42 protein-coding genes, 4 tRNA genes and 2 pseudogenes are annotated in these 48,193 nt (G+C 32.4%); 31 read left to right on the top strand and 17 right to left on the bottom strand.

Going from position 1 to position 48,193, the window contains the following annotated elements; translation table 11 throughout:
• Positions 1 to 214 precede the first annotated feature (214 nt).
• From B4G36_RS01140 to B4G36_RS01120, 5 genes are all read left to right on the top strand, one after another.
• Positions 215 to 1,171, top strand: coding sequence for a hypothetical protein (locus B4G36_RS01140; protein WP_291061346.1), 957 nt, complete (start codon positions 215 to 217; stop codon positions 1,169 to 1,171).
• Positions 1,168 to 3,729 carry a hypothetical protein gene (locus tag B4G36_RS01135; protein ID WP_291061344.1) on the top strand — a complete coding sequence of 854 codons (2,562 nt, stop codon included), beginning with the start codon at positions 1,168 to 1,170 and terminating at the stop codon, positions 3,727 to 3,729. The genes B4G36_RS01140 and B4G36_RS01135 overlap by 4 nt, the downstream gene beginning before the upstream one ends.
• 66 nt (positions 3,730 to 3,795) lie before the next feature.
• The gene (locus B4G36_RS01130; RefSeq protein ID WP_291047729.1) at positions 3,796 to 4,515 is read left to right on the top strand and encodes a DUF1003 domain-containing protein; all 720 of its coding nucleotides are present in this window, start codon (positions 3,796 to 3,798) and stop codon (positions 4,513 to 4,515) included.
• 113 nt (positions 4,516 to 4,628) lie between these two features.
• The gene (gene pruA, locus B4G36_RS01125) at positions 4,629 to 6,257 is read left to right on the top strand and encodes an L-glutamate gamma-semialdehyde dehydrogenase (protein ID WP_219033765.1); all 1,629 of its coding nucleotides are present in this window, start codon (positions 4,629 to 4,631) and stop codon (positions 6,255 to 6,257) included.
• Positions 6,258 to 6,315: 58 nt separating this feature from the next.
• Entirely contained in the window at positions 6,316 to 7,245 is a 930-nt protein-coding gene (locus B4G36_RS01120; RefSeq protein ID WP_125349438.1) for a cation diffusion facilitator family transporter, read from the top strand.
• Between the two features lie 98 nt (positions 7,246 to 7,343).
• On the opposite strand, the gene B4G36_RS01115 is transcribed toward B4G36_RS01120, so the two are convergent.
• Complete coding sequence (locus B4G36_RS01115; protein ID WP_291061342.1) at positions 7,344 to 7,988, bottom strand: OmpW/AlkL family protein; 645 nt, start codon at positions 7,986 to 7,988, stop codon at positions 7,344 to 7,346.
• A 239-nt stretch (positions 7,989 to 8,227) separates the two neighbouring features.
• Between B4G36_RS01115 and B4G36_RS01110 the strand changes: the two genes are divergently transcribed.
• The 19 genes from B4G36_RS01110 to B4G36_RS01020 all read left to right on the top strand — a co-directional run bounded on the left by B4G36_RS01110 (position 8,228) and on the right by B4G36_RS01020 (position 25,975).
• A complete protein-coding gene (locus B4G36_RS01110; protein ID WP_038331167.1) occupies positions 8,228 to 9,370 on the top strand; it encodes an acyl-CoA dehydrogenase family protein in 1,143 nt (380 codons plus the stop codon).
• Between the two features lie 68 nt (positions 9,371 to 9,438).
• On the top strand, positions 9,439 to 9,633 hold the full coding sequence (gene rpsU, locus B4G36_RS01105) for a 30S ribosomal protein S21 (protein ID WP_038331168.1): 195 nt from the start codon (positions 9,439 to 9,441) through the stop codon (positions 9,631 to 9,633).
• An 82-nt stretch (positions 9,634 to 9,715) separates the two neighbouring features.
• Positions 9,716 to 10,615 carry a tyrosine-type recombinase/integrase gene (locus B4G36_RS01100; protein ID WP_125349436.1) on the top strand — a complete coding sequence of 300 codons (900 nt, stop codon included), beginning with the start codon at positions 9,716 to 9,718 and terminating at the stop codon, positions 10,613 to 10,615.
• A 2-nt stretch (positions 10,616 to 10,617) separates the two neighbouring features.
• Positions 10,618 to 10,917 (top strand): ribosome hibernation-promoting factor, HPF/YfiA family, encoded by a 300-nt coding sequence (gene hpf / locus B4G36_RS01095; RefSeq protein ID WP_038331066.1) that lies wholly within the window; start codon positions 10,618 to 10,620, stop codon positions 10,915 to 10,917.
• Between the two features lie 130 nt (positions 10,918 to 11,047).
• A tRNA-Thr gene (locus tag B4G36_RS01090) sits at positions 11,048 to 11,121 on the top strand.
• Between the two features lie 32 nt (positions 11,122 to 11,153).
• Positions 11,154 to 11,234: transfer RNA gene (locus tag B4G36_RS01085), tRNA-Tyr, on the top strand.
• A 73-nt stretch (positions 11,235 to 11,307) separates the two neighbouring features.
• Positions 11,308 to 11,380 (top strand) — tRNA-Gly (locus B4G36_RS01080).
• A gap of 185 nt (positions 11,381 to 11,565) precedes the next feature.
• Positions 11,566 to 12,753: an elongation factor Tu gene (tuf, locus tag B4G36_RS01075; RefSeq protein WP_038331067.1), complete on the top strand. Its 1,188-nt coding sequence runs from the start codon at positions 11,566 to 11,568 to the stop codon at positions 12,751 to 12,753.
• Between the two features lie 60 nt (positions 12,754 to 12,813).
• Positions 12,814 to 12,884: transfer RNA gene (locus B4G36_RS01070), tRNA-Trp, on the top strand.
• 15 nt (positions 12,885 to 12,899) lie between these two features.
• The gene (gene secE / locus B4G36_RS01065) at positions 12,900 to 13,088 is read left to right on the top strand and encodes a preprotein translocase subunit SecE (RefSeq protein ID WP_038331172.1); all 189 of its coding nucleotides are present in this window, start codon (positions 12,900 to 12,902) and stop codon (positions 13,086 to 13,088) included.
• A 32-nt stretch (positions 13,089 to 13,120) separates the two neighbouring features.
• Positions 13,121 to 13,669 carry a transcription termination/antitermination protein NusG gene (gene nusG / locus B4G36_RS01060; RefSeq protein ID WP_219033762.1) on the top strand — a complete coding sequence of 183 codons (549 nt, stop codon included), beginning with the start codon at positions 13,121 to 13,123 and terminating at the stop codon, positions 13,667 to 13,669.
• 73 nt (positions 13,670 to 13,742) lie between these two features.
• Positions 13,743 to 14,183: a 50S ribosomal protein L11 gene (rplK, locus tag B4G36_RS01055; protein ID WP_038331069.1), complete on the top strand. Its 441-nt coding sequence runs from the start codon at positions 13,743 to 13,745 to the stop codon at positions 14,181 to 14,183.
• A gap of 17 nt (positions 14,184 to 14,200) precedes the next feature.
• Positions 14,201 to 14,896 carry a 50S ribosomal protein L1 gene (gene rplA, locus B4G36_RS01050; RefSeq protein WP_038331070.1) on the top strand — a complete coding sequence of 232 codons (696 nt, stop codon included), beginning with the start codon at positions 14,201 to 14,203 and terminating at the stop codon, positions 14,894 to 14,896.
• Positions 14,897 to 14,914: 18 nt separating this feature from the next.
• Positions 14,915 to 15,427: a 50S ribosomal protein L10 gene (rplJ, locus tag B4G36_RS01045; protein ID WP_052217500.1), complete on the top strand. Its 513-nt coding sequence runs from the start codon at positions 14,915 to 14,917 to the stop codon at positions 15,425 to 15,427.
• Positions 15,428 to 15,473: 46 nt separating this feature from the next.
• On the top strand, positions 15,474 to 15,842 hold the full coding sequence (rplL, locus tag B4G36_RS01040; protein WP_019974307.1) for a 50S ribosomal protein L7/L12: 369 nt from the start codon (positions 15,474 to 15,476) through the stop codon (positions 15,840 to 15,842).
• A 102-nt stretch (positions 15,843 to 15,944) separates the two neighbouring features.
• Positions 15,945 to 19,787 carry a DNA-directed RNA polymerase subunit beta gene (gene rpoB / locus B4G36_RS01035; RefSeq protein WP_125349434.1) on the top strand — a complete coding sequence of 1,281 codons (3,843 nt, stop codon included), beginning with the start codon at positions 15,945 to 15,947 and terminating at the stop codon, positions 19,785 to 19,787.
• 62 nt (positions 19,788 to 19,849) lie between these two features.
• Complete coding sequence (rpoC, locus tag B4G36_RS01030; protein WP_291047741.1) at positions 19,850 to 24,127, top strand: DNA-directed RNA polymerase subunit beta'; 4,278 nt, start codon at positions 19,850 to 19,852, stop codon at positions 24,125 to 24,127.
• Positions 24,127 to 24,420 (top strand): DUF3467 domain-containing protein, encoded by a 294-nt coding sequence (locus B4G36_RS01025; RefSeq protein WP_038331074.1) that lies wholly within the window; start codon positions 24,127 to 24,129, stop codon positions 24,418 to 24,420. The genes rpoC and B4G36_RS01025 overlap by 1 nt, the downstream gene beginning before the upstream one ends.
• Positions 24,421 to 24,655: 235 nt before the next feature.
• Positions 24,656 to 25,975, top strand: coding sequence for a dihydrolipoamide acetyltransferase family protein (locus B4G36_RS01020; protein ID WP_291059149.1), 1,320 nt, complete (start codon positions 24,656 to 24,658; stop codon positions 25,973 to 25,975).
• A 38-nt stretch (positions 25,976 to 26,013) separates the two neighbouring features.
• Here B4G36_RS01020 and B4G36_RS01015 read toward each other — a convergent pair.
• A pseudogene (locus tag B4G36_RS01015) lies at positions 26,014 to 26,589 on the bottom strand (DUF3575 domain-containing protein).
• A 99-nt stretch (positions 26,590 to 26,688) separates the two neighbouring features.
• Here B4G36_RS01015 and B4G36_RS01010 point away from each other — a divergent pair.
• Positions 26,689 to 27,204 (top strand): hypothetical protein, encoded by a 516-nt coding sequence (locus B4G36_RS01010; protein WP_291061340.1) that lies wholly within the window; start codon positions 26,689 to 26,691, stop codon positions 27,202 to 27,204.
• Here the strand turns inward: B4G36_RS01010 and B4G36_RS01005 are convergent.
• Complete coding sequence (locus B4G36_RS01005; protein WP_286495068.1) at positions 27,176 to 27,658, bottom strand: hypothetical protein; 483 nt, start codon at positions 27,656 to 27,658, stop codon at positions 27,176 to 27,178. The two genes, B4G36_RS01010 and B4G36_RS01005, sit on opposite strands and share 29 nt — an antisense overlap.
• 631 nt (positions 27,659 to 28,289) lie before the next feature.
• Complete coding sequence (locus B4G36_RS01000; protein ID WP_291061338.1) at positions 28,290 to 29,801, bottom strand: Do family serine endopeptidase; 1,512 nt, start codon at positions 29,799 to 29,801, stop codon at positions 28,290 to 28,292.
• 163 nt (positions 29,802 to 29,964) lie between these two features.
• Here B4G36_RS01000 and dapF point away from each other — a divergent pair, with 163 nt between their 5' ends.
• Genes dapF through B4G36_RS00985 form a run of 3 tightly spaced genes read left to right on the top strand, consistent with a single transcriptional unit; the run spans position 29,965 to position 33,203 of the window.
• Positions 29,965 to 30,741 carry a diaminopimelate epimerase gene (dapF, locus tag B4G36_RS00995; RefSeq protein WP_291061336.1) on the top strand — a complete coding sequence of 259 codons (777 nt, stop codon included), beginning with the start codon at positions 29,965 to 29,967 and terminating at the stop codon, positions 30,739 to 30,741.
• A gap of 9 nt (positions 30,742 to 30,750) precedes the next feature.
• Positions 30,751 to 31,773: an endolytic transglycosylase MltG gene (gene mltG / locus B4G36_RS00990; protein ID WP_291061334.1), complete on the top strand. Its 1,023-nt coding sequence runs from the start codon at positions 30,751 to 30,753 to the stop codon at positions 31,771 to 31,773.
• A gap of 29 nt (positions 31,774 to 31,802) precedes the next feature.
• The gene (locus tag B4G36_RS00985; RefSeq protein ID WP_291061332.1) at positions 31,803 to 33,203 is read left to right on the top strand and encodes an FAD-binding oxidoreductase; all 1,401 of its coding nucleotides are present in this window, start codon (positions 31,803 to 31,805) and stop codon (positions 33,201 to 33,203) included.
• A gap of 46 nt (positions 33,204 to 33,249) precedes the next feature.
• On the opposite strand, the gene B4G36_RS00980 is transcribed toward B4G36_RS00985, so the two are convergent.
• The 10 genes from B4G36_RS00980 to panB all read right to left on the bottom strand — a co-directional run bounded on the left by B4G36_RS00980 (position 33,250) and on the right by panB (position 43,359).
• A complete protein-coding gene (locus B4G36_RS00980; protein ID WP_291061330.1) occupies positions 33,250 to 35,997 on the bottom strand; it encodes a TonB-dependent receptor in 2,748 nt (915 codons plus the stop codon).
• Positions 35,998 to 36,090: 93 nt separating this feature from the next.
• The gene (locus tag B4G36_RS00975) at positions 36,091 to 36,867 is read right to left on the bottom strand and encodes a GLPGLI family protein (RefSeq protein ID WP_291061328.1); all 777 of its coding nucleotides are present in this window, start codon (positions 36,865 to 36,867) and stop codon (positions 36,091 to 36,093) included.
• Between the two features lie 141 nt (positions 36,868 to 37,008).
• Positions 37,009 to 37,611 (bottom strand): bifunctional nicotinamidase/pyrazinamidase, encoded by a 603-nt coding sequence (gene pncA, locus B4G36_RS00970; protein WP_280035291.1) that lies wholly within the window; start codon positions 37,609 to 37,611, stop codon positions 37,009 to 37,011.
• Between the two features lie 99 nt (positions 37,612 to 37,710).
• On the bottom strand, positions 37,711 to 38,493 hold the full coding sequence (locus B4G36_RS00965) for a GLPGLI family protein (RefSeq protein WP_291061326.1): 783 nt from the start codon (positions 38,491 to 38,493) through the stop codon (positions 37,711 to 37,713).
• Positions 38,494 to 38,564: 71 nt separating this feature from the next.
• Complete coding sequence (locus B4G36_RS00960) at positions 38,565 to 39,353, bottom strand: GLPGLI family protein (protein ID WP_291061324.1); 789 nt, start codon at positions 39,351 to 39,353, stop codon at positions 38,565 to 38,567.
• A 108-nt stretch (positions 39,354 to 39,461) separates the two neighbouring features.
• The gene (locus B4G36_RS00955; protein WP_291061322.1) at positions 39,462 to 40,454 is read right to left on the bottom strand and encodes a glycosyltransferase family 2 protein; all 993 of its coding nucleotides are present in this window, start codon (positions 40,452 to 40,454) and stop codon (positions 39,462 to 39,464) included.
• A 12-nt stretch (positions 40,455 to 40,466) separates the two neighbouring features.
• Entirely contained in the window at positions 40,467 to 41,327 is an 861-nt protein-coding gene (locus tag B4G36_RS00950) for a lysophospholipid acyltransferase family protein (RefSeq protein ID WP_291061320.1), read from the bottom strand.
• Positions 41,328 to 41,351: 24 nt separating this feature from the next.
• Positions 41,352 to 42,035 carry an RluA family pseudouridine synthase gene (locus tag B4G36_RS00945; protein WP_286475007.1) on the bottom strand — a complete coding sequence of 228 codons (684 nt, stop codon included), beginning with the start codon at positions 42,033 to 42,035 and terminating at the stop codon, positions 41,352 to 41,354.
• Between the two features lie 57 nt (positions 42,036 to 42,092).
• Complete coding sequence (locus B4G36_RS00940; RefSeq protein ID WP_291061317.1) at positions 42,093 to 42,452, bottom strand: four helix bundle protein; 360 nt, start codon at positions 42,450 to 42,452, stop codon at positions 42,093 to 42,095.
• Between the two features lie 91 nt (positions 42,453 to 42,543).
• On the bottom strand, positions 42,544 to 43,359 hold the full coding sequence (gene panB, locus B4G36_RS00935; RefSeq protein WP_291061315.1) for a 3-methyl-2-oxobutanoate hydroxymethyltransferase: 816 nt from the start codon (positions 43,357 to 43,359) through the stop codon (positions 42,544 to 42,546).
• Between the two features lie 246 nt (positions 43,360 to 43,605).
• Between panB and B4G36_RS00930 the strand changes: the two genes are divergently transcribed.
• The 3 genes and pseudogenes from B4G36_RS00930 (at position 43,606) to B4G36_RS13975 (ending at position 45,140) form a co-directional block, all read left to right on the top strand.
• On the top strand, positions 43,606 to 44,772 hold the full coding sequence (locus B4G36_RS00930) for a nucleotide sugar dehydrogenase (RefSeq protein ID WP_291061313.1): 1,167 nt from the start codon (positions 43,606 to 43,608) through the stop codon (positions 44,770 to 44,772).
• A 20-nt stretch (positions 44,773 to 44,792) separates the two neighbouring features.
• Positions 44,793 to 44,939 (top strand): annotated as a pseudogene (locus tag B4G36_RS13980) (GDP-mannose 4,6-dehydratase); the annotation flags it as partial.
• On the top strand, positions 44,940 to 45,140 hold the full coding sequence (locus B4G36_RS13975; protein ID WP_409410935.1) for a type II toxin-antitoxin system YafQ family toxin: 201 nt from the start codon (positions 44,940 to 44,942) through the stop codon (positions 45,138 to 45,140). It abuts the pseudogene before it with no gap.
• Between the two features lie 470 nt (positions 45,141 to 45,610).
• On the opposite strand, the gene B4G36_RS00920 is transcribed toward B4G36_RS13975, so the two are convergent.
• The 3 genes from B4G36_RS00920 to B4G36_RS00910 all read right to left on the bottom strand — a co-directional run bounded on the left by B4G36_RS00920 (position 45,611) and on the right by B4G36_RS00910 (position 47,480).
• Positions 45,611 to 46,327, bottom strand: coding sequence for a GLPGLI family protein (locus B4G36_RS00920; RefSeq protein WP_115002331.1), 717 nt, complete (start codon positions 46,325 to 46,327; stop codon positions 45,611 to 45,613).
• A 50-nt stretch (positions 46,328 to 46,377) separates the two neighbouring features.
• Complete coding sequence (locus tag B4G36_RS00915) at positions 46,378 to 47,136, bottom strand: GLPGLI family protein (protein WP_291061309.1); 759 nt, start codon at positions 47,134 to 47,136, stop codon at positions 46,378 to 46,380.
• Between the two features lie 74 nt (positions 47,137 to 47,210).
• Positions 47,211 to 47,480 (bottom strand): hypothetical protein, encoded by a 270-nt coding sequence (locus B4G36_RS00910; protein WP_291061307.1) that lies wholly within the window; start codon positions 47,478 to 47,480, stop codon positions 47,211 to 47,213.
• Positions 47,481 to 48,193: the final 713 nt, after the last annotated feature.

Raw genomic sequence — 48,193 nt, 5'->3', positions numbered from 1 at the left:
AAAAACTCAAATTATTTAAAATGCACAACGGGTATTTAACTATTTCTATGTATCTATGTGGTGATTTTTTAAAAAGTTTAATCAAGTTAAATATTATGAAGGATAAATTTCGACAATTAATTTGATAAAATCTCACTATTTTCATCGATTGTGATTTATAGATTTTGAGTTAAATTTGAGTATGAAATTTTTATTTAGATTTTTAATACTGTTTATGATAATTAGTTTGGTTGGATGTACTTCTGAAACCAAAAAATCACCAATTGATTTTTATTATTGGCGAAGTAATTATTCGGTGAATGAAACAGAGAAAAAAGCGGTTGATTCACTAAAAGTGGAAAATATTTATGTTCGTTTTTTTGATGTGGATAAAAAGTTGAATAAAATTTCTCCAGTTGGAATTATTCAGAATTTTGATGCAACGAAGCTCAATGTCAATTATATTCCGACGGTTTTTATTACCAATCAAACTTTTCTGAATACATCCAAAGATCAAGTCAAAATTTTAGCAAAAGATATCTATAATTTTTTGAGTGAAACGGCTGAAAGAGGAAATCTGAAAAACTTCAATGAAATTCAGATAGATTGTGATTGGACGAAATCTACGCGCGAAAATTATTTTATGTTTTTGTCGGAATTGAAACATATTTCGGGCAAAAAACTTTCGGCAACTTTGCGTTTGCATCAAGTTAAATTTAAAGAACAAGAAGGAGTTCCGCCTTTGGATAAAATGGTTTTGATGTGTTATGCAACCGAAAATCCAACCGATCAATCTGAAAATAATTCGATTTTAGATTTGAAAATAGCAAAAGATTATTTGAAGTATTTAAACGATTATCCAATCAAATTAGATGTTGCTTTGCCAATTTATTCGTGGGCAATTTTGACAAATCATCAAGGAAAAATAAAATTAATCAATTCTTTTTCGGAGCAAGATTTGATAGGAAAACCTGTAAAGAAAATCAGAAATGGATTTTATGAAGTGGAAGATGATTTTTTTGTTCGAAATTTTTATGTGAGTAAAGGTTTTACAATAAAAGTTGAAAGGATTTCTCCCGAATTATTAGTTGAAACAAAATCATTTATCGATACAAAATTATCTTACAATTATCGCTTGATTTATTATCATTTAGACTCAAAATTTTTGAAAACAATACCAACACAATTATGAAAAAAATAGTACTTACTTTATGCTTAACTTTTGGTTTAACCAAAGTATTTGCGTGTGCTGATGGAGGTGGAGAAGATTATTATTACTACAATCTTTTTTCGCAAACTTTAAGCGAAGCGCCGCAATATCAGCCATTTTTGATGACGTTGGATAATCCATATTATACGATGGATGCAAATCAAAAGAATGAGAATATTTTGGATTGGCAAAAAACGTTAGGAATTAGCTATCAGCAAGCGTTTGAGTTGGTTTTTAAAGTATCGAAACAAGAAATTGATTTGATGGTAAAGAATGGAAAATCGTCCAATACGAACTATAATTTTGCGACAACAGATTGGGTAAAAAAGAATAAGCAAAGTTTACTTTACTTGTCGTATGCCAAGTATTTAGAGCCTTATATGGCTTTTTATTATATCGATAATGGTGAATGGTCGTATGTAGATCGTCCAGAAAAAAATGTCAATAATCTAAACTATAGAAAAGTTCTTGAGGTTCTAAAGAAAAGTTGGAATGCAGAAACGGACAAAGAATTAAAAGTTCGTTACGGTTATCAATTGGTGCGTTTTGCGCATTATTTCCACGAATATAAAGACGCTATCAATTATTTTAATATGTATGTGGCGTCGCAAGGACTCAAAAATTCGATGTATTATTATGCGTTAGATCAAAAAGGTGGAGCGGAGCGTGCACTTGGAAATTATATTCAGGCGAATTATGACTTTTTCGAAGTTTTTTCTCATTCGAATGATCGAAAAATGAGTGCTTATCAATCGATGCGCGTGACAGAAGATTTGAATTATGAGAAAATGTTAGCCAATGCCAAAACGATTCAAGAAAAAAATGATTTGTATTTATTGATTGGTTATAATGATTTTTCGAATCCGTTAGCTCCTGCGAAAAAAATTATTGCGAATGATGTAAATGCGCCACAAGCGAGAATTTTATTTGCACGTTCTATTAATTTAATTGAACGCGAATATTTGCAACAAAATCCTGAAGATTATTATTGGAATTCTTCTCAAGAACGAAAAAAATATACAGATTTATATTTACCTGTAAAAACAAATGGCAATTATTACAGTAACCCCGAAGATTCAAAAGATGAAGTTCAGATTAATGAATTGATTGCTCTGGCAAAATCACAAGCGATAAAAGCTGACGACAAAGAATATTGGAAATTATCGGTGGCATATTTGAATTTATTGAACAAAAATTTTGCGGAAACAAAAACGTATTTAACCAAAGTAAATTCAACTTCGAAAGAATTTCAACAACAGAAAAAAGTGATTGAAATTTTATTAGAAATTTTCGAACAAAAGAAAATTACAGATAGTTTTGAGAATCAATTGATGCAAAAATATGCGTCGATTTTGAATTATGAATATCCAAAATTACCAGAAGATGTCTATGGTTATTCGGATGAAGATGATCAAAAAATGAACTTGAAAAATGTGATTTTAGATGTTTTAGCAAATCGATATTTTTTGCAAGGTGACAAAGGAAAAGCATTTTTGATTCATAATGAAATTACACAATTAGGTTCAAATCCAGATTGGGCGATTATCAATGATTTAGATAAATTGGATAAAAAATCGAATAAAACAGCTTTCGAAAAATATTTGATTAATGCAAAAGTAAAATCGAGTTCATGGGATTGGAGAACAGAAAAATCAAAAGAAATTCAGTTTAAATTATCAGATTATTTAGCCGATTTCAAAGGAACATTGTATTTAGGCGAAATGAAATTTGATTTGGCGAAAAAAGAATTTGAGAAGATTGATCAAAAATATCACACGTCAGAAAGTGCTTATTTTGTTTATGATTACGATTATACAACAGAAAAAGAAAGCAAAACTTGGGTAGAAAATCAGTTTGATGGTTATCATAATATTCCGAATAAAATCTTTGGATATAATAAGATTGAATGTTTTAATTGTGACGAAAATCAAGTGATCGCAACTCCTTATTTGAATGAATTTAAATTTATCAAACCAAAAATGTCAAAATTAGAATTGACAAATGCGATGATTGAATTGAATAAAATAGCAAAGAAGAATACCGAAGAAGCTGCAAAAGCGAATTATTTGTTGGGGAATTTCTTTTACAATACGACGACTTTAGGCTATTATCGTTATTTGTTGACATTTGATCGAAACAATGATAATGGACCAAAATTTAATAATTATGGTGATCAATATGAAGCGACAAGCAACTTCTTTTACAAAAGTTTCGGTTGGGGTGGAAACTACGTAGATAATTTTACGCCGTCAGAAAATTATTTGAAAAAAGCTTTTGATTCGACAAAAGACAAAGAAATGAAAGCGCAAATTTTATTTGCATTGTCTAAGAATGAACAAGGAAGATTTTATAATGCAAAAGATCCTGTGTTGAAGCGTTTGTACGAAAATCAATATGACAACGAAGATAAAATTTTAGCGTTTAAAGTGGCAAATTATCGTTCTAATTTTAAAAATTTGAAACAATATTCGGACACGAAAACATATCAAGAAATAAAATCAAATTGTAAATATTTCGATTATTACACAAATAACTTTTAATAATTAAAACGCTTCTAATTTTAGGAGCGTTTTTTGTGATGTGATTTTTGACTAAAATAGATTATTATGAAATGTTTTGTAACTCAAGAACCAATTAATCGCTACGAAGCTGTAAAAGGAAAAGAAATTCAGCAAGAGATTTTTAAATTGATTGAGCAAGATTATCCAGCAATTACCGAAGAAGATTATGTTTCGATAAAAATATTGAACAAATATCGTCGTCAATTTTTTGCAAATTTGATTTCGCAAGAAAAAGGTGAAATGGAAAAATTGGATCAAGATGTTGTAGAAGCAATTCGTGATAATTCTATTCTTTCCGAAAATATAAAAGAAAATACATCAAAGCCATTGACAACAGGCGATAGAATCGCAGATAAAGTAGCGTCTTTTGGAGGAAGTTGGACATTTATTATTTCGTTTTTTATTTTCTTATTGGTTTGGATGTTTCTTAATTTTTGGATGTTGCACAACAAAGGTTTTGATCCCTATCCATTTATTTTACTCAATTTGATTTTGTCTTGTTTAGCAGCAATACAAGCTCCAATTATTATGATGAGTCAAAATCGTCAAGAAGATAAAGACCGTGATAGAGCCGAACATGATTATAAAATTAATTTGAAAGCCGAACTGGAAATAAAATTATTAAGCGAAAAAATAGATCATTTATTGGTTCATCAGAATAAGAAATTATTAGAAATACAGGAAATGCAAATCCAGTATTTAGAAAATATCGAAAATCAAATTCTTCATACAAAAGATAAAAAAGAAAATAAAAAGGAAGAATAATGGATGATTTTATGTCTAAAGTGATAAAAGACTTAATTATCTGAACTGAAACATTTCCATTTATTTTTCTTAAATTTGAACTTTGAAAAGTATAAACAAACAAAATAATCAAAATGTCAAAATCATTTGCTCAAATTCCTCACGCTGTTAACGAAGAGGTAAAATCATATGCTCCTGGAACACCAGAGCGTGCGCAATTATTAGACGCTTACAAAAAAATGTTTAACGAGGTAACTGAAGTTCCTCAATACATTGGTTCTGAAGAAATTTTTTCAGGAAATAAAAAAGAAATTCGTCCTCCACATGACCACCAAAAAGTTGTTGGTTATTTCCACGAAGGAACACAAGATGATGTAAGAAAAGCGATTGATACAGCTTTAGCTGCAAAAGAAGCTTGGGTTGCAATGCCTTGGGAAGATAGAGCGGCAATTTTCTTGAAAGCTGCAGATTTGATTGCTGGTCCTTACCGTGCAAAAATAAATGCTGCAACAATGATTGGTCAATCTAAAAATGCAATGCAAGCAGAAATTGATTCAGCTTGTGAGTTGATTGACTTTTTACGTTTCAATGTACAATACATGACAGAAATTTATGCAGATCAACCAATTTCTTCTCCTGGAATTTGGAATCGTGTAGATTATCGTCCATTAGAAGGATTTACTTTCGCAATTACTCCATTCAATTTTACTGCAATCGCTGGTAACTTACCATCTTGTATGGCTTTGATGGGGAACGTTGTAGTTTGGAAACCTTCTGATAAACAAACTTTAGCTGCTAAAGTAACAATGGAAGTGTTCAAAAAAGCTGGTTTACCAGATGGTGTAATCAACATGATCTTAACTGATGGAGCAGAAACTGCAAAAACAGTTTTAGAACACAAAGATTTCGCAGGTTTACACTTCACAGGTTCTACAAAAGTTTTCAATACTTTATGGAAACAAATTGGAGATAACATCAACAATTACAGAACTTATCCACGTATCGTAGGAGAAACAGGAGGAAAAGATTTCGTAATGGTTCACAAATCAGCTTGTCCAACAGAAGTTGCTGTAGGTTTAGTTCGTGGAGCATTTGAATACCAAGGACAAAAATGTTCTGCTGCTTCTCGTGCTTATATTCCATCTAACTTATGGAACGAAGTTGAGAAACAAATGAAAGAAATGTTAGCAACTGTTAGATTAGGATCTCCAGAGGATTTCTCTAATTTCATGACAGCGGTTATCGATAAAAACTCTTTCGAAAAATCTAAAGCATATATCGATCGTGCACAAGCATCTTCTGAAGCTGAAGTTGTAATCGGTGGTACTTATGATGATTCAGTTGGATATTTTGTTCAACCAACAGTTATCAAAGCAACGAATCCTAAATATGAATCAATGGTAGAAGAAATCTTCGGACCTGTATTATCAGTTTATGTTTATGATGAAAATGAATTTGAAGCAACTTTAAAATTAGTTGACGAAACTTCTGCTTACGCATTAACAGGATCAATCTTCGCGAAAGATCGTGCTGCTGTAGAATTAGCTGCTAAAGCATTGAAAAATGCTTGTGGAAATTTCTACATCAACGATAAACCAACAGGAGCAGTTGTAGGACAACAACCATTTGGTGGAGCACGTGCTTCTGGTACAAATGATAAAGCAGGTTCTGCAATGAACTTGTTACGTTGGACTTCTGTTCAAACAATTAAAGAAACATTTGTTCCTGCTAAAGATTACAAATACCCATTCTTAGAAAAATAATATTTTCGAGATATAAAATTAGAATAAGCCTTACATTTGTAGGGCTTATTTTTTTGGTATGAATGATAATTCGGAAAAAGCAATCAAAGCTTCAATTTTTAGTATTGTAGGAAACGCTTCTTTGGCTGGAATTAAGTTTTTGGCTGGTTATTTTGGGAATTCTTACGCACTTATTGCAGATGCAATCGAGTCTTCGGCAGATGTTTTTTCTTCTATATTTGTTTTCTTTGGATTAAAGTATTCTGCAAAACCTGCAGATGAAAATCATCCTTATGGACACGGAAAAGCAGAAGCGTTAATCACATTTTTAGTGGTTACTTTCCTTATTGTTTCTGCGATTATCATTGCAAAAGAAAGTATTAACAATATTATTACACCACATCATCAGCCCAAACCATTTACCTTATTAGTTCTTGGAGGAATTATTTTATTCAAAGAATTATCGTTTCAGTATGTAATGCGAAAAAGTGTTGAAACCAATAGTTCTTCTCTAAAAGCAGATGCTTGGCATCATCGTTCGGACGCAATTACATCGTTAATGGCGTTTATCGGAATTTCGATTTCATTGGTAATGGGACCAGGTTGGGAGGCAGCAGATGATGTTGCAGCACTTTTTGCATCAAGTTTTATTTTATATAATGCGTACAAAATCCTTCGACCTGCGTTGGGAGAAATTATGGATGAGCAATTGTACGAAAATGAAATTGAACAAATTAGAGAAATCGCTTCGCATGTTCCGGGTGTTATGGCGACTGAAAAATGTAATGTGCGTAAGAATGGAATGAATTATTATGTCGATTTACATGCAATAGTCGATGGAACGATTTCGGTGGTGGAAGGACATAAAATTAGTCATGATCTGAAAGATGCTGTACAAGCTAAAATGCCACAAGTAAAAGATGTATTAGTGCATATAGAGCCTACTTTTGTTTCGGTTCGAGAATATTTTCGAACAAATCACATCGAAGATAAAAGAGTGGAGGAGTAAAAATAAATTATATTAAATAAAAAAAGAGAAGCAATTGCTTCTCTTTTTGATCTTTTAGTTGGTTAATAAAAAATCATAATATATATAAAAGGTCGATTTTAGAATAGTTTGAAACCAATACCAGTACTGATTAACCAAGGATTAAGATCTACATCTGCTGGTACATAAACTTGTTTGTCTAAAGCTGCACCAACTGTAACGTCAGTATTCAAGTACAATTTTTTAACATCTACGTTCCAGTATAATTTATCATTGATTTTGTAATCAAATCCTAATTGAAATCCGAAACCCACATTGTTTTTGTAATCTACACTAGTTACAGCTGCGTTTCTACCTTTTCCTTGCCCTTGATCATAGAAGATTGTATAATTAATTCCTGCACCAACATAAGGTTTTAGGTTTTTGGTTGGATACAAATGATATTGTACATTAAGAGTTGGAGGTAACAACATTACTCGTCCCAAATCTAAATTTCCTAATGCAGTATTTACCGCTACAACTTCGTGTTTAGATGTTCCTAAAATTAATTCGGCTGCGATATTTTTTGTAATATAATAAGTAAAGTCGATTTCTGGAATAAGATTGTTTGTAACTGCTACATTTCCACCTATTGCTTCTATTTTAGCATCTTCCATAGGAACTACACCAGTTGCTCTTACACGCATATGTAATTCGCCAGTCTCTTGTCCAAATGAAATTGCTGATGTAAAAATTGCTCCTAATATTAATAGTCCTTTTTTCATAATGTTTATTTTATTTTTCGAAACAAAACTCGGATTAATTTATCCGAATTAAAATGTCAAATATCATTTCCGAAAATGACTTTAAACATTTGTTTTTTTTAAAGATATTATTAACTTAAACACGCTGATAGTCAATTATTTTTAATGAGTAAAAATAATCGTAAAAGAAAAACTTTTCACTTAATAGAAATTTATTACTTTTGGAGGAAAGTCATAAAAAAACAAAAAAACTCAAAAAAATGGATTTCTTAGAAAATGAAAATTTATCATTAATCGCGCAATCGGCAAGAGATTTTGCAAAACAATACATTCAACCGAATATAATGGAGTGGGATGAAGCTCAAACTTTTCCAGTTGAAGTTTTCAAAGAACTTGGAAAAATGGGCTTCATGGGAATCGTTGTTCCAGAAGAATATGGTGGAAGTGGTTTATCATATGATGAATATGTATCAATTGTAGATGAAATTTCACAAGTTGATCCTTCTATCGGTTTGTCTGTAGCGGCACATAATTCACTTTGTACAAATCATATTTTAGAATTCGGAAACGAAGAACAAAAACAACGTTGGTTACCAAAATTAGCAACAGCAGAATGGATTGGTGCTTGGGGATTAACAGAGCACAACACAGGATCTGATGCTGGAGGAATGTCTACAACAGCTGTAAAAGATGGTGATGAATGGGTGATTAATGGAGCAAAAAACTTTATTACACATGCAATTTCTGGTGATGTTGCGGTTGTGATGACAAGAACAGGAGAGAAAGGAGCTAAAAATAACGCGACAGCTTTTGTAATAGAAAAAGGAACGCCAGGTTTTACATCGGGTAAAAAAGAAAATAAATTAGGAATGCGTGCTTCGGAAACGGCAGAGTTAATCTTCGATAACGTACGTGTTTCGGATGCAAATCGTTTAGGAAATGTTGGTGATGGTTTCAAGCAAGCACTTAAGATTTTAGATGGTGGTCGTATCTCGATCGCAGCTTTATCTTTAGGAATTGCGAAAGGAGCTTATAAAGCAGCATTGAAATATGCACAAGAGCGTCATCAATTTGGAACTGCAATTGCAAATTTCCAAGCAATTAACTTTAAATTGGCTGAAATGATTACAGAAATCGAAGCTTCAGAATTATTAATTCGTAAAGCATCTTATTTAAAAAATCATAAAAAACCAATGACGACAGAAGGTGCAATGGCAAAATATTATGCATCGGAAGCGTGTGTTAAAATCTCGAATGAAGCAGTTCAAATATTTGGTGGATACGGATATACAAAAGATTTTCCAGTAGAGAAATTCTACCGTGATTCTAAGTTGTGTACAATCGGTGAAGGAACAACTGAGATCCAAAAATTAGTGATTGGAAGAAATATTTTGAAAGATTAATACAAAACGATTTGTTTAATAACTAAAGAGTTGTATATTTGCCATCTCAAAAAGAAATAGATAAAATTATGTTGATTATACCAGTAAAAGACGGAGAGTCAATCGAAAGAGCTCTAAAAAAATACAAAAGAAAATTTGATAAAACAGGTGTTGTACGTCAGTTAAGAGCACGTCAACAATTTACAAAACCTTCTGTTACAAATAGAATTAAGATGAGTAGAGCAATCTACAAACAAGCCTTAATCGAAAAGGAGGAAGCATAAATTGCCGTTTTAAACGATATAAAGAAATTAATTTCTGTTGACCTATTTGTTAAAGTTGTAACTTTGATGAATAGGTTTTTTTATGGAATTTATTCAACTATTCTTAGATTATTTAGCGCTCGAGAAAAACTATTCTACGCTAACAATTACTAGCTACAAAAGAGATTTGGACGATTTTGTTGAGTTCTATCAACAAGAAGAAAATTCGTCAGAAATACAACTTGCAACAAAAAATCATATTCGTGCATTTGTGATGCATTTATCAGAATTAGAAAAGTCTGAGAAAACAGTTAATCGCAAATTAAGCGCTTTACGAACGTTTTATAAATATTTGGTCAAAGAAAATCATCTTTCCATTAATCCAATCGAGCAAATTCATTCACTTAAACAAAATAAACAAGTTTTAGTACCTTTTACAGAAGCAGAATTGAATGATTTGTTGAATAATGATGAATTTTTCCCTGACACATTCGAAGGTTTACGTGATCGATTAATGATTGATGTAATGTATCAAACAGGAATTCGACGTGCCGAATTAATTGGTTTGAAAGAAAATGATATCGATCCGAATACACTTTCTATAAAAGTTCTTGGAAAAAGAAATAAAGAACGCATAATTCCTATTTCTACCTTTCTGTTAGAGGATTTGGCGAATTATAACACTAGAAAACATAACGAAATTACTTTACAATGTACGAATGTTTTTGTAACAGAAAAAGGAAAACCTTTGTACGATAATCTTGTTTATTCGAAAGTAAAATACTATCTTAGTCTTATAAGTGTAAAACATAAAAAAAGTCCTCATATGTTGAGGCATTCATTTGCGACTCATATGTTAGATTCAGGAGCAGATCTGAATGCAGTAAAAGATATTTTAGGGCATTCAAGTTTGTCATCGACTCAAATTTATACACATGGGAGTATAGAAAATTTAAAAAAAGTGTTTAACAAAGCTCACCCGCGTGAGAACAAAAAAGAGTAATTATGACAATTAACTTTCAAGCAGTAAACTTCAATACTAAACCAGGTTTAGAGGAGTATTTAGAGAAAAAATTAGAAAAATTAGAAACTTTGTCAGACAAAATCATTGCAGCGAATGTTTCTTTTAAATTAGAGAATACTGCAGAAAAAAATAACAAGACAGTTGATATTAAGTTAGAAGTACCAGGAGATGATATTGTTGTAAGTAAAACAGGACAATCTTTTGAAGAATGTATTGATTTAGCGGTAGATACATTAAAAAAATTAATTATCAGAAAAAAAGAAAAAATTAGCGAAAGATAAAAAATAGGGAATTGACTAAAAAAAGAACCTAAAAATTTGGTTAATTCAAAAAACAACGTAAATTTGCAGTCCGTTAAACAAACATATTTAACGGACTGTTCTTTTAAATAACGCTTTTAAAAACAAAAATGCCGATGTAGCTCAGCTGGCTAGAGCAGCTGATTTGTAATCAGCAGGTCGTGGGTTCGAGTCCCTCTATCGGCTCAAAGTTTTTAGAAGAACAAAAAAAGTAAGGCGGGGAGATACTCAAGCGGCCAACGAGGACGGACTGTAAATCCGTTGGGTAACCTTCGCAGGTTCGAATCCTGCTCTCCCCACAAATTTAATTTTTAAAATTTTTTGTGGTTTAGGATTTAATCTTTAAATTTGCAAAGCTTTTTAGAAGTGAATGCGGGAATAGCTCAATTGGTAGAGCGTCAGCCTTCCAAGCTGAATGTTGCGGGTTCGAGTCCCGTTTCCCGCTCAAATTCTGGTTCGTCCAGTGTAGTTAATCTTTTAAGTAGTTGTTGAAACTCATTTAAACCAAGGTTAACGCGAGTCAAAAATTAATATCTTTATATAAATCAAAAAGTGTATTTTTACACTTGAAAATAATTTAAAGTTATTTTTTTAATTTAAGTATAACAATAGAAATTAATAAAAAGTAAAATGGCAAAGGAAACTTTCAACCGTAATAAGCCGCACTTAAATATTGGTACTATTGGTCACGTTGACCACGGTAAAACAACTTTGACTGCAGCGATTACTAAAGTATTAGCTGATGCTGGTTATTCAGAAGCAAAAGCTTTCGATCAAATCGATAATGCTCCAGAAGAAAAAGAGCGTGGTATTACAATTAATACATCTCACGTAGAGTATGAAACTGCTAACCGTCACTACGCACACGTTGACTGTCCAGGTCACGCGGATTACGTAAAAAACATGGTTACAGGAGCTGCTCAAATGGATGGTGGTATCTTAGTAGTAGCTGCTACTGATGGTCCAATGCCTCAAACTCGTGAGCACATCTTATTATGTCGCCAAGTAAACGTTCCTCGTATCGTTGTTTTCTTAAACAAAGTTGATATGGTTGACGATGCTGAGTTATTAGAGTTAGTAGAAATGGAAGTAAGAGATTTATTATCTTCTTACGAATATGACGGAGATAACACTCCAGTTATCCAAGGATCTGCTTTAGGTGCATTAAACGGTGAGCCTCAATGGGTTGAAACTGTATTGAACTTAATGAACAATGTTGATGAGTGGATTGAGCAACCAGTTCGTGATCAAGATAAACCGTTCTTAATGCCAGTAGAGGATGTATTCTCTATTACAGGTCGTGGTACTGTTGCTACAGGACGTATCGAGGCTGGTGTAATTAACTCTGGGGATCCAGTTGACATCGTTGGTATGGGAGAAGAAAAATTAACTTCTACTGTAACAGGTGTTGAAATGTTCCGTAAAATCTTAGATAGAGGTGAAGCTGGTGATAACGTAGGTTTATTATTACGTGGTGTTGATAAAACTGACATCCGTCGTGGTATGGTTATCGCAAAACAAGGATCTGTTAAACCACACAAAAAATTCAAAGCTGAGGTTTATATCTTAACTAAAGAAGAAGGTGGTCGTCACACTCCATTCCACAACCGTTACCGTCCACAGTTCTACGTACGTACAACTGACGTAACAGGGGAAATCAACTTACCAGAAGGAGTTGAGATGGTTTTACCAGGAGATAACTTAACTATTACAGTTGAATTATTACAACCAATCGCATTAAACGAAGGTTTACGTTTCGCAATCCGTGAAGGTGGACGTACAGTTGGTGCTGGTCAGGTAACTGAAATTTTAGACTAATTAGTCAAAATATAATATAGAAGATGTGGTAATCTTCAATGATTACCACTCTTTTTATCTACGGGCATAGTTCAATGGTAGAATAGCGGTCTCCAAAACCGTTGATCAGGGTTCGAATCCTTGTGCCCGTGCTAAATGAAAACGATATGAAAGTCGTACAATATTTTAAAGATTCCTTTGTAGAATTTAAAGATCATGTTACATGGCCATCATTCTCAGATCTACAAAGAGACACAATTATTGTTGCAATAGCTACAGTTTTGTTAGCTATATTTTTATATGCGGTAGATACATTATTCACACAAGTGCTTAACTTTATCTACGGCGCTTTTTAGTTTGTAAAATATCCCGTTTAGTAATTAGAATCATGAGTGAAAAGAAATGGTATGTAATCAAGACTGTAGCTGGACAAGAGCTGAAAGTTAAGGATTATATTGAAAGAGAAATTCAGTACCAAAATTTGAATGATTATGTAGGACAAATTGTTGTTCCTATGGAAAAAGTGATTCAAATCCGTAACGGTAAAAAATATCAAAAGGAAAAAGTACACTTTCCTGGTTACATCATGATAGAAGCCGAACTTGTAGGGGAAATTCCTCACATGGTAAAGAATACATCAGGTGTAATTAGCTTTTTGAGTGCAACGAAAGGAGGTGATCCTGTACCGATGAGACAATCGGAAGTTAACCGAATGTTAGGCAAAGTTGACGAATTAGCAGAAAACGTTGATACAAACTTAGGAATATCTTACATCGTAGGAGAAACTGTAAAAGTAATCGACGGACCATTCAATGGGTTCAACGGAACAGTTGAAAAAATCATTGAAGATAAACGTAAACTTGAAGTGATGGTTTTAATCTTCGGACGTAAAACACCACTAGAGTTAAGTTTTAACCAAGTTGAAAAGATTGCATAATCAATCTATCAACAAATTAAAAGTAGAAATTTAGGCTGCTTCCACATAACGCTTAATTTTAAGAATTAAAAAAATGGCAAAAAAAATTGAAAAAGTTGTAAAACTTCAAGTTAAAGGAGGACAAGCAAATCCTTCACCACCAGTAGGGCCAGCTTTAGGTGCTGCAGGTGTTAACATCATGGAGTTTTGTAAACAATTTAATGGACGTACACAAGAAAAACAAGGTGCAGTGTTACCAGTTGTTATTACTGTGTATCAAGACAAATCATTCGATTTCGTAATTAAAACTCCACCAGCTGCTATTCAGTTAATGGAAGCTGCGAAATTGAAAAAAGCTTCAGGTGTACCTAACCGTCAAAAAGTTGGTACTGTTACTTGGGATCAAGTTAGAGCTATTGCTGAAGACAAATTAGCGGACATGAACTGTTTTACTGTTGAATCTGCTATGAAAATGGTTGCTGGAACTGCACGTTCTATGGGTATAACTGTAAAAGGTGGGCAAGCTCCAGAATAATTAAAACATTTTAGGAAATGGCAAAGTTAACAAAAAGACAAAAAGAAGTATTAGCTAAAGTAGAAAAAAACAAACTTTACTCTATTGATGAAGCATCATCATTAGTAAAGGAAGTTAACTACGCTAAGTTTGATGCTTCTGTAGATATAGCAGTTCGTTTAGGTGTAGATCCTAAGAAAGCTAACCAAATGGTTCGTGGTGTAGTTTCATTACCACACGGAACAGGTAAAGATGTAAAAGTATTAGCATTAGTTACTCCAGACAAAGAAGCAGAAGCTAAAGCAGCAGGTGCAGACTATGTAGGATTAGACGAATACTTACAAAAAATTAAAGAAGGTTGGACAGATGTTGACGTTATCGTTACTATGCCAGCAGTTATGGGTAAATTAGGGCCATTAGGACGTGTTTTAGGACCTCGTGGATTAATGCCTAACCCAAAATCAGGTACTGTAACTTTAGAAGTTGGTAAAGCTGTTTCTGAAGTGAAAGCAGGTAAAATCGACTTCAAAGTAGACCGTTACGGAATCATCCACGCTGCAGTTGGTAAAGTATCTTTCGATGCTGATAAAATTAAAGAAAATGCGAATGAATTAATTCAAACTTTAATTAAATTAAAACCAACAGCTGCTAAAGGAACATATGTAAAAAGCATCACGCTTTCTACAACTCAATCTGTAGGTGTATCAGTAGATCCAAAAAGTGTAAACGCTTAAAATTAGTAGATTATGGCAATGACAAAACAAGATAAAGCAAATATGATAGATGAATTGCAAGCTGTATTAGCAGAAGCAAAAATCATCTACTTAGCAGATATCGACGGATTAAACGCTGTTAATACTACTGAATTAAGAAGAGCTTGCTACAAAAGCAATGTATCTTTACGCGTAGTAAAAAACACTTTATTAAAGAAAGCTATGGAGCAAATCGAAGACAAAAACTTCGAAGAGCTTTACGGATCTTTAAAAGGAAATACAGCATTAATGACTGCTGAAGTTGGTAACGCACCAGCCAAAGTAATCGATACTTTCAGAAAAAAATCTGAAAAACCTATTTTAAAAGGAGCTTGGATTGAAGATAATACATTCGTAGGTGATGACAAATTACCACAATTAGTAGCATTGAAATCTCGCGAAGAATTAATCGCAGACATCATCATGTTACTTCAATCTCCAATCAAAACTGTTGTTTCTCAATTAGAGAACAAAGACGCTGCAAAAGCAGAAGAAGGAGCTTCAGAAGAATAAGACACACTCATATCAAATAAAAGTTTAAAAAACAAAAAGCATTAAAATGGCAGATTTAAAAAAATTAGCTGAAGAGTTAGTAAACTTAACAGTTTTAGAAGTTAATGAATTATCTACAATCTTAAAAGATGAGTACGGAATCGAACCAGCTGCTGCTGCTGTAGTTGTTGCTGCAGGTGGAGCAGGTGAAGCTGCTGAAGAGCAATCAGAATTCGACGTAATCTTAAAAGAAGCAGGTGCATCTAAATTAGCAGTTGTTAAATTAGTTAAAGAATTAACTGGTAAAGGATTAAAAGAAGCTAAAGATTTAGTAGATTCAACTCCAGCAACAGTTAAAGAAGCAGTTTCTAAAGATGAAGCTGAAGCTTTAAAGAAACAGCTAGAAGAAGCTGGTGCAGTAGTAGAATTGAAGTAATTTTTATTACTCAAAAATATAGGTTTGGACCTAACACAGGACGTGTTAGGTCTAAACCTTTTTACGCATAAAGTCATTATATAAACCAAAATTCATTCGAAATTGGCCACTAAAGCAACATTAAGCAACTCGACTGAGAAAAAAGAAAGATTGAACTTCTCTTCTGCAAAAGCAGTCGCTCAGTTCCCAGATTTCCTTGACATTCAGATCAAATCGTTTGAAGATTTTTTCCAGTTGGAAACAAGACCTGACCAACGAAAAAATGAAGGTCTTTACCGAACATTTGCTGAGAATTTTCCAATTACGGATACTCGCAATCAGTTTGTTTTAGAATTCTTAGATTATTTCGTAGATCCACCACGTTACACAATTGATGAGTGTATCGAAAGAGGATTAACGTACAGCGTACCATTGAAAGCTCGTCTTAAATTGTACTGTACAGACGAAGAACACGAAGATTTCGAAACTGTAGTGCAAGACGTATACTTAGGAACAATTCCTTATATGTCTCCTTCAGGATCATTCATTATTAATGGTGCAGAGCGTGTTATTGTATCTCAATTACACCGTTCTCCTGGGGTATTCTTCGGACAATCTTTCCACGCGAATGGTACAAAATTGTACTCATCTCGTATCATTCCTTTCAAAGGATCTTGGATTGAGTTCGCAACAGACATCAACAGCGTAATGTACGCTTACATCGATCGTAAGAAAAAGTTACCATTAACTACTTTATTACGTGCTATCGGATACGAAAGAGATAAAGATATCTTAGAAATTTTCGATTTAGCAGAAGAAGTAAAAGTTAATAAAGCTAATTTAAAGAAAGTTGTAGGTCGTAAACTTGCTGCACGTGTATTAAATACATGGCACGAGGATTTCGTAGATGAAGATACAGGAGAAGTTGTATCTATCGAGCGTAATGAAATTATCTTAGACCGTGAGACAATCTTAGAGAAAGATCACATCGATCAAATCGTAGATTCTGGTGTAAAGACGATCTTATTACACAAAGAAGATATCAATTCTGCTGATTATGGAATTATCCATAATACTTTACAAAAAGACCCTACTAATACTGAAAAAGAGGCAGTAGAGTATATCTATAGACAATTACGTAACGCTGAGCCACCAGATGAGGAAACAGCAAGAGGAATTATTGACAAATTATTCTTCTCTGATCAACGTTATTCATTAGGTGAAGTAGGTCGTTACAGATTAAATAAAAAATTAGGCTTAAGCATTAGCGAGGACGTACAAGTATTGACTCGTGAAGATATCATTTCGATTATTAAATACTTAATCGAATTAATCAACTCTAAAGCAGAGGTGGATGATATCGACCACTTATCTAACCGTCGTGTAAGAACGGTAGGTGAGCAAATGGCTAGCCAATTCGGAGTAGGTTTAGCTCGTATGGCTAGAACTATCCGTGAAAGAATGAATGTTCGTGACAACGAGGTGTTTACACCAATCGATTTGATTAATGCTAAAACATTATCATCTGTTATCAACTCATTCTTCGGAACGAACCAGTTATCTCAGTTCATGGACCAAACAAATCCATTATCAGAGATTACACACAAACGTCGTTTATCAGCATTAGGACCTGGAGGTTTATCAAGAGAAAGAGCGGGATTCGAGGTACGTGACGTACACCACACTCATTACGGACGTTTATGTCCAATTGAAACTCCTGAGGGACCAAACATTGGTTTGATTTCGTCATTATGTGTATTCGCTAAAGTTAATAACTTAGGGTTCATCGAAACACCGTACAGAAAAGTAGAAGATGGAAAAGTGGACGTCGAATCAGCACCAATCTATTTAACTGCGGAAGAGGAGGAATCAAAAGTAATTGCTCAAGCCAATATCGACATGACAGACGATGGTACTATTGCTACTGAACGTGTAACTGCTCGTGAAGATGGGGATTTCCCTGTTGTAACGCCAGCAGAAGTTGATTTAATTGACGTTGCACCTAACCAGATTGCATCTATCTCAGCATCATTAATTCCTTTCTTGGAGCATGATGACGCCAACCGTGCGTTAATGGGATCGAACATGATGCGTCAGGCAGTTCCATTATTAAAACCTCAAGCACCAATTGTAGGTACTGGATTAGAAAAACAAGTTGCAAAAGATTCAAGAATCTTAGTAAATGCAGAACGTGAAGGTACAGTAACTTATGTTGATGCTGACATTATAACAATTAAATATGATCGCTCAGAAGACGAAGAATTAGTAAGCTTCGATACTGCTGAGAAAACATATAATTTAACAAAATTCAGAAAAACGAATCAAGGAACTACAATTACGTTGAAACCAATTGTAAAAGTTGGTGATCGTGTAGAGAAAGGACAAGTTTTATCTGAAGGTTATGCAACAGAAGGAGGAGAATTAGCAATTGGTCGTAACATGGTTGTTGCCTTTATGCCTTGGCAAGGATACAACTTCGAGGATGCCATTGTAATCTCTGAGAAAGCTGTTCGCGAAGACTGGTTTACATCTATCCACATCGATGAGTATTCATTAGATGTACGTGATACAAAATTAGGTATGGAAGAATTAACTTCAGACATTCCTAACGTTTCGGAAGAGGCTACAAAAGACTTAGACGAAAACGGTATGATCCGTATTGGAGCAGAAGTAAAACCTGGTGATATCTTGATTGGTAAGATTACTCCAAAAGGAGAATCTGATCCAACTCCAGAAGAAAAATTATTACGTGCGATCTTTGGTGACAAAGCAGGTGATGTAAAAGATGCTTCTCTTAAAGCCTCTCCATCATTACGTGGTGTTGTTATCGACAAAAAATTATTCTCACGTAGTATTAAGGATAAACGTAAACGTTCTCAAGACAAAGCTATTATTGATAGTGTAGAAGCTGAGTACGACGTTAAATTCAACGAATTAAGAGAGATTTTATTAGAGAAATTATACGTTTTATTAAACGGAAAAACTTCTCAAGGTATTTACAACGACTTGAACGAAGAAGTAATCAAGAAAGGTGTAAAATACACACAAAAAATCTTATCTAATGTTGAAGATTTCTTAAATTTAACTGGAGCAGAGTCTCTTTGGACAACAGACGAGGATAAGAACGAATTAGTAAAAGAATTGTTACATAATTACAAAATTAAGTACAATGATTTACAAGGAGCACTTAACCGCGAAAGATTTACAATCTCTGTTGGAGACGAGTTACCTGCAGGTATCGTTAAATTAGCAAAAATCTACATTGCGAAAAAACGTAAACTAAGAGTAGGGGATAAAATGGCAGGACGTCACGGTAACAAAGGTATTGTTGCACGTATCGTTCGCGACGAAGATATGCCTTTCTTAGAAGACGGAACGCCAGTAAATATCGTACTTAATCCACTTGGGGTACCATCTCGTATGAATATCGGTCAGATTTATGAAACGGTATTAGGATGGGCTGGACTTAAAATGGGTCAAAAATTTGCTACACCTATCTTCGATGGTGCTGAAATCGCTGATATCGATCGCATCACAGAAGAAGCAGGTATTCCAAAACACGGTACAACATATTTATATGACGGTAATACTGGAGAACGTTTTGATCAAAAAGCTACTGTAGGGGTGATTTACATGTTGAAATTAGGACACATGGTTGACGACAAAATGCACGCGCGTTCTATCGGACCATACTCATTAATTACTCAACAACCATTAGGAGGTAAAGCACAATTCGGTGGACAACGTTTCGGAGAGATGGAGGTTTGGGCATTAGAAGCATTCGGTGCATCTAATATCTTACGCGAAATCTTAACAGTTAAGTCGGATGACGTAATTGGACGTGCGAAAACTTACGAAGCAATCGTAAAAGGAGAGCCAATGCCAGAACCTGGTATTCCAGAATCATTTAACGTATTGTTACATGAATTACAAGGTCTTGGATTAGACATAAACTTGGAAGAATAATAGGGCAACCTATTATTCTACCTTTTTCGTTATAATAATATAATTGTTAGATACATTTCTATATGTCAACAAAAAATAAAACAAGTCAATTCTCAAAAATCCGTATCGGGTTAGCTTCTCCAGAATCGATTCTTCAAGAATCTAAAGGTGAAGTTTTAAAACCTGAAACGATTAACTATAGAACGCACAAACCAGAGCGTGACGGGTTATTCTGTGAGCGTATCTTTGGACCTGTAAAAGATTACGAATGTGCCTGCGGAAAATATAAAAGAATCCGTTATAAAGGTATCGTTTGTGACCGTTGTGGGGTTGAAGTTACTGAAAAGAAAGTTCGTCGTGAGCGTATTGGACACATCAATCTTGTTGTGCCAATTGCACATATTTGGTATTTCCGTTCATTACCAAACAAAATTGGTTACATCTTAGGATTACCATCTAAGAAATTAGACATGGTAATTTACTATGAAAGATATGTAGTGATTCAACCAGGTATCGCAAAAGGACCAGAAGGTGAAGAATTAAATAGATTAGATTTCTTATCAGAAGAAGAGTATTTAGATATCTTAGAAACTCTTCCAATCGAGAATCAATATCTAGAAGATACAGATCCTAATAAATTCGTTGCGAAAATGGGTGCTGAAGCATTAGAAGACCTATTATCTCGTATCAATTTAGATGAGTTATCTTACGAATTAAGACACAAAGCACACAACGAAACTTCTAAACAACGTCGTACAGAAGCGTTAAAACGTTTACAAGTTGTTGAGTCGTTACGTGAGTCAAATATGCACCACGTAAACCGTCCAGAATGGATGGTAATGCGCGTTATTCCGGTTATTCCACCAGAATTACGTCCGTTAGTTCCATTAGATGGTGGTCGTTTTGCAACATCAGATTTAAATGATTTATATCGTCGTGTAATTATCCGTAACAATCGTTTGAAACGATTAATGGAAATCAAAGCGCCAGAAGTAATCTTACGTAATGAAAAACGTATGTTACAAGAAGCGGTTGATTCATTATTTGATAACACGCGTAAAGCATCTGCTGTAAAAGCTGATGGTAACCGTCCGTTAAAATCATTATCTGATTCATTAAAAGGTAAACAAGGTCGTTTCCGTCAAAACTTATTAGGTAAACGTGTAGATTATTCTGCTCGTTCTGTAATTGTTGTTGGACCAACACTTAAATTACACGAATGTGGTTTACCAAAAGATATGGCAGCTGAATTATACAAACCATTCGTAGTTCGTAAATTAATCGAGCGTGGAATTGTAAAAACAGTTAAATCGGCTAAGAAAATTATCGATAGAAAAGAGCCAGTTGTTTGGGATATTTTAGAAAATGTAATCAAAGGTCATCCAGTTTTATTAAACCGTGCCCCTACGTTACACCGTTTAGGTATCCAAGCATTCCAACCGAAATTAATCGAAGGTAAAGCAATTCGTTTACACCCATTAGTGTGTACTGCCTTCAATGCCGATTTCGATGGTGACCAGATGGCTGTTCACTTACCATTAGGACCAGAAGCTGTTTTAGAAGCACAATTATTAATGTTGGCTTCTCAAAATATTTTGAATCCTGCAAATGGTTCTCCAATTACTGTACCTTCTCAGGATATGGTTTTAGGTCTTTACTACATGACGAAAATTCGTCGTACAGACCACCAATTTACAGTAAAAGGAGAAGGATTAACTTTCTATTCAGATGAAGAAGTTCAAATTGCATACAACGAAGGAGCTGTTGACTTAAACGCGCCAATTCGTGTAAAAGGAACAATTCGTGTAGGAGAGGAGTTGATAGAAAATCAATTAATCGAAACTTCTGTAGGACGTGTGTTATTCAACCAAATCGTTCCGAAACAAGTAGGTTATATTAATGAAGTATTAACGAAAAAATCGTTACGTACAATTATTAATAAAATTATCAAGATTACAGATTTCCCTACAACGGCTGCTTTCTTAGATGATATGAAACAATTAGGATACCGTAATGCCTTCGAGGGTGGTTTATCATTCTCATTAGGAGATATCTTAATCCCAGAACAAAAGAAAGACCTTATCTCAGGTGCGATCAACCAAGTTGAGAACATTAAGATGAACTATAACATGGGTCTTATTACAAATAACGAACGTTACAACCAAGTTATTGATGTTTGGACAACAACAAACGCGACATTAACAGAAATTGTAATGAAACGTATGACAGAAGATCAACAAGGATTTAACTCTGTATTCATGATGCTTGATTCTGGAGCACGTGGATCTAAAGAGCAAATTCGTCAGTTATCAGGTATGCGTGGATTGATGGCTAAACCTCAAAAAGCTGGTTCTACTGGTGGGGATATCATCGAAAACCCAATTATCTCTAACTTCCGTGAAGGTCTGTCTATCTTAGAGTACTTTATTTCTTCGCACGGTGCGCGTAAAGGTCTTGCCGATACTGCCTTAAAAACTGCCGATGCTGGATACTTGACTCGTCGTTTAGTTGACGTTGCGCAAGACGTTATCGTAATGCACGAAGATTGTGGTACATTAAGAGGTTTAGAAGTATCTGCACTTAAGAAAAAAGAAGAAATCATCGAAAGTTTATCTTCTCGTGTATTAGGTCGTACTTCATTAAATGATATTTACAACCCAGATAATGGTGAATTAATCATTTCTGCTGGTAACATTATTACAGAAGATATTGGTGATGCCTTAGAAGCAGCTGGTATTGAAAATGTAGAAGTTCGTTCTCCATTAACATGTGAAGCAAAAACTGGAATTTGTGCTAAATGTTACGGACGCAACTTAGCTACAGGTAAAGGTGTTCAGAAAGGTGAATCAGTTGGTGTAGTTGCTGCGCAATCTATTGGTGAGCCTGGTACACAGTTAACATTACGTACTTTCCACGTTGGGGGTACTGCGGGTAACGTTTCTGAGCAAAATACAATTAATGCTAAAGTTGATGGTACAATTGAGTTTGATGACTTACGTACTGTTGAATCGACAGATGATGCAGGTAACAAAGTAGATACAGTTGTTTCTCGTTCTACAGAGATGAAAGTAATTGACGATTTAGGAAACGTTCGTCAACAAACTAACATCGCTTATGGTACTATCTTATCTGTTAAAAACGGAGCTAAAGTTCAAAAAGGTCAAGAGATTGCAAGTTGGGACCCTTATAACGGGGTAATCATCGCAGAATCTACTGGTAAAATCGAATACGAACAATTAGAGCAAGGGGTAACTTTCCAAATTGAAATCGATGAGCAAACAGGATTCCAAGAAAAAGTTATTTCTGAATCACGTAATAAAAAATTAGTTCCAGCGTTAAGAGTTATCACGATTGATGGTGAAGAAAAAACATATAACTTACCAGTAGGTGCACACTTAATGGTAAATGATGGTGAAAAAATTAATGCAGGTAAAATCTTAGTTAAGATTCCTCGTAAGTCAGCTAAATCTGGCGATATTACAGGAGGTTTACCTCGTATTACAGAGTTGTTAGAGGCTCGTAATCCATCTAATCCAGCAGTTGTTTGTGAAATGGATGGAGTTGTTTCTTTTGGTAAAATAAAACGTGGTAACCGTGAAATCATCGTTGAATCTAAAAATGGTGAAATCCGTCGTTACTTAGTTAAATTATCAGCACAGATCTTAGTTCAAGAAAATGACTTCGTACGTGCAGGTGAGCCTTTATCAGATGGAGCAATTACACCAGAAGATATTTTAAGAATCTTAGGGCCAACAGCGGTTCAAGAATACTTAGTAAACGAGATTCAAGATGTATACCGTTTACAAGGGGTAAAAATTGATGACAAACACTTCGAAATTATCGTACGTCAAATGTTACGTAAAGTTCGTATTGTAGACTCAGGAGATTCAAGATTCTTAGAAGATAGTTTAGAGCACAAAGACGATTTCATGCAAGAAAACGATCGTTTATTTGGAATGAAAGTCGTAGAAGATGCTGGTGATTCTGACACATTAAGTCCAGGACAAATCATCACAGTTCGCGAATTACGTGACGAAAACTCTAAATTAAAACGTGAAGACAAAAACTTAGTGACAGCTCGTGAGGCTTTACCTGCAACAGCAGAAGCCGTTTTACAAGGTATTACAAGAGCATCTTTACAAACTAAATCTTTCATGTCTGCGGCATCGTTCCAGGAAACTACAAAAGTTCTTAACGAAGCAGCTGTAGCTGGTAAAGTAGACGGTTTAGTAGGATTAAAAGAAAACGTTATTGTTGGACACTTAATTCCTGCCGGAACTGGATTAAAAGAGTATCAAAACATCATCGTAGGATCTAACCGTGAATACGAGGAATTAATAAACGCAAAACAAGAATTATAATGTCAGAAAATCAACAAAACGAAGGATTAAACATTGAGTTAAACGAATTAGTAGCTCAAGGTGTTTATGCTACAGGAGCAATCATCAACCACTCACCATCTGAGTTCGTTGTAGATTTCGTTCAATTTTTACCAGGTGCTAGACCATCAGTAAAATCAAGAATTATTTTGTCTCCATTACAAGCAAAACAATTATCTCAATCGTTAGCAGAAAACGTAACTAACTTTGAGAAAAGCTTTGGTGAAATCAAAGAACCTCAAGTAAACAACGGTACTGCAACTTACGAAGCTTAAGAATCATTCTTAATATTTCAAAAAGTCCCTCAATCTTAGATTGGGGGATTTTTTTATGCAATCAAAACTATCAAATCATTAAAAATAATCTTATAAATGTTAGATCAATTATTAAATTGATAATTATTTATGATATTAATGCGAATAATTTAAAAATAAAATACATTAATCTTTTTAACAGTATTTTTTTGAATCGAAAAAATGTTTAGATTTGTATTTAGCAAATAACACAAGAATGTCTGACTATAAATTAATTCTACCTTCTATGGGAGAAGGTGTAATGGAAGCTACTGTAACAAATTGGATCAAAAATATTGGCGATTCGATTAGTGAAGATGAATCGGTTGTAGAAATCGCAACAGATAAAGTAGATTCTGATGTTCCTTCGCCAGTTGCAGGAGTTTTAAAAGAAATCTTAGTTCCAGTAGACAAAATTGCAAAAGTAGGTGAGCCTATCGCAATTTTGTCTGTTGATAGAGTTGTAGAACAAGCTGATTCGGTAGAAGAAGTAGATACAAATAGCGATCAGGAAATTGCTGATGCAGCAAAATCTATCGAAGCTGAAGTTGCAACAATCAAAACTGAAACGCTTATTACTTCGTCAGATGATAAATTTTATTCTCCTTTAGTAAAATCTATTGCGAAAGAAGAAGGTGTTTCTCAGGCTGAGTTAGATCAAATTTTAGGTTCAGGAAAAGACGGACGTGTAACGAAAGATGATATTTTGGATTTCGTTAAAAATAGAGGAAATCAACCAGCGAAAACAGTTGTTACGACTTCTGTTGCTGCACCAGTTGCTCAACCTCAAGCACCGCAAGTGCAATCTGCGCCAATTTCTGTTGGTGAAGGAGACGAAATTATCGAAATGGATAGAATGCGTAAAATTATTGCGCAAAATATGCTACAAGCAAAACAAATTGCTCCTCACGTAACGTCTTTCGTAGAAGTTGATATGACGAATATTGTGTTGTGGAGAGATAAAAATAAAAATGAATTTCAGAAAAAACATGGTGAGAAAATTACCTTCATGCCAATTTTTATCGAAGCTGTAGCAAAAGCAATTCAAGATTTCCCAATGATTAATGCTTCGGTTGATGGAGATAAAATTATTAAGAAGAAAAATATCAATATTGGAATGGCGGCTGCTTTACCAAGTGGAAATTTAATTGTTCCTGTTATCAAAAATGCAGATCAATTTAATTTAGCGGGGTTAGCTTCTCAGGTTAATGATTTAGCAAATCGTGCGCGTAATAATAAATTGAAACCAGCAGAAATACAGGGAGGAACGTATACAATTACAAATATTGGTTCTTTCGGAAATACATTAGGAACGCCAATTATTCCTCAACCTCAAGTAGCTATTTTGGCTGTTGGTGCAATTGTGAAAAAACCTGCTGTTATCGAAACTCCGCAAGGAGATATGATTGCAATTCGTCATAAAATGTACTTATCTCATGCTTACGATCACCGTGTTGTGGATGGAGCTTTAGGAGGTATGTTTGTAAAACGTGTTGCCGAATATCTAGAGGCTTTCGATATGAATACGCCTGTGTAAGAGTAAAATAATACTAGATATAAAAAATCCAACTAATTTTAGTTGGATTTTTTTCGTTTAAATTTATAAGTAAGCATTACACCGCCTTTGTAAAGCAGCCACTCCCCACTTTTATTAAATGATTGCGCAGAATCATATCGTCCCAAATTAGGAGAATCTTCTTTATAATATCCTTTGTAATTTCCTTGAGAGTGTCCTCCACCAACAAAAACATCTAATCCCCAATGTTCGTTAATTTTTACTTGATAACCTATTGTAGCTCCTGTTAAGATTGCTACTCCACGTTGATATTTATCAGTGTTCCAATAATTCCATTTTTGAATATCAAAGAAACCAACTCCAATGTTTGGACCTATATAAAATTTACTAAAAGATTTATCAAAGTAATATCTACCTTCACCAAAAAACATATACATTTATAAATGATTACCTGCAAATGATTTCCAAGGAGAGAGAAAACCGTCAGCTTGTAAAGTTATTCTATCTGTGATTGCATGTTCAACACCAAGATTTACCATTGCAAGTGGCATTGTTAACGCATTAACTTTTATTTGTGTTTCTCCTTTTTGAGCAAAGATTGTGGCGGGAAATAACAACCAAATTAATTTATTCATTCGTAATTTTTATCAGTTTGCGAAGCTAAGGTAAAAAAAAAGGTTTATTTAGATATTAATTCAAGCTTTTTTATAACTTTACTTAACATTTAATATATTATGGCACCAATCATATCAATCCTAATAATATTTTTGATTTTCGGAATTTTTGTTTCGATATTCTTTGTTATTGCCGTATCTGATGCGAAAGTCAGAGAGAAAAATGAACAACATACGCTGAAAAGTTTACCAGATCAGGTAGATCTAAAGGCTGTTGTACGTTATAATATTGGGCGTCCGCAAGGTAGATTTCTTAAAATGAAATCTTTTCAAGGAAGTGGTGTGTTGTATGCGCAAGGAGAACAATTAATCTTCAAAGATATTTTGGGTAATGAAGATCATATTTTTGATTTGAAAACATGCAAATTATCTTGGGTTGAGAACAAAATAAATGGGATTACAAATGCTTTTAAAGTAGCAGATCACGAAGCTATCATCTTCTTTTATATTGATAAAGGTGTCTTTATTTTTAATGCAATTGAAGAAAATGCGTCGACTTCAGATTTATATATTCGTTTGAAAGAATTGCGTAAAAGTATTAGAAATGCTAAAAAAGCTGAGTCGGTAAGTGAATAGTTAATCCAGCTCGGAAACCGCTCATATCTTTAAAATCCTTATTTTCTCTAAACTCGAAAGAATAACCAGCATTTAACTCTACAATGCTCAAAACTGCGATACCAGCTTTTGGAGTAATTGTCCACGGAGAAACTTCAGTACGGATAACATAAAAAGCAGAGTTAAAGTTAGAGCTATATGGATCACCAGTATTGTTGCGAAAATTGAACATATATCCAGCTCCAACTTCTGGAATTACACGAAATTTGTCTTTCATATAACCCAAATTAGCATTGGCGCTAAACGTCAAAATATTGTTATTATCTTGTACTAAGAACAAATCTGTTCCAACTTTTCCGTAATTTCCGTTCCAATATTCATAACCAAGATTAATTGTAAAATAATCGGATAAATTTTGTTGTGCTTTCGCTTGAAAACTAATGATAAAAACAAAGATTGCGATGAACTTTTTCATGTGATAAAATTAATGAATTATTTAGCTTTCTCCCAAAAAATAAATTTTCATCATCATTAATGATTTTTTATTTCAAATTGAGAGGTATATTTACTCCAATTGAAAATTGAAAACCTTTGATAGGTTTAAAACTATCTTTTTTATTAATCTTAAAACCATATCCAAAACCAAAATCTACAAAAGAAGCTAATGAAATACCAGCTTTTGGAGTAATTGTATAAGGTGTAAATTCACTTTCTACAAATGGAAAAAATATACATCAACTGGCTCGCGGCAACATATCCTGTAATGCCAACTTCAGGAATTACGTGAAAATTATCTCGCATATATCCCATATTAGCATTTGAGTCTAATTTAAAATCAACCATATTATCACCTAAGCCGAAAAGAAAAAATAAACCTGCTTTACCAAAGTTTCCAGATTGATTAGAGTAGCTTAAGGTTGGTCCCCATAGAACTTCTTGTTAATAAGAAAAAGAACTAAACAAAAGAAAGAGTGAAAGAATAATTTTTTTAATAAATATGGGATAGTTTTTCGTTAAACAAATTTAATGTAAAGATAAATAGCTACAACTTATCTTGTTGTAGCTATTTATAATGATTTATTAAAATTTAAAATCTACTCAAAATTTTAATCCATCGTGAATCCTTTTGTATAGATTCGTCCGTAATAATCTGCAAATTTAATTGACACGCGACCTTTATAATTTTTTAAGATTTTTTCGATATCGTCTTGTGAACTTACATTTTTATCATTGATAGATAAGATAATAAATTCTTCTTGAACACCTGCTGCTGCTAATTTTCCTGCATTATCTAAATGTTTTACCATGACACCATAATTAATTCCGAAACTATCTTTTTGACGTTCTGTTAATGGCTCAAATTCTGCACCAAGAACTTCAGTTGGCGTTAAGTCAGATTTGCTTCTCACTTTAGTGCTTCCTTTAGCATCTTTCAATGTGATGTTGTATGTTTTCTCAGAGTTTCCACGTCTTACAGTAAGTGCAACATTGTCACCAGGACGTTTGCTACCTACGATGAATGATAACGAAGAGAAAGATGTAATTGGTTTTCCATCTACAGCTGTAATGATGTCTCCTTCTTCGATTCCAGAATCAATTGCTGATCCTTTCGCAACCAATTCAGTTACCATTACTCCATTATCGGTTTTAATGTTCTTTTTGAACTGTTTGTTATATTGTTTTACAGCATCTTCATTCGATAAATCAAAACCTTTGATACCTAAATATCCACGTTGTACAATTCCGTACGATTTAATATCCTCAACAACTTTTTTTACCAAGTTTGCAGGAACAGCAAATCCGTAACCAGAATAAGCTCCTGTTGGCGAAGAAATAGCTGTATTGATACCAATTAAATCTCCATTTGCATTCACCAAAGCACCACCAGAGTTTCCTGGATTAATCGCTGCATCGGTTTGAATAAACGACTCGATTGGTGATTCAGAATTTTTACCTAAAATATTAATGCTACGACCTTTTGCCGAAACAATACCTGCTGTAACAGTAGATGTCAATCCAAATGGATTACCAACTGCTAACACCCAATCTCCAACATTAATCGCATCTGAATCGACAAATTTTGTGAATGGTAAACCTTTTTCACTAATTTTCAATAAGGCAATATCTGTACTTGGATCAGTACCAACTAATTCGGCAATATAACTTTTTTGATTATTCAAAGTCACTTCAATTTTAGAAGCACCTTGTATCACGTGATTATTTGTAACAATGTAACCATCTTGTGAAATAATTACACCAGAACCCATTCCTGATGGCTGATCTCGATCAGGCTGTTGTTGTCGACGTTGCTGTTGTTCTGGTTGTCCGAAAAAGAAATCAAAAGGATCAAAGAATTGCTGTTGTTGTTGCTGTCTTTGGTTTGAATAATTTTTAATACTTACAACGGTGTGTACAGCTTTATTAGATGCTTGCACAAAGTTTGGCGCATCATAACCATAATTTCCTTTATAATCTACAAATTCAAAGTCTCCATTTTTCTGATTACTTGCATTTGTAATAAATGGATTACTTCCATTTTCGTTCATCAAATAAAAACCTCCCATAGTTGTCATAGAGCTCACTAATCCAACTAATAAGTATCCTGTATATTTTTTCATCTTTAATTATATAAGTCTTTAATGTTTTTAGATTAAATCAAATTTAAGACCAAAATTTTAACATTTCAAACCGTTTAACGCATGTTAACACTATATTATAAATCTTTTATAACATTAGTTAAGAGTGACAAAAATGTATTTACTTTGTTTAAAATTTAGGAAGTTGAAATTAAAATTTTATAAATATCAAGGAGCTGGGAATGACTTTGTCATGATTGATGATCGAGAAAAAACGTTTCCAATCTCTATAGAATTGATTAATAGGCTATGTGATCGTAATTTTGGGATTGGAGCTGATGGTTTGATTTTGTTACAAAATGATGAAAATTCAGACTTCAGAATGGTGTATTTCAATTCGGATGGAAAGGAAAGTACAATGTGCGGAAACGGAGGACGTTGTATTATTCGATTTGCAAATGATTTGGATGTAGCTAATGACAAAATGACATTTAATGCGATTGATGGTTTGCATCATGGTGTCGTAGATCAAGAAGTTATTCGTTTACAAATGATTGATGTAAATGAAGTGGAAGATCACGACAAATATTTGTTTATGAACACAGGTTCGCCGCATCACGTAGAATTTGTGGAGAATGTGAAAGATATTAATGTTTACAAAAAAGGAAAAGCAATTCGTAACGGTGCGCCTTATTTTGAGAAAGGTTCTAACGTAAATTTTGTTGAAGTTATGCCAGATAATAGTCTTACAATTCGTACGTATGAGCGTGGAGTAGAGGACGAAACCTTGGCTTGCGGAACTGGGATTACGGCCGCAGCGATTTCTGCTTATGTCAAAAATTTGGTGGATAAAAAAGATATCAAAGTAAAAGCAATGGGTGGAGATTTATCTGTAAATTTTGAAGAAAATAATCATAACTTTGTCAATGTTTGGTTAAATGGACCAGCGGTAAAAGTTTTTGAAGGTGAAATTGAAATTTAATTCAATCCAATGAAAAAATTAAATTTAGTATTAATATTAATTTGTTCATTCGTATTTGTAGGATGTACATTTATAGACGGTTTCAAAGGAAATGCAACCAAAGATGGTTATATCTATATCTCTCGTGGAGCTAAATTTGAGCAAGTTTTAGATTCTTTAAAACCATTTTTGAAGGATGAAAAATTGTTCAAACAGTATGCAGAAGATGCAGATTATCCAGCAACGATAAAATCTGGAAAATATAAAATCTCAAGCTCAGATTCTAACCGCGATATTATTGATCGTTTGCAAGGAGGAGAGCAAGAAGAAGTGAAGCTTCGTATCAAGAATGAACCAACAATTTACCATTTGGCGGGATCAGTTTCCAAACAAATTGATATGGATTCTATCGAAGTTTTGACAGCTATTCGCGATTTTGTGAAAGAAAAAAACGATACAACGTTAAACGAAGAAACGGTAAAGCAATATTTCATTCCAGAAACGTATTTCGTGTATTGGGGATTAACACCAGAAAAATTTGTGGACAAAATGGTGGCGCAACACGATAAAGTGTGGAATGCAGATCGTTTGGCAAAAGCAAAAGCGCTTAATATGACACCTTTGCAAGTGACAACGTTGGCGTCTATTGTTCAGTTGGAATCGTCTGATAATATGGATGAACAACAAAAAGTTGCACGTGCATATATGAATCGTTTGGCGAAAGATATGCGTTTAGAAGCCGATCCAACATCTATTTATGCGTACAAAATGGAAAATGGTTGGGATCAAAAAGTGCAACGTGTATACAAAAAATGGACGTGGTCTTCGAATGCGTACAACACTTATCGTAACAAAGGTTTGCCACCAGCACCAATTTGTTTACCAAATTTAGGAGCAATTGATGCGGTTTTAACACCAGCAAATCACGATTTTATTTTCTTTGTTGCAGATCCTAAAAAACCAGGTTATCACATTTATACCAACGATTATCAGGAACATTTAAAAAATGCTGAGAATTATAGAAATTGGTTAAAAGAGAATAATATTAAATAGTTGTATCTTTAGCTAAACCAATTTTAGCGATGAAACAACCAAATTATACAAAAAGAGAATTCCTAAAACTACTTGGTACAGGTAGTTTAGGATTTTTTTTTATGTCTTTTTATTCGTTTGATGATTTTTTAGATAACGATTTAATTCTTTTGACTAAGGATGATGAAAAATATGATCAATACCGAAAATCATTTAATAAAAGAATTCAGAAATTTCCTAAGATTATAGCAGTTTGTAAATCAGAAACTGGAATAAAAAAAGCAATTGCATTAGCAAACGAAAAGAAACTAAAAATTGCAATTCGAAGTGGAGGGCATAGTTTTGAAGGTTTTTCGAATGTTGATAACGGATTGTTGATTCATCTTGGACTGATGAACAAAATTACGTGGTTGCAAGAGAATAAAGTGAAATTACAACCAGCTTGTTTATTACAGGAAATTTATGCTAATTTTTTACCTAAGAAAAGAATTATTCCAGCTGGATCATGTGGAACTGTGGCTGTTGGTGGTTTGACTTTGGGCGGTGGCTATGGTTTTTTTAGCCGAAAATATGGTTTGACATGTGATAATTTGCTTCGTGTAAAAATGATCGATTACAAAGGAAATACAATCGACTCTGATCAAGATCCCGATTTACTTTGGGCGTGTAAAGGCGGCGGAAATGGAAATTTTGGCGTTGTAACGGAGTTACATTTCAAAACTTATCCAGCCCCACAATCTTTCAGCGGATATCGTATGAAGTTTACAAATCTAACATCAGATAAATTTGTCCAATTAATCCGACTTTGGTTCCAAGCAACGGAAAAATTACCCAAGGAAGCTTTTTCTGCATTTGTATTGAACGGAAAGTTTTTAACCATTTTATTTACCAATTTTGCTGCGAATCAAACTGATTTTGAGAAAACTTTTTCGAGTTTATTGCCGTTTGTTAGTGATTATAAACCTATGAAAAATAGAAATTTGGCAGCTGCACTCAAAAATTATTACGGCGTTAAAGAACCAATTTATTTCAAAAATGCTTCGGCTGGTTTATACAAAGGTATTGATGATATAGAAAATGGCTTAACTGATTTGTTTGCAAAAGTGACATCTTCTAAAGGAATGATTTATCAGATAAATACTTTGGGTGGGAAAATCAATGAAGTCAAAGCTTCAGATTCTGCTTATCCACATCGCGATATTAATTATTTGAGCGAGTTACAAGCGTATTGGGATTTGCCTTCGCAAGAAGAAAAGTTGACAAAATCATTTGAAGAAATACAACAATTATTAAGAAATATTGGGAATATAAAACAATACCGAAATTACCCGGATATTAATTTTCCTGATGCAAATAATGCTTATTTCGGAAATAATTTGGCTCGATTGCAGCAATTAAAAAAGAAATATGATCCAAATAATTTGTTTGATTATCCACAAGTGATTAAATAGTAAAAGCCCTTCTATAGAAGGGCTTTTACTATTTAATTCATTTATTTTAGAATTTATATCGTAAACTTACGATAAAATATCTTCCCAAAACATTTTTAGTTGTAGTCGATATGTAGTTATCATTAAATCCATTCGAAACAATTACGTTGTTTCCTAATAGATTTCCTCCTGTAAGAGTTAAATAAGTTTTCTTCGCAATGTTATATCGTGCAGAAGCATTCCACTCTTTTGCTGTGTTTATTTCTACTCCATCACGGTATTGTAAACGATAAGAGAAATCGGTCTGAACTAATAATTTACTTGTAGCGGACCAAGCGGCTTCACCATATGGACGCCAGTTCGTAAATTTCTGTTCAGATAAGGATTGATATTTACTAAGGTTTAAATTAACCCCAGCTTTCAATTCAAATTTCTTTTTGAATGTAAACGAGTTTTCTAAATTATAAGTTTGATTAAAACTTTTATTGTTAACATCCTTCAAATCATCATTTTTAACAACTCCATTTTCATATTCAATATTTCGTGTAATGGTATAATAATTAGAAGTAGTAATATTACCTGTTAATCGTGCATTGTACCATTTAGCAAAACGTTTCCCAATCATGAAATATCCTGAATAAGTTTCTTGATTATTACCAGAATTAATTAAGGTATTGAATTGATAGTTATTTACAATTGTATCGTTTCCTGAGATGATAAAATCACGGTTTAAAACAGATTGTGTTTGTATACTTTTTTCTTGTAATGTATAACTCAAATTCGCAAAAATATTAAAAAATGTGAATGAGTTAAAATGACTAAAATTAAGACTTGCTGTATGTGTCAAAGCTTGTCTTAAGTTTCTATTTCCATAGAAAATCGATTGATAACTTTGAATTGTGTAAGAATCATTAAAATCTTTTGTGTACGGATAGCTATAGTTTTGTGTATAACTAGCGCGAACACTTGTTGCATTGTTAAACTTGTATTGCAAATTCAAATGAGGTAAAAATTTTGTTTCCGAACGATTTAATTTTTCACCATCTTGGTATTTAGATTTTTCATTAAAAAATGAAATTCCTGCTCCTGCATCTACTTGAAAGTTTCCTAATTTTTTTGTCAACGTTACATCAGCAAAAGACTCGTTGTAATCTAGATCTGTATTACTGATTAATAAATTATTATTCATTAATTTCTGAAAATCATAGATTTTATTTTCAAAATCTTGCGTACTAAAATTTGTTCCAACTTTAATTTTAAGGTTAGATGTATTTGTCAACAAATGATTATAGATTCCGTATAATTGAACAGTGTTCAAAACAAAGTTTTGATCTTGATTGATATTATATTGATTATTTACTTGAGATAAATTCTTGAACAAATTAAAAGACGAGAACGGATTTGCTGTTGATAAAACATTGTAATCTGGCGTATCTTTTTGATATTGATGACGGAAATATAAACCAACATTATCATCGCGTCCAACTTTACGGATGTAAGATAAAGTTTGTGATAAAGAGTAATTCTTTTGTTCAGAATTTACATTTCTAAAGCTATTTTTTTGATCGTTATAATAGCTATCAACCAATTGTTCGTTTTCGCTATCTAAATAATTAAAGTTTAAGCGATATTTAATTTGTCCTTTATCATTCGGATTATAATCTAAACGCAAACGCGACATTCCCATCAAAATATTGCTCTTATTTTGTTCCTGATCGACAGTTGTATAAGGTGATTCGATGTTGTTGTAATAACGCTCAGATTTAGAATCATAACGAATATTATTTGTATTAAGTAAACCAAACCCAGAGATTTTTAGTTTCTTATTTGGTTCAACACCAAAATGGACAGCACCATTATAGGTATTCATACTCGGTGCATCATTTTTTGTCATCAAGTTTAGATTGTTCGAATTTCCTCTTAATGAATAAATACTTCCTTCAGAATTAAATTCAGAGTACCCACCAAAGAAGCTCATATAATCATCTTGATCAAAAACTTGTTTCCCGAATGTATTAAAATCATTGATTAAAGTACCGTCCGTTTTTTCTGAGAAATAGAAAATCTTTGCTTGTGCATCTGTATGTTTATCCGCATCTCCACCTAGTGTTACATTACCAAATGCAAGACGTTTCATATCATCTTTTAGTTCGATGTTTAACGAGAATTGTTCGTCATCTTCTTGTAATGAAGAAGCAAAAGGATTTGATTTGAATTTTGTATTTAATTGTATTTTAGAAACCGCATCCGAAGGTAAATTTTTGTTCAATAATTTTTCGTTACCACCCAAAACTTCACGTCCACCAACTGTTACTTGCGACATTGGTTTACCTTTGTACATTACCTTACCATTTTGAACTTCAATTCCAGGTAATTTTTTAAGGATATCTTCTAATGTTTCCTCATTTCCAACTTTGAAAGAATCTGCATCAAACTCAATTGTATCACCTTTTACTTTGATCGCTTGTTGAGCTTTTACAATTGTTTCTTTTAAGGAAATTTCTTTTCCTTGTTTAAGTTTTATTTTTTTGTTGACATTTTCATTTAAATCAACATTTTCTATATATGTTTCGTAACCAGCTTGCTCAATTTCGATATCATATTTTTGTCCACAAGGCAATTTGAATTCAAATTCACCCATGTTACTTGTAAAAACAAAACCTTTTCCTTCATTTTTACTATCAAAAATAGAAACAGAAGCGTCTGTAACAGGAATTCCAGCATCATTTGCAACAGATCCTTTTAATTTACATTCTTGTGCAAATGAGATTTGAGCAACAGAAGTAAATAAAATTAGATAGAGTAATTTCTTCATATGTATTTTTTAGTTGATGACTCAAAATAGAGTTTTTTGTAAAACACATCTTATGTGTTAGAAACAGATGTGTTTTTATATGTTTTGAATGAATTATTTAGTGTCTAGACCTCCATTCATTTGTTCTTGCATTTTTTTCTGAATATCCATTACGATTTTCATAAATTGATCTTGTGTAACAACTTCTCCTTTTGTAGGTAAAGCAATTTTCAATTCTTTTTCAGAAATTTTTAAATCTTTCAATGTGTAAATTAATTTAGCTCCATTCATTTCAAACTCAGCTTTTATAATCAAACCTGGCAATCCAGCTAATGAAGTTGGTCCATCTTTTACAGGGATTTCTGGCGCATACCAAGCTGTCACAGGAATAGAATCCATCATAACGCCTTCCGCTTTTGTCGCTTTGTAACCAGCTATATCCGTTTTTTCACGCGAGATTTTCCATTTATAATCTGGAATTTGATCTTTAATCAAATATTGTTTTACACCCATATCAACTTCTTTGTAATACATATTTGGAGTTACAGTAAAGTCTTTATAAGTTGGTTTATTATCCATTGCTGCCATGTTTTGAGCAATTATTCCTAATCCACCTTGTCCGTTATTTACTTTTTCTTCTAATGTAAATGTTGAATTTTTGGAATTACTTTTAAAGAAGTAAGTCATAAAAATTCCTGCATCAATTTCAGCTTTTAGCATTCCTCCAACTTGAGCTCTGTATGCTTCTGGAATAGTTTTCATGGTTTTTTCGTAGTCCATTTTAACTTCCATTACATAAGTTGCATCGATATTTTGTGTTTTATTGTCTTGCGCGATAGAAATTGTAGTTGTAATAATTCCTAAGGCAAATGTTAAGATTGCTTTTTTCATAATTATTGTATTTGTCTAATTAGTCTGCTTTTGTAGACTAATGTTACAGATATTTTTTGAATTTATTCTAAAAAATAAAATGTCATTCAAAAAGTTAAGGATTTCCAAATGACATTTTTATCTAGCGATTTATTGATAATATTATAATAAATACGTCGAGACATTTCCTCCTTTTTTGATAAAATCTTCTTTCAATTCATCAAAAAGTTCTTGGTTAATAGCCTTTGTTGTTCCTTCTAAAATATATGTTGTATATCCCAATGCTAAAGCATCTTTTGCTGTGTAATATACACAATAATCTGCTGCTAAGCCGCAAATGTATACACTCGTTATATTATGATCTTTTAAGAATCCATTTAGCCCTGTTGGATTCTTTTTATTCACATCAAAAAAAGCACTATACGAATCAACTTCTGGATTCATACCTTTTCGGATGATTGCACTTATTTTATTTTGCTTGATATCTTTGTGTATTTCTGCTCCTTTAGTGCCTTGTACACAATGATCTGGCCACAAAACTTGACGATTTCCACCTAATTCGATTACATCAAAAGGTTGTTTATCTGTGTGTTGCGAAGCAAAACTTTTGTGATTTGCTGGATGCCAATCTTGCGTTGCCACAACAACATCATACTTTTCTTGTAATTTGTTTATGCGTTCGATAATTTTATCTCCATCATTCACAGCTAAGGAACCTCCTGGTAAAAAATCGTATTGCATATCTACGATGATTAAAGCTTTCATAGTATTTTATTTCTTAAGATTAATTTAGAATTAAATATAAGTTTTATGATATGAAATTGAATTAATTATTACAAATAATTAATTCAATTTTAAGAAACCTTAATCTCGTTTATTTACGCCAGAATTTCGCATTTCTTCAAAACGTGAGCGTTGTTCTTGCATCAATTTATCAAATTCTGTTTGAGAAATAGCACCTTTATCTTTTGGTTTTTCTATTGGTTTTGAATTTGTTGATGTTTTGATATCCGTCAAAGAAATAATTTTAGAGCCTTTAAACATGCCTCTGTTAATCTCTGTTTGTACTTCTGCAATTAAACCTGGTAATCCCCAATAATTTTCTGGACCAGTTTTATATTTCAAAGTTGGAATGTACCAAACTGTTGTCTGAACGCTATCAATAATAGCAGTTGCTTTTTTGGCTTCGTTTCCTAAAATTGTTTTTGTTTCGCGCGTTAATTTCCAATCAAAATTTTGCAAAGAATCTTTTATAACATAGCTTTTTCCCATCATGTTTTGTTCCTTTAAGAGCAAATGGTTTGTACTATTTTTATAAATATTATCTCCATTCATCGACATCATTCGCATTCCGCCTCTCATTCCTCTAGAACCTTGACTTTGATCGTTTGATATTTTTTCAACCATTTTATACAACGATTCATCACCCAAAATAGTCAACTTAGCTTCTTGCGGCTCTTGAATATTTTTCTTGAATTGCTCTTGCATTTCTTTTGGCATCATACGTCCATTACCGCCACTAGGAGGTTGAAATGTAAAATCGTCTGGTAAAATGATACGTGTTGTGTACGAAACTTCTACTTTTTCTTGTTGCGCAAAGGCTGAAAAACTAAATAGTAAAACAAAAATTGAAATTATTTTTTTCATTTTAAATGTGCTTATAGTTCTTAGACAAGAAATTGTATGAAATGTTTAACGATTGATAAAAAATATTTTCTTTAATCTTTACTCACACCTTCAGACCTCATTTCTTTGAAACGTTCCATCTGTTTTTTAGCCAACTCTTCGAATTCCTTTTCTGTAATTACATTTTTTTCCTTAGGTTTTTCAATTGGCTTCATGTCCGGGACTTCTTTCACTTCAGTTGCTCTAATTGTTGTGTTGCCAAATGATTTTTTTTCTGATTTCGAATTATTAATAATTTCTAATTCCAAAATTAAACCAGGTAAACCATTGTAAATTCCAGGTCCATCTTTTATGGCTATACTCGGCGCATACCAAGCAACTAAAGATTTTGTACTATCAATAATTGCAGTTGCTTTTTTGACATCAAAACCAATTAATTTTTTAGTTTCACGCGTTAATTGCCATTTGTATTCGGTTAATTTATCTTTTATTAAATACGATTTATCCATCAAATTAGCGCTTTTCGAATATTCCTTTTTTGATAGATCTTTTACAATTCCATTTCCTCCACCAGAAAAACTCACAGACATAGAAAAGCCTCCATTACCTTGACCATTGCTAATTTTTTCAATTTTTTTATACGTAGATAAATTATCATTAATTATTAGTTTAAAATCTTTAGGTTCCGACAGGCTCTTATACATATTGTCATAAAAGTCTTTTGGTAAACTAACAGAACCAGAAGTTTCAACTTTCATATTTTTCTTTAGTTCATCTACGTTAACATCTATAATTTCTTGATAATTCACTTCAAGTTTTTGTGCAAAAGACAAAGTTGTAAGTAGAACGCAATAAGTAAATAATGTAAATAATTTTTTCATTGTAGTTTGATTTGTTGTACAATGATAGTAATATTTTTATATTCTACAATAATAGAATTAAAAAAAATTATAGAAATTTTAAGAAATGATTTAATATTTGAAGACTGATTATTTCAAATCCTTAAAGTATTGACGTTTTTTGATAAAATATTGAAATGGCAATAATTCTTTATCAGAATAATTTTTAATTTGATGTTGTTGACGTTTTTTATACATTTTTATAAAGCCAAAATAAAAATGCATATGCGATAAGAAAACAGCCCAAACATGTGGAAGTCCTTGTTTTGGTAAAAAGGCAACAGCGGCAATTCCATCCATAGAAAGACGTGTGAAAAGCATCGGAAAAAGTTTGTTTGCAGGTAGATTTTTAAGCATCATCCACAAACTATTTCGGTAATTTAGATACCATTTTTTTGGATTGGCTTTATCCAAAGTTGCACCGCCCAAATGATAAACAGTCGATTCTCCACAATAATAAATTTTTCGTCCAGCGTTGTTTAATCGCCAACACAAGTCGATTTCTTCCATGTGTGCAAAGAATTCTTCGTCAAAACCATTTTGTTCAAAGAAATCTTTTTTTCGGATAAATAAACTTGCTCCTGTAGCCCAAAAAATTTTTGTGGAATCATTATATTGTCCATTGTCTTTTTCTAAAGTTGAAAAAACACGTCCGCGACAAAATGGATAACCAAACTTATCGATGAAACCTCCTCCAGCACCAGCATATTCAAAATATTCTTTGTTTTTGTAGTCTAATATTTTGGGTTGAATAGCCGCAATATCAGGATTATTATCGAATAACTTTTCAATTGGTTCTATCCAATTTTCAGTTACTTCGACATCCGAATTTAATAAACAGAAATATTCTGCATCAATTTGTTTTAAACCCTCGTTATAGCCTTGTGCAAAGCCATAATTTCCTTTGTTCTGAATGATTTTGACAGAAGGAAACTGAGTTGTCAACAATTCGATTGAGTTGTCAGTCGACGCATTATCAATTACATAAATTGTTGCATTTTTAGAATTGTTAATAACCGAAGGTAAAAATTGAGGCAATAATTTTTCGCCATTCCAATTTAGGATTGCAATTGCTGTTTTCATGAATATTTAAAATTACAAATCGGCATATTTCCAACGTTTGTGGCTCCAAAGCCAATTATCTGGATGTTGTTGAATGGTTTGTTCTAAATGATGAAAAAATTGATGAACAATTTCATTTTCTTCAAATTTTTCTTGTTGAGGTTGTAGTCGAATAAAAGTTGTGTGATAATGACCGCGTTTTATTTTTTCGGTTTGACAAAAGACAACAGCCATATCTTTGCGGCGTGCAATTTTTTCAAAACCATTAAAAACAGGCGTTCTCTGATTCAGGAAATCAATAAAATAGTGAACAGCTGATTGTTTTGGACTTTGATCTGCGACAAATAAATACGTTAATTCTCCATCATTTGGAGCTTTCATCATAAAACGCAACACATCTTTCATGTCCAACGCTTTTGTCCCGAAACGACCACGCATAGCATTGATTTTATCGTTCCAAAAAGGATTTCGAATTTTATGATAAACAGCTGCACTTTCTTTTGTTGGTAGATGTTTTACTGTTCCAATAAACCATTCCCAATTAAAAATATGCCCACACATCATCATCACATCTCGTTTTTCAGTTTTTATTTCATTAAAAACGTCGAGATTAGAATATGTAAATCGTTTGTCCAATTCTTCTTGAGAAATAGAAAAACTTTTTAAGGTTTCGACTAAATAATCACAAAAATTAGTATAGAATTTCTTGTGAATAGCTTTGATTTCTTCCTGAGATTTTTCGGGAAAAGAGTTTTCTAAATTTGTTCTAATGACACGTCTTCTATAACCAATAACCGTGTACAACAGAAAGAACAAAAAATCCGAAAATCTGTATAAAACCGAAAGAGGTAAACGCGAAATTTGATAAATTATGAAATAAAAAATGTTGTTCATTTGACAAACAAATAAGCGACAAATTTACGAATTAAATTTGTTCGTTGCTTGCCAAATAGCATCTTTTGGAACTGGAGCTACAATTGTCATTTCTTCTTTTTTGACAGGATGTTCAAATGTAATGCGATGCGCATGTAAACAAATGCTTCCGTCAGGATTAGAACGTTTAGCGCCGTATTTCAAATCGCCTTTGATAGGAGAACCAACAGAAGAAAGTTGCGCGCGAATTTGATGCGAACGACCTGTAAATAACTTCACTTCTACACAATGAAAAGAATCTAAAGCGCCTAAATAAGTGTATTCTAAAATTGCTTTTTTTGCATCAGCAGTAGGTTTAGAATAAACTGTTGTTTTATTATTTTTAGGATTTTTCTTTAGATAATGTTCTAATCTTTCGAAGTCTTTTGGTGGTTTGCTTTGTACAATAGCACGGTAAACTTTGTCAATATTTCGTTTCTGAAACATTTCGTTCATTCGTGTTAAAGCTTTCGAAGTTTTAGCAAAAATCAACACACCAGAAGTTGGACGGTCCAAACGATGCACCAACCCTAAGAAAACATTTCCAGGTTTGTTATCGCGTTTTTTTATATAGTCCTTTAGACTATCGATAAGTGGAATATCGCCTGTTTCGTCTCCTTGTGCTAATTCACCCGCTTTTTTGTTGATGATTAACAAATGATTATCTTCGAATAAAATTTCTGGATTCATGTTATTGAGAATAAGGTTAAGACTTAGGGAAAGTCAACCTAATTAATTAGAATTTATTTAATTTTTTAATGCTTTTTTGAGTTTATTAATCTCAAAAATTGTAGCATTTAATTCTTCAAGAAGAAGATTTATTGTGTTTTCGTTAAAATATCCAACTTTCTGTCCATAATACAAATGAGATTTTGATTCGAAAGCCGAACCTTTTGCGATTTCATAATATTTAACCTTATCATTAATACTCGATTTGCCAAAACCTTCAGCAATATTTGCTGAAATACTTTCTGCAGAACGTCTTATTTGTGATGTTAATCCATAATCTTCTGTTCGAGGTAAATTTGAAGTTAACTCAAAAACTTGAACAGCGATATTCATTGCTTTTATCCAAATTGGCATTTCTGTGAAATCGTGATAAGGCATGTTGTAAGTTTAAGGTTTAGACTAAGATTAAGTTTAAAAGATGTTAAGATTGAGTTTTGCTTTGTCTTTCTCACTACCTTAACCTAAATTATTAATATTGTTCATTCGCATTCGGAAAGTCGCCCGATTTTACATCCGCAACATATTGTCCAATTGCTTGGTGAATTTGATCTTCTAAGTTTAAATATTTACGAACAAATTTTGGTTTGAATTCGTTGTTTAATCCCAACATATCATGTACAACTAAAACTTGTCCGTCGCAACCAGCTCCTGCTCCAATTCCAATTGTAGGGATATTAACAGAGGCTGTTACTTTAGCAGCTAAATCAGCTGGAATTTTTTCCATTACTAATGAAAAACATCCTAATTCCTCTAATAATTTAGCATCGCTAATTAATTTTTCTGCTTCAGCATCTTCTTTTGCACGTACTTTATATGAACCAAATTGATAGATCGACTGAGGAGTTAAACCTAAGTGTCCCATAACAGGAATACCAGCATTTACGATACGACGAATAGATTCTTCGATTTCTTTTCCACCTTCTAATTTGATCGCATGTGCACCAGATTCTTTCATGATTCGAACAGAAGATTCTAAGGCTTTTTGCGGATCAGATTGATAAGTTCCGAAAGGTAAATCAACCACAACCAAAGCGCGTTTAGCTCCACGAACCACGCATTGCGCATGGTAAATCATTTGATCTAAAGTAATTGGTAAAGTAGTTTCGTGACCAGCCATTACATTAGCAGCAGAATCACCAACCAAAATAACTTCAGTTCCAGCCGTATCTACAAGCGAAGCGATTGTAAAATCATAAGCCGTTAACATCGAAATTTTTTCTCCGGTAAATTTCATGTTACGCACAGTTTCGGTAGTGATACGTTTGATTTCTTTATTTACAGACATTACGTTTATATTTTTAACTTTTGTAAAGTTAATTTGAATATTAAAACAGAACTAATTTTGACTGAAATTTTTTCCAGTTTGCAAATGAAGAACTAGATAATCGGTTCGTTGAAAATGAAATAACAATTGTTACAGTTTTATAAACGTAAATAAGCTTGTCTATTTGCTCATTTTTAGTAAATTGGTATTTGAATTAAGAGAATTTCACTAAATTTGTTCTCTTAAACTAATTTTAAATAACCATAAATGAAAATAGCAATAGTGGGAACAGGCTACGTTGGTCTGTCTAACGCAATTTTATTAGCTCAGCATAATGAGGTAGTGGCGTTAGATGTTGTTCCAGAAAAGATTGCAATGCTCAATGCAAAAAAATCTCCGATTGAAGATAAAGAAATTATAGATTTTTTGCAGAATAAAGAACTTAATTTTCTTGCGACTTTAGACAAAGAAACTGCTTATGCAAAGGCAGAATATGTGATTGTAGCAACGCCTACGGATTACGACCCAAAAACAAATTATTTCAATACATCAAGTGTAGAATCGGTTATAAAGGATGTTAAACAATTTAATCCGAATGCTGTAGTTATTATAAAATCGACAGTTCCAGTTGGTTTTGTTGAAGATTTAAAATCACGATTAGAATATCAAAATATTATTTTTTCTCCTGAATTTTTGAGAGAAGGAAAAGCCTTATACGACAATTTGTATCCATCAAGAATTATTATTGGTGAGCAAAGCGAAAGAGCAGAAGTTTTTGCTAATTTATTGAAAGAAGGAGCAATTAAGAAAGATATTCCGACGTTGTTTACACATTCAACCGAAGCAGAAGCAATCAAATTATTTTCGAATACTTATTTAGCATTGCGTGTCGCTTACTTTAATGAGTTAGATAGTTATGCACAAACTTTCAACTTGAATAGCAAGCAAATTATCGAAGGAGTTGGTTTGGATCCTCGTATCGGTTCGCATTACAACAATCCATCATTTGGATATGGAGGATATTGTTTGCCAAAAGATACGAAGCAATTGTTGGCGAATTATGATGCAGTTCCAAATAATATCATTCAAGCTATTGTTGATGCAAACAGAACGCGAAAAGATTTTATTGCAGATTCTATCATCGCTAAAAATCCTAAGAAAGTTGGTGTTTACCGCTTAATTATGAAATCAGGTTCGGATAATTTTAGAGCATCAGCAATTCAAGGAGTAATGAAACGTATTAAAGCAAAAGGAATTGAAGTGGTGGTTTATGAACCGGTTCTGAAAGAAGATTCTTTCTTTGGATCGAAAGTGATGAATGATTTTCAAGCTTTTAAACAAGAATGTGATGTGATTATCTCGAATCGAAATGCACCTGAATTAGCTGACGTGAAAGAGAAAGTTTATACGCGCGATTTGTTTGGAAACGATTAAAAATAACACTATAAAATACTATGAAAACTATTTTAATTACAGGTGGAGCTGGATTTATCGGTTCTCATGTTGTAAGAGAATTTATCTTAAAATATCCTGAAACGAAAATCATCAACCTTGATGCGTTGACATATGCGGGAAATTTAGAGAATTTGAAAGATATTGAAATGTGTTTAGAATTATTAATTAAAGGTGGTGCTGATAATCTACCTTTAAAAATGAAAGCTCATAAACTTATTGGCGACTATAAAGATTATTGGGAATGTCACATTAATTCTGATTTACTTCTTATTTGGTTTCAGTTTGATGAAGATAAAAAAGAAATTCATTTAACAAGAATAGGATCTCATTCTGATCTTTTCAAATAAAGCCTTAGTAATTTTATACTAAGGCTTTATTTATGTCTGCTTTGGATATGCAGTTACAACGGTAAAATGCGCCTTTCCGAGCGTTTTTAAATATAAAATTACTTATTCAAAACGGCACTTGTTCAAGTTCAATGTTTTAACCTGAAAAATTTTGGTGTATAATAACCATTATGTTTAATAGACCTTAATAATGTAAATATTGTTTATTTTCTATTTGAAAGTTGATTTCTTATTCCTTTCATCATGTTAAGATAAATAAGTCTTATATCTTTTCTTATACTGTATTTTTTTTAGGATTTCCAAATCAAGATGAAACAAATGATGGAAGAAGAATGAATTGACAAACGAACACAGTTGCCAATACTTTTATTCAACACGTAATAGGGTCGATTGATAAACTAATTTTATCAATTTGATAGATATAAAAAAAAGGATTTTTAAAACAAAATCCTTTTTTTTATATTTTTTAATTATTGTTTAAATAATTCATTGAATTTTCTCTCCTCCTCTTTCATCATTTCATCAAATTCTACTTGAGTTATCGATTTACCTTTTGTTGGTTTATTTATTTTTAATTTATCACTCACTTCAACTTTTGTTGCTAAATAAATTTGTTTGTTTACGGAATTTTCTTCTTTATTCGTCAAAATTAATTTTAGAATAATTCCTGGTAATCCTTCATAATTAGAAGGTCCATTTTTTATTTTAATTGTTGACGCATACCAAGCTTCAACAAATGAATTTTCAGAAACTTGTAAAGTTGCTTTTTTAACATCGAACCCTAAAATTTTATCTTTATCTTTTGCTAATATCCAATTTTTAGTTGTTATAGAATCGGTTATTAACATTTTTTTTCCGTTATAGTTCACTTCAGAAAGAGTTGATTTGTCAACTAAATTTTTATAATAAATTCCTCCTGGTCCACTTATAAAGGAAATTGAGACTCCTGATCTACCCTGAGAGTTATCAATTCTATCTATTCTTTGGAAAAGCGATTCTTTATCAGAACTTAAAAACTCAAAATACAATCTATTTTCGTTACTGTTTTTTAATCGTTCTTTGACAACAGCATCTTTTGCATTTTCAATATCAAATTCATTTCGAAATTCGTATTCTATTTGTATTTTTTCTTGACAAAATGTATTTACAAAACACAATAACATTACAAATGAAAGTATATTTTTCATATAGATTCTTATTTTTTTCTAATTTCTGTGGCTTTGGATAGTTAATTGAATCATAAATTATTTTCCCATTCAAATAATAATTCTATATCTATTCTTTCTCCTTTTGGGAATATAAAATTACTGTCTATTTTTCTTAATTTTTCTTTAACTCTTTCTGGCGTTTCAAATTTTAATTGTGGATATTCTTTGATGCTTTTTACAGCATACGTTTTATTTTCTAAAGGATTTTTTATTGTACTTACTTCTATCTTTTTCACGTCCTTTAATTGCCAAGAATATCTCCCGCTGTCTTCATTAACACTTACTATTGCACCAGGAAGTCCATGAAATTTCCATGGTCCAACATTTACAGGAATATCTAATGTGTACCAAACTGTATAGTTTCGCCCTCTGAAAGTAGCAGTCGCTTTTTTAAGATTATAATCATTTTCTACTTTTGTTTCATTTGATAATTCCCATTTGATAGTTGGTATTTTTTCTGTAAAATTCATCATTTCAATATCAATCTGTTCTTGAATGACCATTTCTAATTTTTTGAAATTACTATAAATTAATTCATTATCAATCACCTTTTCTTCTATAACTAATGAAGTACTGTTTTTTTCACTCTTTGCTTTTTCTTTTAGTTTTATTACCGTATATAAACTTACCTTATTAGGAACGTCATATACTAATGTTGTGTTATATGTATTTGTTCTATTCAATATTGAAACATAATTATTAAACTGATAATCAAGTTGATATATTTGCGCATAAATAGAATTAGCAATACAAAATAAAACTATTAATAATAGTGGCTTTAATTTCATTTATTATTTATTTTATAATAGCATGATTAATTATAATCAGGCTATATTAATGTAGTTGATATTAGTTAATTCAATTATGAATGATCTGCAATATATTGCTCTAAATACTTATCAGCTTGATAATTACAATTTAACTCTGAAGTAGCATAAACTATTGTATAAGCAAGTAATTTACCATTACCATCACGAATTGTTATTTCACAATTATTAACATCTTCAGAAGTATTATAATTTATAACTGATGATAATTCTTTAACTTCATTTGTAATTTTTGTTTCTGTTTCGTTTGCTATAGCAAAAGTTCCGATAAGTGCAAAAGCACTTGCTAATAAGATTTTTTTCATCTTTAATGTAATTTTAGTTTTTAATTAATCAATTATAGTTTGCAACCTAAAATTATATATTAACGTTAATTAATTTAATATTAAGAAAAAATTTTAGAATAAAAAAGTATATATAAAATTTAAGTGTTTTAAATAATAATAATTTAATATTAACCATATTTAAAATATTTATAACAGATTTTATGTAAAATAGAAATACAAAACCTCCAAATGGAGGTTTTTTTTATGTCATTATTCTAAGCTTTTTTTGTTACAAAAAACACCTTGTTATATTTTCTTTTGATTAGATAAATTTCGTTTTATACAACTTAGTATTTCTATAAAATACTATTTAAAAAAACAAGCTAACTATACAATATATCAATTAGTTATAACTAAAATTACTACTTTTATTTATAGAAATTAGTAATTACATTTTGTAATCATCTGTAAATCATAGGAATATAAAAACAATCTTGGTCTCCGTGATTCCGTCTTGCTATTCCTACTTTCATTCGGAATACTATTTTTTTATCTCAATTTCATTGTTAAAAACAATCAATTTATATCACTAAAAATTCATTAAAAATCACTTCCCCTACATTATACTTTTTTTCTCTTTTTTAATTCTATTAATTATATTAAAATATTAAACATAATACCCGTTTTGCATTTTTTTTACTAAATAATAAAGTTTTTCATTTGATTGAAAATCAGTAAATTGCTTTAACTAA

Source organism: Empedobacter sp. UBA3239, assembly GCF_002362875.1.
Classification (GTDB): domain Bacteria; phylum Bacteroidota; class Bacteroidia; order Flavobacteriales; family Weeksellaceae; genus Empedobacter; species Empedobacter falsenii_B.
The sequence above is the reverse complement of the archived record's forward strand: the minus strand, read 5'-3'. Positions and strand labels throughout refer to the sequence as shown.

Excerpts from the sequence above, each read along its gene's own strand:
- B4G36_RS01140 (WP_291061346.1), top strand. The coding sequence starts at position 215 with ATGATAATTAGTTTGGTTGGATGTACTTCTGAAACCAAAAAATCACCA.
- B4G36_RS01135 (WP_291061344.1), top strand. The coding sequence starts at position 1,168 with ATGAAAAAAATAGTACTTACTTTATGCTTAACTTTTGGTTTAACCAAA.
- B4G36_RS01130 (WP_291047729.1), top strand. The coding sequence starts at position 3,796 with ATGAAATGTTTTGTAACTCAAGAACCAATTAATCGCTACGAAGCTGTA.
- pruA (WP_219033765.1), top strand. The coding sequence starts at position 4,629 with ATGTCAAAATCATTTGCTCAAATTCCTCACGCTGTTAACGAAGAGGTA.
- B4G36_RS01120 (WP_125349438.1), top strand. The coding sequence starts at position 6,316 with ATGAATGATAATTCGGAAAAAGCAATCAAAGCTTCAATTTTTAGTATT.
- B4G36_RS01115 (WP_291061342.1), bottom strand. The coding sequence starts at position 7,988 with ATGAAAAAAGGACTATTAATATTAGGAGCAATTTTTACATCAGCAATT.
- B4G36_RS01110 (WP_038331167.1), top strand. The coding sequence starts at position 8,228 with ATGGATTTCTTAGAAAATGAAAATTTATCATTAATCGCGCAATCGGCA.
- rpsU (WP_038331168.1), top strand. The coding sequence starts at position 9,439 with ATGTTGATTATACCAGTAAAAGACGGAGAGTCAATCGAAAGAGCTCTA.
- B4G36_RS01100 (WP_125349436.1), top strand. The coding sequence starts at position 9,716 with ATGGAATTTATTCAACTATTCTTAGATTATTTAGCGCTCGAGAAAAAC.
- hpf (WP_038331066.1), top strand. The coding sequence starts at position 10,618 with ATGACAATTAACTTTCAAGCAGTAAACTTCAATACTAAACCAGGTTTA.
- tuf (WP_038331067.1), top strand. The coding sequence starts at position 11,566 with ATGGCAAAGGAAACTTTCAACCGTAATAAGCCGCACTTAAATATTGGT.
- secE (WP_038331172.1), top strand. The coding sequence starts at position 12,900 with ATGAAAGTCGTACAATATTTTAAAGATTCCTTTGTAGAATTTAAAGAT.
- nusG (WP_219033762.1), top strand. The coding sequence starts at position 13,121 with ATGAGTGAAAAGAAATGGTATGTAATCAAGACTGTAGCTGGACAAGAG.
- rplK (WP_038331069.1), top strand. The coding sequence starts at position 13,743 with ATGGCAAAAAAAATTGAAAAAGTTGTAAAACTTCAAGTTAAAGGAGGA.
- rplA (WP_038331070.1), top strand. The coding sequence starts at position 14,201 with ATGGCAAAGTTAACAAAAAGACAAAAAGAAGTATTAGCTAAAGTAGAA.
- rplJ (WP_052217500.1), top strand. The coding sequence starts at position 14,915 with ATGACAAAACAAGATAAAGCAAATATGATAGATGAATTGCAAGCTGTA.
- rplL (WP_019974307.1), top strand. The coding sequence starts at position 15,474 with ATGGCAGATTTAAAAAAATTAGCTGAAGAGTTAGTAAACTTAACAGTT.
- rpoC (WP_291047741.1), top strand. The coding sequence starts at position 19,850 with ATGTCAACAAAAAATAAAACAAGTCAATTCTCAAAAATCCGTATCGGG.
- B4G36_RS01025 (WP_038331074.1), top strand. The coding sequence starts at position 24,127 with ATGTCAGAAAATCAACAAAACGAAGGATTAAACATTGAGTTAAACGAA.
- B4G36_RS01020 (WP_291059149.1), top strand. The coding sequence starts at position 24,656 with ATGTCTGACTATAAATTAATTCTACCTTCTATGGGAGAAGGTGTAATG.
- B4G36_RS01010 (WP_291061340.1), top strand. The coding sequence starts at position 26,689 with ATGGCACCAATCATATCAATCCTAATAATATTTTTGATTTTCGGAATT.
- B4G36_RS01005 (WP_286495068.1), bottom strand. The coding sequence starts at position 27,658 with ATGAAAAAGTTCATCGCAATCTTTGTTTTTATCATTAGTTTTCAAGCG.
- B4G36_RS01000 (WP_291061338.1), bottom strand. The coding sequence starts at position 29,801 with ATGAAAAAATATACAGGATACTTATTAGTTGGATTAGTGAGCTCTATG.
- mltG (WP_291061334.1), top strand. The coding sequence starts at position 30,751 with ATGAAAAAATTAAATTTAGTATTAATATTAATTTGTTCATTCGTATTT.
- B4G36_RS00985 (WP_291061332.1), top strand. The coding sequence starts at position 31,803 with ATGAAACAACCAAATTATACAAAAAGAGAATTCCTAAAACTACTTGGT.
- B4G36_RS00980 (WP_291061330.1), bottom strand. The coding sequence starts at position 35,997 with ATGAAGAAATTACTCTATCTAATTTTATTTACTTCTGTTGCTCAAATC.
- B4G36_RS00975 (WP_291061328.1), bottom strand. The coding sequence starts at position 36,867 with ATGAAAAAAGCAATCTTAACATTTGCCTTAGGAATTATTACAACTACA.
- pncA (WP_280035291.1), bottom strand. The coding sequence starts at position 37,611 with ATGAAAGCTTTAATCATCGTAGATATGCAATACGATTTTTTACCAGGA.
- B4G36_RS00965 (WP_291061326.1), bottom strand. The coding sequence starts at position 38,493 with ATGAAAAAAATAATTTCAATTTTTGTTTTACTATTTAGTTTTTCAGCC.
- B4G36_RS00960 (WP_291061324.1), bottom strand. The coding sequence starts at position 39,353 with ATGAAAAAATTATTTACATTATTTACTTATTGCGTTCTACTTACAACT.
- B4G36_RS00955 (WP_291061322.1), bottom strand. The coding sequence starts at position 40,454 with ATGAAAACAGCAATTGCAATCCTAAATTGGAATGGCGAAAAATTATTG.
- B4G36_RS00950 (WP_291061320.1), bottom strand. The coding sequence starts at position 41,327 with ATGAACAACATTTTTTATTTCATAATTTATCAAATTTCGCGTTTACCT.
- B4G36_RS00945 (WP_286475007.1), bottom strand. The coding sequence starts at position 42,035 with ATGAATCCAGAAATTTTATTCGAAGATAATCATTTGTTAATCATCAAC.
- B4G36_RS00940 (WP_291061317.1), bottom strand. The coding sequence starts at position 42,452 with ATGCCTTATCACGATTTCACAGAAATGCCAATTTGGATAAAAGCAATG.
- panB (WP_291061315.1), bottom strand. The coding sequence starts at position 43,359 with ATGTCTGTAAATAAAGAAATCAAACGTATCACTACCGAAACTGTGCGT.
- B4G36_RS00930 (WP_291061313.1), top strand. The coding sequence starts at position 43,606 with ATGAAAATAGCAATAGTGGGAACAGGCTACGTTGGTCTGTCTAACGCA.
- B4G36_RS13975 (WP_409410935.1), top strand. The coding sequence starts at position 44,940 with ATGTGTTTAGAATTATTAATTAAAGGTGGTGCTGATAATCTACCTTTA.
- B4G36_RS00920 (WP_115002331.1), bottom strand. The coding sequence starts at position 46,327 with ATGAAAAATATACTTTCATTTGTAATGTTATTGTGTTTTGTAAATACA.
- B4G36_RS00915 (WP_291061309.1), bottom strand. The coding sequence starts at position 47,136 with ATGAAATTAAAGCCACTATTATTAATAGTTTTATTTTGTATTGCTAAT.
- B4G36_RS00910 (WP_291061307.1), bottom strand. The coding sequence starts at position 47,480 with ATGAAAAAAATCTTATTAGCAAGTGCTTTTGCACTTATCGGAACTTTT.